Below are 56,915 nucleotides of genomic sequence, written 5' to 3' on the forward strand. Positions count from 1 at the left end.
TGTGAGGTCATGCTGAAGCGCGACTTTTGCCGTTTGTGCTTACGCATAACGATGTCTGTTTGCGATTAATTTTTGCCGAAAGACTTCTGCAGGCGTTTTGTACCCCAAACATTTGCGCGGCGTATTGTTGAGCCGATGACAGATGAATGCGAGGTCTCGATCACTGAGGGTGAGCGGATCAAGGTCTCGGGGAAGCCAGCGTCTTGTGCGCCTATTGGTGTTCTCAACAGTGCCTTTCTGCCAGGGGGACTGCGGATCACAGAACCATGTTTGAGACCCTATCCCATTCTGTAGATACGACCATTCTGTAAACTCAGTGCCACGATCAAACGTGATTGATCGGCGGGCCATTTGGGGCAGGGGTTGGAGTACCCTAATCACCCCATCCATCACCGGCCGTGACTGCCGATCATTGTTGCGCAACAAAACCGTAAAGCGGCTCACCCGCTCGACCAGAGACGTCACATTGGCTTTGCCGAACCTCTTGCGAAACTGGATGAGGTCGCACTCCCAATGACGAATTGCTTGCGCCTGGCAACCATATCCGGGCGGTGCAAGATGCTCAGTTCAGGCGGAAAGCGGCGTCCATGATGACGCCGGGCATGACGTGGGCGGCGTCGGGCACGACGTTCCGGCAGATATTTCCAAAGCTCTTCTTTTCGACCAAAGCTCTTCTGATGTGATCTATCACGGACTGCCGTAGCTCATCATACCGGATGAGCTTGCGTTGCTTCGAACGCCGCTCGCGGCATTTCTGGTCAGCAATCGTACAGTAATAGCCGTTTAAATCCTTAATCTCATCATCATTAAACTGATTGCGTTTCAGTTCACGAAAAATCGTCGAGCGATGCCTTCCAAGCTTCTCAGCAATAACGTCAACGGAAAGCTTTGCAGTGCGCCAGCGTGCTATTCTGCGACGTTCATCCAGATCAATATGCGAATAGGTGCGGTCCATGACGGGTTCCTTGCATTGGATAACTCATTGTTATCATTTGCAAGTCGCACTTCAAACTAGAACCCACCCCCCTACATACGTTGATCGCATAAGCTTAATTNTCGTCGAGCGGTGCCTTCCAAGCTTCTCAGCAATAACGTCGACGGAAAGTTTTGCAGTGCGCCAGCGCGCTATTCTGCTGCGTTCATCCAAATCAATATGCGAATAGGTGCGGTCCATGACAGGTTCCTTGCATTGGATAACTCATTGTTATCATTTGCAAGTCGCACTTCAAACTAGAACCCACCCCCCTACATACGTTGATCGCATAAGCTTAATTATGGAACAAAGCCTCGTGTTGACGTTGATGAAACAAATTTTTTCAGACTAATTCCTGCCATTAAAACATACGGCGGGATTGCCAGTGAATAGTGACCACAATTTAATCGTAAAACTTTCGGCTGTACGTCCGCGCTGTTTAGTCGTTCCAACAGAGCAATGGATAGTTGCGGCACCACAACCTTATCTCTTTTTGCCAAAATAAACTGAAGTTGCAAATCAGGGCGGGCAAGACTGTAAGTATAATTTCCCAGATCAAGCGGTGCCCAAGCCCTACGTAGATGAGCAAGATCAATCGTAGTCTCTAGGCTCTCGCGTATGGTTCGCGTTGCACGCCCGGTCCAGACCATATCTGCCAGGCTTCCAGCTGCGAGAAACAGAGAGGCTTTCGATACATTGATATCATGTGCAGCGACTAGTCCTGCGACCCATGAACCAAGACTCATTCCGAGTACCGAGATTTCTCTATACCCTTGGCTTTTGAGCCAGCGGATGAGCTTCTGTCCATCCCACACGGCCTGACGTAGCGACTGGATCGTTCGGCCGAGATTGGCGCTTAGCATATAATCTGCGTAGTCGGCCCCCGGACGGCACCGTTCGAAATGATAAGGCATAGCGATCTCGACGACCGTAATGTCTCTTTTCGACAAGTAACTTGCTATCTGACGGTTGCGGGATCGTGCATTCCAATGATGAAAAATCACCAGTGCTTTGTCCCGCGAGCCGCTATCGGTTATCTTGGACCAGACTAGGTTGTTTTCCTCAACGTCTGTCAAAATGTCAGATGGAAATTTGAGGAAATCCCCTGCCCGCTCAAAATCTTTATCGTTACCGAGTGGCGCTCTGAAGTACGATGGCGTGGCAGCTGCCTGCACCCCGAGCCGGCAGAATTCATCGATATTGGAAACATTGCCAGCGTCCGGAAACGCGCGTTCTGCATCAAGTCTGACGTCAGTTACTTTTTTTGCGTCTTCGCCGCGTCGTGCCCGTTTCTCGTCCCATTGATCAAGCCAACTATGAAACACTTTGATTACTCACCTCACTCGCGCGCCGGGACCCAAGGGCCGGATCAAATAAGCCATAAATAGCGATTAGGAGCCCGACAAACATCAAGACAGTAAAGCCAGAAAACGTGTCGATTGACAGATAGCTTGCAAATAGAAGCATCACAACGGCGCTCATTTTCCACAATGTGACTTTAAAATGATTTCCCGCTCCAGTGCGGGTCACTCCATAAAGGAAAACAAAACAGGTCGATATTGCGATTAGCAGACTGCTGTAATGTGTGGGCATTCGATAGCTAATACGGCTTTGGGCCGTCGCTTGATCGTACAAAATAGATGAAAGGTCGTTGATCACCCAGGCTACAATGCTCGCGCCGTTAGAGGCTAAATACGAGCTTTGTAGCTTCATCACGGTAGCGATCAATATGCCTAAAACCGTGCAGCGAAAAACCCCCTGCATAACCCAGATTGCGGTCTCACTTCTAAAGCCCGTACCTGCGTTCGTCTGCGCTGTTGGTCCTTCGCGTAACTTTCGAAGGTCATTGATGACCGAGTAAAGCAGTATGAGGCCGGCGAAGAAGAGATAAAATGAAAAACTCATATAAAGATAGGCAAATGCCGTAAAACCGATCGCAACAGGTATCGTCACGATTTCGGGCCGGACTATCGCGATTGTGCCCCAATCGGTTGCGTAATTTCCTCCTCCATTAATAAGGGGGACTAGACAAACGCCGATCCACTGGAACACACCGGCAAATAGCAAACAAATCAGGAAGACCGCCCAAAACGAACCCGATGAGGCGTCGATAATATGTCGCCATGCGCGGTCGCTGTCCTCGGGCGCGCCATCGAAAAGCCGACGACGTTCCTCCTGCTTCCACGAATGCACCAGTTCGGAAACGAAGGCCAGGAAGACCGGAAGAAACACCATGAACACGAGGGTCCAGTTCGCCGCCCAAAGGAATCCGACCTGCTTGATCACGCCATCCGATCGGGTGAATGTCACGTTGTGAATGCCAATGATGTACGAAAGGAACCCGAGAGCCGACATTCCAGCAAAAACCGAGGCAGACAGATTCAGTGGAGCCCCCTCACCGAAAAGCTTCTCTGACCATCTAGTCAGATTCCATCGCTTACCATCGTTATCGTTTGCGGAGTCCGATGTTGCAATTCGGGGTTCAACTTGGGCTGGCTCCGACGGTTCGGCTGTTTCAGTCTTCTTCTGCTCACGTCTTTTAGCGACAAGCCGAGAGTGTGCAGCGCTGAGTTCCATACTCCATTCGCTTGTAGCAACCGTATCACCACAACTTAAAACTCTTGCCAGCAACCCGATGTTGGTCGTGCTTATGCCTTTTTCATTCTCCTGAAACCAGAGCTGAACCGTTCGAAGATCGACGCCAATCCGCTTAGGATCTACATGCGTTATGGCCTCCGCCAGAAGCTCTGGCGTCCATGGACCTGCCGTATGACCGTCGGATCCTAGCGGGCGACCAGCACCGGCGGCGACAATGAGCTTGAACAATTCTTTGAAGTCGCTCCCATCCCTCGGTGGCGGGAGAAAAAACTTTCCGTTCTTTGTCAATAGCTTAGCGGCTCAGATTTCGTTTCGTTTCGCAGTGTTTCTTATCCTATCGTGTGGGATGCCTTAATCAACATTTTTATCACTTGGATTTTGGGATGACTGTTTCGTCAGAAAATTGGTGTATAGAGGCCGGAAACTGTGCATCGGACAGTAAGAAGCATTGATCTACTAATGAACTGTGTATCGTGCTGCTATCAACTAGGCGTCAGTTTCGAGGATTGCACTAACGAGCATCACCCATCTTCTGAAAATGAATTTCGGAGGTCATTATGGATGCTATTGCAAATGCATTGAATTGGCGGGATGAAACCAATGTCGTTGACCAAGGCGACAATGGCCCGACAAAACGACTGCTGGATATGTCATCGCTAGCGGAAGATCCGCGCCGGATCGTAGATTATGAGCCGCAAGATGTGAATGACGCCATCGGAAAACTAGTCTATCTCGCCGCTTCTCTTATCTCCGGGCGGATTACGCTCGCAAAGGGCGAAATGGCGTCAGTTTTGAAAAGCGTCGATAAGAATATTTGATTGCTTTGGAAGCCCGCTAGCGGGCTTCATCTATTTGCGGTCTGTCGCAATCCATTCGCCGGATGATTGATCTTTGGCAAATCCAACCGTCCTCGCAATAGTTTGCGCTGACGGATTTTTTTTGACGTTAGTAACGCACTCGACCATGCCGTTGGCACCGTCAACAGGCCAACAATTCGCTAGTGAGACGGAAAGCTTTTCAAGTTCACTCCTATCCCACAATAGCGGATTTTTTTCTTCCAGCTTCCTCACGGCACGCAATGCTTCAGCTTGAGTTGGCACATCGAGCTTGGCGCTCGCCGCTGGCTCATCGGGAACGGGACAAAGTGTAGGGTCGGCGTTGATCGCTGCAACGATATCGGCTTTTGCAATGGCTGTTGCGTTGCTCGAAGCGTTGGAGACTACAAACCAAGTACCGCCCGCGCCAACAGCGATGCCGGCGCTTGCTGCCATTGCGAGAAGTGCGTTCTGATTCATTAGAGCTCCTTAAAGTTTCAAATTGAACCAATAGCGCCCCTTCAAACCTTGATAATCGGGAATGTCGAAAAAGTAAGGGTCTTTTCGCATTGGACGAGCAATGGAGACGACCTTTCGACAACTATTTCCGCGATCCGAGTTGCCAATGTCTCGATATTGAACATCCTTGTACTGCTGAAGCTCTTTGTTCTGTTCCCTGATCTTGTTGGTGCAGGTGTTGATTGTCTTTTCGCAGCGGTTGGACAGCATTGCGCCGCGATCGCTCATATTGCTGGCTTCCTTGAATCCAGATGGGCAATCCTCGTAAGGCTGATATCCGGGTCTGCCAGACTTAGCTTCATGGCAAATGGGCCATGAGAAACCCGGTTTTGCCATGGCCTTGATCAACTTTGTCATTGGCGGGACGCAATAAGGGACACCATGCCACGAAGGGTTTGATGATGCTGCGCACAAAAGGACCTGGCAGCCCCAAGATGGCGTCCCTCCCGTGTCCTGCGCTATTGCAGCGGATGGCATCACGGCGATAGTGCCAAGGCCAGCGAGTGCAAACAGAAACTGCTTCATTTCAGGTCATCCTCATACTGTAGCGGTTGAATTGTGCCGAGTGGGCAATATGGCTTGATCGTGTAAGGGCGACCCTGTGACGAGATCTCCGGCCGCATAACTGCACAGGGCGATAAGTGTGAATGCGCAGAACCAGTAGATTCCAACGCGATAGACCAGGAGCTGATTTGGAATGTCGCGGCATACCGCGGGATAAGCAAAAACGCCGATCAAGAATGCGTCGAACGACATTTGCCGCTGCTCGTGGAAAAGAGCGACGTCGTCAGTAACAGCGCCGCGATTATGCCGTGGATCCACCAGATTTTGGACGACGGGATGATAAGCAAAAACGATAACAGGATGGCCAGCATCAGACAGGCCATGGGATCGCGCGCGAAATTGAGCGCAATATGCGCGATTTCCGACAACTATCGGTCTGTCCTTTTTGGCTTTCTGTGCGCATCGGCGAAAGGGGGGGAAATCTCGCTTTTGCGCTCGGCGAGCAAATTGAAATCCGCAATTGGTTGACGATCGAGCGTCCTATCGACGGCCTTTCGCCGCCATTCGTTCATATCCAGAACATAAGTCGCCCACATGCCATATCGCGCCGACATAGCGGCACGCTGATAGCCCATATATTGAGGATGAGTGAGGTAGGGCGAATCCACCCGTGCCCAACCGACGCGGAGCATTTCAAGAGCCAGATCATGTCCCCGTGACGTGCACCTGGCTCTTGGCATGGCTTCATCATCATAACCGACGACACCGCAGGAGACGGCGGACGCCCCGATCGCTCTTTTGAGCCAAGCTTTTGCAAAGGGGCCACAGGGTACAGGCGGCGGTGCCTTCGTGACCTCCCTGTTCGTCCATTTGGGATCGAGCGCCCATTGAGGCAATTCGCACGCGTCAATGTCCGCGAGCCGAACTCGTTGTGCATAAGTGGGAAACCAAAGAGTCCGACCGTCCATAACTGCGACACGACCTTTGAAGATTGGAAGCGTGACCGGCTGGCTAGGGTGCACCGGGAGGCTGACCGCTGGCGGGCGTTTAATAACGTCGGCTGCGAATGCTGACGTGGATGCGACGGCAAATGACATTGCTACGATCAGATATTTCATTGTTGGGCATTCCTCGTCCGTTCGTTCGCCGATTTGCTCAACAGGATGGCAGGATGCTGAACGTCTTCGAATTGCCAGAGGCCTGCCCGCTTCTCACGAGCTTCCTGTTCGGCCACTGCGTATGCTGGATAGTAGGGAAGCCCGTCAGCCTTCAGCGCGGCAAAGGCATAGCCGCTCGTAATCAACACCGTCGCTAAATCGAGGCGATTTCCGCCGATTGTGGCGTAGCAAATGACATAAGAAGTATCGGCAGTTTGCGCTACGGGAGCGCATACCGGTTTGGTGTCTTTGATATAAGCGGCGAATACGGCAAGCGACGCCTCACCGCAGTCCTTCTTGTTTCCAGTCGTATCAGTGAAAGCAGTTCCTCGAAGGCATGACTGAACACCATAGAGGCGATAGCGCTGGCCTTCTGAGACCCACGTATCGCCAGATTCCAAAGTAACGCCCGGCTGGAGGTCGAAATATCCCTCCGGGGCTGCAAAAGCCGTCGTCGATAAAAGGACCATGCAGAGCGATAATAGGGCTGGCTTCATTGGGCCTTCACCCGCGGATCGGCCCACATACCATAGGAGCCGTCTTCTCCAATCTTCTGCGCGTTCTCCAGATCGGGACGGTCTAGCTTCCCGTCTTTCGATTTCGCAATGCGGAGCGCGCCAAGAGAGAGCAATTGCTCTTCGAGCATATCAACCGTGTCCAGGCTCCCGGGGTAATTGTAATAGCCGTAGCACGTCACATTTTGTTTGGGTGCGCTCTCTTCACTTACAAATGCCCGACAAAAGAGAACCTTCGGCGACTGTAACATGATCTGCAGCTGCTGCTTGGCGTAGTCAGTGCAAGAACCAGCAAAATCATCCTTGCGATTGACCATTTCGCCTTTGCAGGCTTCTAGCCCGTACAGATTTAGAAGGGTCTTATCATCAACCCGAAATTCGGTCGGTGAAGTTGCCTTATAGCCCGAGGCGGATGCAAACCCCTTCCGAGCCGTAACTTTTCCGTCGCCGTCATAATACTCAATGACAAGCACGGTCTTCCCCGGCGATGCCAGCGACTTGATGTAATCCTTGTTGATTGCAGGCGCGGCGATTGCGGCTGTTGCCAACATACAACTGCTCATTGCGATTGCGATGGTTCTCTTCATTTTCTAGCCCTTACCGTCTTGCTTATTCGTTTTCCCTGTTCATAGGGGGTTTATGATTTGCGAAAAAGCATGTATCACTTAGCCAAATCGGTATCATGCTATTATGAACTTAATCGGTTTTCGCTGCAACCTCAACAGCGCATGTGAGGTCTGCGACAGGAGCTAAAGGGCTAGAATGGAGAGGCTTTCAATCAAAGCGCTATTGCTAAGCGCCACATTGTTCACCCCGCTCGGGATTGCCGCCACTTGCGCAGAAGAAAGAGGCGCAATTGCGCGTTTCTCGCAAGATGGCGACGCCGAGGCCGCAACTCACAACGCATCCGGATCACGCTCGGATTTGACCGTATTCAACCGCCGCTGGACAAGCGAAAGCAAAGAATTTGTCGTGGGCTCTGATGGCATCGTTTCCGCGGAAGATAAAAGTGGAAACGGCACTAATGTTAATAACCATATTGGCAATGTAACTAGCGCCGTTATAGCCACTGGCTCCCTATCTGATATTACCAATACGGCTATCTTGTTTCAGAATGAATCTGCCCGTTTGGGTGATTTTCATTCCATTAAGCAGGCCGCTGTATCGACTCCCGAATGCGGCCCCTCGCCGCTAACACCAGAGGAAATCAAAACTCTGGTCGAACAGGCAGCTCGCCGACATCAAGTCGATGCTCTGTTTGCTACCGCCATCACCTGGGCAGAAAGCCAGTTCGATCGTTCCCGCAATTCAGACAAAGGCGCACGCGGGCCGATGCAGCTCATGCCGGGAACCGCTGAGCGCTTCGGCGTCCGCGACGTCTGTGATCCGGCGTCAAATATTGAAGGCGGCGTTAAGTATCTCCGGGTGCTTTTGGACGAGTTCCAAAACCCCCTGCTTGTTGCCGCTGCCTATAACGCGGGCGAAGGCCGCATCTATGAGTACGGCGGCGTTCCACCGTTCAAGGAAACCGTCGGATACGTCGCAAAGGTCGTCAATTACCAGCTTGGCGTAACTATGCCAGCGCCGAAAAAGAAGCTCGTTGGTGGTGGTCGGAGATCCTCGCCTGTCATGGCGAGCGAAACTCAATCCGGGGTCATTGCAGTCAAGAAAACCGGCACCTTCGTTGGTGGCGTGATGCATTTTTAAAGGAGAGAAGGATGATCAACGAACAGAATAAGGTTTGGCATATCAGCGCTTCAAAGCTGGCAGTCTGCCTTGGTTTGCTGGCTGCCGCGCAAATTGTCGGGGCGGATTTGGCGCTGGCACAGTCAGGTGGCGTCGGTGGTGCCTTCGCGCCAGTTCAGACAGTATTTCAAGCTATCGTTGATTTCATTAGCGGCCCTATTGGTCGTCTGTTTGCAATCATCGCTGTTATGGCGCTCGGTTTCCTCGCATTTGCTGGCCGACTGTCTTGGTTTCTTGCTGGCGGCGTGATCCTCGGAATCGGTCTTGTTTTCGGTGCTCCATCAATCGTCGACGAGCTGATTAGCACGGTTGGAAACTAGCGATGGCTGAGTACGAGGATGTAAAGCCGCAGCTGACACCGTTGGTAATCGGGTTAACCCGATCTCCCACCATGTGGGGTGTTCCGTATATGGCAGTCGTCGTCGTTATCGGCATCACAATCATAGCATGGCTGGTCAGCAAGTCGTTCTGGACCCTGCTCCTGGCCCCGATCAGCTATGCGGTTCTGTTCTCCCTTTGCGCTTGGGACAACAAAATTCTCGATGTTCTTGAAGTCACCGCGCGCAAAACGCCTCGCACACGCAACAAGTCCTTCTGGGGAACAAATTCGTACGGACCTTAGCTAATGTTGAAAGTCGTCAGAGAAGAACTCGGATTTGGCAAGGTCGCTCATAATGAGCGGCCTATGGCTTCGCATATCCCATATCTGAGGCATATGTCGGATACAGTGATCGGCTTGGAAAACGGCGCTCTCTTGTCGGTCATCAAACTCGACGGCCTCTTTTTCCAAACCGAAGATCAAGCCGAACTCAATATGCGCTCGAATGTTCAGAATACGATCATTCGGGCGCTTGGATCGAGCCGCTTTTCTGTCTGGTCGACCGTAATTCGGCGACAGGTCGATTCCGAAATCGGCGGCGCATTCGATGATGCGTTCTGCGAACAGCTGAATAACCGCTATATGAGCCAGTTACGCCATAAGCGCATGTTCGCCAATGAAATTTATCTCTCGATCGTGCGAACCAATATGCGCGGCGCACTCGGCCTCAGCGACATAGTAAGTCGTGCATTCACACGTTCTGGAGGAGCCGAGGTTCGAGATCAGCAAACGCGTGAAACAGTGACCGAACTCGAAGAGCTCGTTTCCAACATGACGCGCGAGCTGCAGAAATATGGCGCGCGCGAGCTCGGTATAACCTATCGCGATGGAGAGCCATATTCCGAACCGTGCGAGTTCATAAACACCATTCTGACCTGCGGCGTGCCGCGCAAAATGCGCCTTCCCCGGATGGGAATTCGAAATTACGTTGGAACGTCACGCCTGCATTTCGGTAAGCGGGCGATGCAAACGCAAGCCGCCACCGATGAGGACAATCGTTATGGCGCGATGCTCTCTATCAAAGAGTATCCGCCATACACCGGTCCCGGAATGCTGGATGGGCTGCTACAGGTGAATCATGAGTTCATCCTGACGCAAAGCTTCACAATTTCCGACAAACCGATTGCGCAAGAGCGTATCACCCGGCTTCAGCGCCAGATTGCCGCGTCGGATGAGTCCGGAAGTGCAGTCGAAAGCGATATCGACTTCGCGCTTAACAGTCTCATGAATCAGGAGGCTGTTTTTGGCATTCATCATTTCTCTTTGCTTTGCCTGTCTCGCGACCTTGAAGGTTTGAGCAAAGCAGTTTCCGAGCTTGGTAGCTGCCTGACCGACATGAACATCAACTGGCTGCGCGAGGATGTGAACCTTGAAGCGTCCTTCTGGGCACAATTGCCCGGCAACCATAGCTATCGCGCGCGAAAGGCCATGCTGTCTTCGGCAAATTTCTCCGGCCTGTCATCGATGCACAATTTCGCTACCGGTCAATCGGACAATCTTCATTGGGGTCTGCCGATCACGATACTAGAGACCACCTCGCAAACCCCATACTGGTTCAACTTTCATCGTAGCGATATTGGTCACTTCCTTGTCACTGGCCCGACTGGCTCCGGTAAGACCGTCGTCCTGACATTCTTGCTGGCGCAGGCGATGCGCATAAGCCCTACCCCCAAAGCAGTTTTCTTTGACAAGGATAGAGGTGCCGAGATTTTCGTGCGTGCCATGGGGGGAGCTTACGAAGTTCTCTCACCGGGAACACCGACTGGTTTCAATCCGCTTCAGCTGGAAAACTCCGGCCCTAATCGTGATTTTCTGCTTCGCCTTTTGAAATCAATGTTGCGATCTGGCGATCAACGCGACTTCAGCCAGGAGGACGCTGACACGCTGGAACGGGCAATTGCCCGTATCATGGAAGAGCCGGCAGCTCAGCGCAACTTACCAAACCTTTCGGGCCTCTTGGTAGGCAGATCGCGGGCAGATGCGAACGACCTGGCGTCAAGGTTGCGTCCTTGGATCGACGGCGAAAAAGCATGGCTGTTCAATGCGCAGCACGATGTGCTGTCATTCTCCGGGCGTAGTGTCTTCGGTTTCGATATGACCAGCATCCTCGGTAACGAGGATATCCGAACCCCCGCACTGATGTACCTTTATCACCGTCTCGACGAGCTTCTGAACGGCGATCCTGTCATGTTCTTCATGGACGAAGGCTGGCAGCTGCTTATGGATGAAACGTTTAGTCATTTCATCATCGATAAGATGAAAACCATCCGTAAGCTCAACGGAATTGTAGGTTTCGGAACTCAGTCGGCAGCGGATATTGCCAAAGCAAAGGCGTCTCACACCCTTATTGAGCAATCGGCCACGAATATTCATTTCCCGAACCCGCGCGCCGACGAAGAGAGCTACATCAAACGCTTTGGCCTGACGGTTAAAGAATTCAATTTCATCAAAAACACTCCGCCTGAAAAGCGCACGTTTCTCGTCAAGCACGGGAATGACTCAGTCATTGCCCGTCTGGATCTCTCGAAAATGCCTGATCTCGTCAAAGTGCTGTCGGGTCGAAAAGAGACCGTCGAAGAATGTGCTGCGCTGCGGGAACGATCTGGCGACGAGCCTGAAAACTGGTTGGCTAAATTCTGCGGATGGGAGAAGAATGATGCATAGGAAAGCCGCTTTATGCATATTTTTGGCGTCAGCTGCTATGCCGCTTTCTGCGTGGGCAGGTGGCGTTCCGGTCATTGACGATCCTAATTTGTCTGAGCGAACAGTCCGTGACAAAAAAACGTCCGAAATCGAGAAAACTGATAAGGACAGGTTTTCACTCAGTAAGAGTGTAACTTGTGCTGTCTATCGACCGGGGCGGAAGGATGATCCAGTCGCAGCCGCCAAGGCCAACCCTGAAATTTCCGGGTTGGTCAAACGGGTAGCGCTCGAAGAAGGCGTGGACGAAAATCTTTTTCTTGGTCTCGTTTATCAGGAAAGCCGCTTTAGTCCATGCGCGAAATCCGGCGTGGGCGCTATCGGTTTGGCACAGTTGATGCCTGATACCGCAAAAGAGTTGGGCGTAGATCCGCATAACATTGAACAGAACCTCCGCGGTGGTGCTCGTTATCTTAAACAGCAGCTCAAGCGTTTTAACGGCAACGCCAACCTCGCCCTTGCAGCGTACAATGCTGGCGCTGGCAACGTTAAAAAATACGGCGGCATTCCACCGTTCAAAGAAACGCAGGGGTACGTCCGGAATATCACGCAGAAATGGACACCGGCGTTCGGCGGGTCAAAGGACCTGCCTATGAATTACGGCGGCGGTGATACAGCATATTCCGGTATGCGGGATTCGACCATCAATTCGATGGCAACGACACAGGCGACACAGGAAAGTACCGCCAACGTCGCCTCATGGTTTCAGCAACTCGGCGGCATGCAGTCCGGCACAATTCAAGACAGTTGGGATCACAACGCCGGCGCTCGAAATGCGAATCTCGAAATGGTCAACCAGTTGATTGTCCTCGGCAATTCGTTTGCCCACCTGCTCAACAGCCGCAATGCAGTTTCAACCAGTGGCATTTCGGGCTCATCTCAATCGGCTTCGTTCAAGAAGAAAGACGACAAGCCGCGAGAAACGACCGGCGTCTGCGATCACCGTACCGGCCTCGAATGGAATGCTGAAGAAAAAGCCTGTGTTCAAAAGCGTGAACGCGAGGCGAACATCAAACTGAACCTTGATCCTCAATAAGGGAGACTAACAATGAAACGACTGATCATTTCGGCGTCAGCGATTGCCGTGGCTCTAGCATCGTTCGCTCCCATGGCGGCTTATGCAGGTGGCGTCCCTGTCATCGACGCTGCCAATTATGAAGTGGCCAAGCAAACCTCGGTTACGACCGACAAGATCCTCGGGACAAACAAGGAAATCCTGACGACGGTCGAGGAGACATTGAAGGCCGTTACCGGTGATCGCGGCGGCGATGCGAACCAGATGCAAAACCTGGCCGTCGGGAATGGCTTTAGCGTATCATCAATGCCCTCTTTCGACAGCCTTATGTCCGGGGGAGTGCCAAATTTTGGCAGCATGGGCGGTGACATAGCCAAGGTCGCGTCCACTTTCATCAACGGGCTTCAGCTCGTTAAGAACCTGTCGGGGCAAGCAAATAGCAGCTTCAGCGGAGACAAATCCTATGAACAGATGGTCAACACTGTGCTTGGTGTCGCCGCACTCGTGAATGGTTCGCAACAGGCAGTAACTACGCGCCGAAGCGCTTTTGAACAGGCCGGGCAGAGTATCGGTCAGGCAAAGGACATTAAAGGTTCCATCGACCAAAACACGCAGCTGCAAGTCCAAGCAGGGCTGACCATCAATGAACTGATCGGCGTGATGAACGGTGCCGTGTCGTCATTACAGGCCGATAATCAGCGCCGCCTCACCGACATTTCCAATTCCAAGAAGGTGTTGACGTACAGTGCAAACTAACATCGCTAACATCTTCCTGAAGTGTTTTATCTTTGCCGCCATCGCAGCCGGCGTCGCCGGCTGCGGAACGGTCAAGGAAAAGACTGCTCCTTGCAAACGTCCCGCAAATCTCACGTCATTTGCCGAAGACATTCGGCAAGACTGTGGACCTATGGCCTTTGTTAATGGCGATCCAGCGACCGCCATTGCTGCGATCAATTCGATAGCAACGGAATAATCGGGGGCCGCTATGCATGATTTCTTGAGCGATCTTTTGGAGAGAATTGATAGTTCCGGCGAGAATTTTTCATCGCAGGCTTACAATATTATTGGCTCTGAAATCACGCCGCTGCTCAAGGTGATGTTCATCGCCTATGTTGGATATTACGGTATCCAGGTAATAATGGGGACTTCGCGGATTAGCGTGGCCGAAATTGTTACACGCGTATTCCGCATGGTCTTCATTCTGGCATTGATCAGCAACTGGGGATACTTCAACGATTTTTTCTATAAGTGGCTGAACAATACCCCTGAAGATGTAGGTCGCGCCATCCTGACCGCCACCGGGACGGGAATTACCGAACCGACAAATGGTCTTTCCATGATCTGGAAGACTGCAAACGAGGCGGCTTCCGCGTTTGCTGAGCAATCGGGCTATTTTTCAGTTTTGCCCTCTATGGTCGGCTTTCTTATTATGGCCTGTGTGGCAATCTTTATCGCTGTTGCTCTCGCAATACTTGTTCTTGCCAAGGTGATGTTATGGGTACTGATCGGGACCGCACCGATCTTCATCGCTTGCATGTTGTTTGAACAATCGCGCAGTCTTGGGCAGGCGTGGTTCCAACAAGTGCTTCTATATGCACTGATCCCGTTATTCGTGTTTGTCGTAGCCGCCTTCCTTATCGCCGCAATGGATCCTGAACTGACGAAGGTATCTGCTGCCGCCGCGGAGCGACGCCTTACGCTGAGTGATATTTCAGCGTTCCTCCTGCTTTGTTTCGCAGGCGCTTTCGTCCTGTTGAACATCCAGGTCCTTGCTCAGGGCATTGCAGGTGGGTTGGCCGTTGGCATTGGCGCTGCCGCGACACGGATTGCTCGCATGACCGGTGCCACCGCCCCAATGCAGATTGCGCGAGCTGGCTTCAAGGGGATCGGTGCAAGCTACCGAGGCGGACGTTCACTTTACAATCGTTTTGGAGGCGGCGGCGGTGGAGGGTCGATTTCCCCGACAAGCCAGGGCGCAAAAGAAGCAATGCAAAACCGAATAAGCAGCAACAGCCTGCCTCGCTGAGGCTGCAGGTTCATAAGAGGTCAAAGGCCAGATCATGACGGATTCCAGAGAAGCTGCATTGAGAAGTTATTTTCAGGACGGTGATCGTTGGGAGAACGAAATCGTTCGGAAAGCAAAACGTTCAAAGGCCGTCGCATGGTTCGTAACCATCATATTCGGGCTGGTCGCGCTTTTCGCATTGCTCGCGCTCGTTATGCTGGTTCCGCTAAAATCGTTCGAGCCTGTGATTGTCGTCGTTGACAAGGCTACCGGCTACATCGAAACCAAAAGCGGACTGACAAAAGCGCAAAATCTGACGGATTCACGCGCAATTACACAAGCCAACGTCGTTCGGTATATCAGGACACGTGAAGGCTATGATCCTTACGCGATCGATACAAACTTTGGCACGGCGGCACTATTGTCGACAGATGATGCCGCTCGCGAATTGCAAGAGCAATATAGCGCCGCGAATCCGAACAATCCGGCGAAGGTCTACGGGAAAAACAAGCGCGTACTTGTCGATGTGAAGTCTGTCACCTTCCCCAACGATTCAACCGCTCTTGTCCGTTTTTCAACCACTGAAAAGTCCGATACCGATGCGATCACCAGACACTATATTGCGGTCGTGCGCTATCGCTATACGGACGAACCAGCCACGAACGAATGGCGGTTTGAAAATCCTCTCGGCTTCCAGGTTTACAATTACAGGCGGGATCAGGAAACCGTCACGGAAGGGAGCAAGGGATGAGAAACCGCTTCCTTCTTGCGGCGGCGTTCTCGACCGTCCTCATTTCGCACGCCTACGCTGCCCAGACGCCTAGGGCTGGTTCGCTGGATTCACGTGTGACCAGTGTCGTCTATCAGCCCAATAATGTCGTCAAAATCTCTGCGACGTACGGCATATCGACAATGATCATCTTCGATGAGGATGAAAAATTTGAGACCATTTCGCTTGGCGACACAGAGAGCTGGCAGGTTGCTCCAACCGAAAAAGGAAACATCCTCTTCGTTAAGCCGACGGCAAAGAATGTCGTCACCAACATGAACGTTGTCACGACCAAGCGCATTTACTTTCTGGAGCTGCACGACTACGCGCCAGATGCCGGCAAGAAGGTCTTTGGCGTGCGCTTCATCTATCCTGAAAAGGATCTGAATGCAGCGATGCGCAAAGAGGCCGAATATCGTGCTGCCAACCCGAACATCTCCAAGATCGATAAGGCTAACGTCAATATCGACTATTCCTTTACCGGAGATACGAAACTGAAGCCGTCGATGGTCTTCGATGACGGCAAGAAGACCTTCTTCAAATTCACCGGTCGGACACCTGCAATTTTCGCAGTAAACAGTGATTTTTCCGAGACGCTGCGAAACTTCCGCAAGGAAGGCGAATATCTGGTCGTGGATGGAACGGCAACACAATACACCCTCCGCGATGGTGATCAGTGGATCTGCATCTTCAACCTTAGAAAGCCGGATTTTGGCGCACCCGATCCTGACATCATGGGTCCCGCACCTGATCATGCGGCAACCAAGAGAAGAAGGAGCGGCAACTGATGAAACAGTCTCCCGAATTGGAAGCCCTGGCGGCAACTGATGACTCCGGTGTCAGCAACAAGAATGCAAAGCGGAATCAAACGGCTGCGATGGCCGTATTTCTGCTGGCCGGTGTAGCTATGGCTTATTTTGTTCTCAAACAGCCCTCGGAGAAGCCGCGCGATCTCGTGCGCGGTGACGAGGAGTTTAGCACGACGTCGTTCAGACCGCCGTCATTCGTGCGCGATCAGGATCAGCCCCCTGCCGCACCCGAGCCAAATATCATCAACATTCCACCGCCTCCACCGCCACCAGAGCCGGAGCAAGTCGACTCCACGACATTTAATGTTCCTCCCCCTCCTCCCCCGACGGTCGCTGTGAACGAACCCGCTCAGCCATCCGCGCCGGAGATTGTTGAAGAATTTCCAGACCGGTTCAAATCGAAGCTGATTCAGATGGATCAAGCGCGATCTGGCGGAGCGAATGGCGGTCTTGGTGGCGATAGTGGCGAAGGAACACCGACTGTTGCTGGTGAAGACAGAAACAGCAAGTTTCTGGCGACGGCCTCGGCAATGGCCGACCGGAATGCCAAGGCTACGAAAATCAAGCGCATCGACGCGGTTGTGCCCGAAGGCACGATGATACCCGGTATTCTCGAAACCTCGATTGTAAGCGATCTGCCAGGCCAAGTTCGCGCCATCACGTCAGAAGATGTCTACAGTTTTGATGGTCGTCGCATTTTGATTCCGACCGGTACCCGGCTCATCGGTGAATATCAAAGCGACGTAATGACAGGCCAGACCCGCGTTTTCGTAGTCTGGACCCGCTTACTGCGTGATGATGGTGTTAGCGTGCGCCTGAACTCCGTGGGTACTGACAGCTTGGGTCGTTCGGGTCTCACTGGCATCGTCGATAAAAAATGGCGTGAACGGTTCGGGGCTTCCATCATGTTGTCCGTGGTCGGCGCTGGCGCAAGCTATCTGACAGGTTTCGGCAGCGGTGAAGCCTTCGGTCGCAACAATGATGATGCAAAACGCGGAGAAGAACTAGCCCGCGAGACGATCGCCGACACTTTCTCTCAAATGGCAAATACCGCTCTGAGCGAGAACTTGCGCATTAAGCCGACTATTAGCGTCCATCAAGGCGAACGCATTTTCATATTTGTGCGTCAGGACCTCGATTTTTCGGCGATGTACGACGATCCCGTAACAGAGGCGATGAAGGAAATTCAACGTGAACGCAGGGGCAAATAGTGCGGCAACAGCCACACAAAGCAGATATTACTTTCTTGATCGGGCACTTGAGCCTCTGCGGCCATTTCTCAACGATCCAAAGGTCGTTGAAATCTCGGTCAATAAACCAGGTCACGTCTATGTTGAGCGACTTGGTGCTGATCACATGGAATTCCACGAGGTTCATGCGCTTTCAGCAGCAGAGATTCAGAATATCGGTGAACGGGTCGCAGGCGCGACCGATCAGTTCGTCAGTAAATCCGCGCCCATCCTGAGCGCTGCGTTACCGACTGGCGAGCGGATTCAGGTCGTTCTTCCACCCGCTGCACCGGACGGCGGATCGATATCGATCCGCAAGCAGGTCGTTAGCAATTTTAGTTTGGAGGAATACAGGGATAGCGGTTCACTGGACAAGGTTTCTGTTGCTGTAGGAGGACTGAGCGACATTGACCGTTTGCTGATCGAACATCTGAAGCAAAACAGAATTTTCGAATTCATCAATACAGCCATCACGCAACGAGTGTCGATCCTGATCAGCGGCGGCACGTCATCGGGAAAGACAACCTTTCTGAATGCCTGCCTGAAATCGGTTCATCCGAAGGAACGGATTATCACGCTGGAAGACACCCGCGAACTGTTTCCACCCCAGGAAAACCGCGTTCATCTGGTAGCTTCGAAAGGTGGGCAGGGCACCGCTGACGTCACAATTCAGCACTTGCTTGAATCATCCCTTCGTATGCGGCCTGATCGTCTATTCGTTGGCGAGATCCGCGGCGCAGAAGCGTTTTCTTTTCTTCGCGCCATTAACACTGGTCATCCGGGTTCTATGTCGACGGTTCATGCCGATACGCCGCAAGGTGCCTATGAACAGCTCGCCATGATGATGCAACAAGCGGGGTTATCTGGCGGATACTCGAAGCACGATCTCATGTCGTATATCCGGATGGTCATCCCCATCGTCATCCAGTTGCGTCGCGACGGCGGAAAACGTGGCGTATCGGAGATATATTTTGCACGACATGAGGACCATGAGGAACCATGAACAGGGGTTACAAAGCGGTTTACCTGCTATTTTGTGCCGGCATAGCCTTCCTTGTCTGGACCCTGGCTTATGGGGTCGTACTCGGGGTAGTTTATAAAGACAGCCGAATTTTAAATATCACCATCACTGAAAATCCTTTTGCTCCGCTTCAGCAAGTCTGGGCTTACGCGTCCAACTCAACTCTGCAACGAGTTGCCATCGGTGCCTTGTTACCTGCCATCGCCGCCGCCGTATTTGCAGGCTATCTCGGTCTTAGACGCCTTGAGAACCCCTTAGGGGATGCGGCTTTTCAGGACATCATGGGCCTTCGTCGCGGAAAGTGGTTCCGAAAGACAGGGCACATATTCGGACGGTTCGGCCGCAATGTGCTGCGAGCGGCAGACAGTCGCCATCATTTGATAATCGGCCCTACGCGGTCGGGAAAGGGAGCGGGCTATGTCATTCCAAACGCTCTCATGCATGAAGGTTCAATGATCGTATCCGACTTGAAGGGGGAGATTTTCAAGGCGACAGCCGGATATCGCAAGAAGAATGGCAGTCAGGTCTTCCTCTTCGCTCCCGGCTCGGAGAGGACAAATCGTTATAATCCCCTGGATTTTGTGCGATCCGAGCGCGGCAATCGCACAACTGATATTCAGAATATCGCCAGCATTTTGGTTCCCGAGAACATTGGCTCTGAAAATTCAGTTTGGCAGGGCTTAGCTCAACAGGTCGTGGCGGGAATTATCAGCTACGTTCTTGAGAGCCCCTTTTACCATGGACGCCGAAACCTCGGCGAAGTCGTTTCCTTCGTGAACAGTGGTGTTGATCTTCAGGCGCAAATCAAGTTCATCAAGGAAAAAGAGCCTAACCTTTCAAAATATACGGTCGAAAGCTTCAACGCATTTCTGGCATTGTCAGAGCGTGCTGCAGCATCCGCTCTGCTCGATATCCAAAACGCGCTTAGACCCTTCCGAAATGAACGCATTGTTGCCGCAACGGAGGTAACTGACATGGATATCGCCGCCATGAAACGGCGGCCAATCTCAATTTATCTTGCACCGAATATTACTGATATTACGATCCTGCGACCGCTTCTCACATTGTTCGTACAGCAAGTCATGAACATTCTGACGCTGGAACACGATCCAAATTCGCTACCCGTCTATTTTTTGCTGGATGAATTTCGACAGCTTAAAAAGATGGACGAGATTATGACAAAGCTGCCCTATGTGGCTGGTTATAATATCAAGCTCGCAATCATTATTCAGGACCTCAAGAATCTCGACGAGATTTACGGTGAGACTTCGCGTCATTCCCTGCTCGGCAACTGTGGTTATCAGCTGGTGTTAGGTGCCAACGATCAGGCAACAGCAGAATATACATCCCGCGCGCTAGGAAAGAGAACCATCCGCTACAGTTCGGAATCCCGCACAATAGAAATTCTCAGTTTACCGCGACGTACAAAAGTTGAGCAAATCCGCGAACGCGATCTAATGATGGCCCAAGAAGTGCGGCAAATGCCAGAAAGCAAAATGATCCTGCTGGTTGAAGGTCAACGCCCGATCTATGGCGACAAGCTGCGGTTTTTCAACACCCAACCCTTCAAATCTGCTGAAGCTTATTCGCAATCGCACGTTCCTGATGTGCCGACGATTGAATATCTACCTCATAAGCCCGTTCCAGCGCTCACGAGCGCATACGCGCAAGACGGGCAACGGGCCGCTGAGCAGACAATTAGCCCCCTGCCCTTCCACCCTCAACATCGAGAGGAACCTTCGCAAGAAGCGACCGCAGCCAACTCACCGTCGATTCCTGCAGCCGGCGCCACAAAGCAAGAAAATAACGGAACGGTCAATCTCAGCGTAAACTTGCCAGTGCCCCGCAATGATACGAAGACAGCAATTCCACCGGCTGAGATCAATGGCCGGATAATGAAAGTCGAAGCGGAACTTAAACCAAGCGCTGAACGATTATTGAAAGTTGTAAATGAGAAATTCGAAGCCTCTGGCACATCGCCTCGTAAGCGGAAAAGTTATCTCGACATACTCAATGCCACTATTCCAGATCCAGAAGTCATTGGACTTAAGTTCAACTCCGATTAAACCATTGTCGGACAGGCTTGTAGCAGGAATATGTAAGATTACCGTTCGAAAGAATGCCTTAGTTTGACTTAAATTAAGATATTAAAATGAAGCTGAGAGCAACGGGAAGAACAAAAAAGCGCCCCTACTTGTTGTAAGAGGGGCGCACTTCTGAATGCCTTTTTGATTATACGAGGAGTCGAAGACACTATAATTCGAGCCTTGTAAAAATCTTCAAAGTTGGATGAGGGAACTTTTGTCAAAGAGTAATCACAAATTCAATTCACGGGTCTTTGCCAGTATCTCGCTTCCGGCATTCATCGATTAGCGTTTAACAACCGCTCCAGCAGTACTGCAGCGATAATGATCGTTCCGATTACGGTCCCTTGCCAGTACGGATCAATCCCCAAAAGGTTCAATCCGTTCCGAATACAGACCATAATGATTACACCAAAGAACGTTCCGATGATGGAGCCACGTCCGCCAAAAAGACTGGTGCCGCCGATCACTGTGGCCGCGATCGCATCAAGTTCCAGCCCGAGCCCGCTCGTGGGGTCGACGGAGCGGATTCGACCAGCAAGAAAGACTGCTGCTAAGGCACACAACACACCCGTAATGACATAAACTGAAATTTTATAACGACCAACTGGTAGACCCGCGACGCGCGCTGCCTCGGGATTTGAACCCACAGCGTAAAGCGAGCGTCCCATCTTTGTTTTTTTAAGAAGCCAGTAGACGAACGCGTAAAGAAAGATGAGGAATATGACATTAATCGGAATACCGCCGATCATGCCCATGGCAATTTCGCTTAGTTGGGGGGGCAAGTCGGTTATCGACCTCGCACCACTCACCGTGTAGGTCAAGCTTCGGCAGATTGACATCATTCCTAATGTTACGATGAATGCCGCGACCCCACCTTTTTCAATAATAAAGCCGTTGGCAAAGCCAACGATCGCGCCCGTGAGCAATCCAATAGCGATCCCCGGATAAAAGCCGAGAACAGGAAAACTAACAGCCATTGCAACGCCTGTCAGTCCTACAGTTGAACCCACTGAAAGGTCGATCCCGGCGGTCAGAATGACCAAGGTGAGCCCGACAGCAAGAATACCGACTACAACAGACTGGTCCAGTACGTTGAGTATGTTGTTGTAGGTCAGAAAATAAGGACTGGCGAAACTCAAACCTATCACGATGAAGGCCGTTAGCAAAAACATCCTCAGTTCAAGAGAATGACCGACATGACCGAAACGAGACGAGAGAATTCGCGTGGTGGCGGGGGTTTGAACGCTCATGCTGCAACACTTTCTGAAGTGTATATTGAATGATGAATAATACTGTCCAATTCGCTGGACAGCGGAAGTTTCGTGGGATCGCTAGTGAGTAATACGATTGCACCCATCGCTTGTCCCTGCTTGCCCCGCACGGTCGCGACACAGGTGTGCGCATTTTCTGACTGGCTAAGAACCGTGTCCGCGAAAGGACAAAAGTCACCTTTTTTTAGCATCCCAGCGACCTGCTCCGAATGTGCGCTTTCGAGGCAAAAAACATAATCGTCATCGTGTTGGAGCCACATACAGTTCACGTTGAATTGCTGCGCAATGCGCGCCAGCATTGCTCCAATTAAGTGCGCCGAGCGACGCGGAGCGGACAACATTGTCAAGCGCTGGGTGTCTAGACAAGAGACCGGGACATCGGCCACACTTCTACCGTCACTCAGAACGACAACTCTGTCGGACAACCCCAGCAACTCCTCAAAATCGGAACTGATGACCAGAATAGCTGTACCTTCATCTGCAAGTTCTCGTAACGCTTTGTAGATCGTAGAGCGAGTTTCAATATCAACCCCGCGGGTTGGTTCATCCAAAATCAACAGCTTTGGACAGGCGAGCAGCCAGCGCGCGATTATGATTTTTTGCTGCATTCCGCCGCTGAATTTCAATATATTGGCATCGTTCAGTCGAGAGAGGTTTAATCCCAGGCGGCTAACCACTTCATGCGCCTGTGCTTCATATTTTTTATAGCCTAACAGTTGCTGGGTCTGAAGACTTAGCTGTACGAGCATTAAGTTTTCCCGCACTGAAAAGTCCGGTATCAACCCCTGTGTTCTTCTGTCTTCACCAATAAAACCTATGCCGGACCGTATGGAATCCAGTGGGGAACGGGGCGAGAACGCCTCTCCCGAAAAACTTATCTTCCCACGTTCAACACTACGCAGCCCAAAGATCGCTTCGACCGTTTCCGTTCGCCCTGCTCCGACCAACCCGCCCAACCCAACAATTTCGCCAGCGGCGATGTCAAACGACACATCTTTGACCATTGGCCCTGCCGATAGACCTTCAACTTCTAGGACTTTTTTTGTCGCTTGGATGGGCCGCGTTTCATGGTGCGCATAGATATTCGAAAGCTCTCGCCCAACCATCAGGCGTATGAGCTCGTTTGCGTCAATACTATCGGTCTTTATTCCACCGACAACAGTCATACCTTCGCGCAAAACCGTCAGGCGATCTGTTGCCGCAAAAATTTCTTCCATGCGATGCGTCACAAGAACGAGACTGTGACCTCGCGCGGCTAGTTTTCGCGTGAGTTCGAGCAACTTGTCGCATTCGTACGGTGATAATGAAGTCGTCGGCTCATCGAGAAATATGACTTTGGAATTGAGTGCGAGGACCTTCAAGATCTCAACAAGCTGCCGATTGGCCATCGAAAGACGACCAACCTCGTCGTCCAAGCTGAATCCAACCGATATTTGTAACTCATCGATGAGCGCTATCGCCTGTTGACGATTACTACTCCAGTTCAATCGGCCCGGCTTCGCTAATTCTGGGAGGAAAATATTCTCAAGCACCGATAAGTGAGGAGCTAGACTGGTTTCTTGCGTAACCATGCTGACACCGGCGGCGATCGCATCACCTGGCGAGAAAAAGCGAACCTCACGCCCATCTACCGTCAAACTGCCACTATCAATGCGGTGCATTCCCGCGATCGCTCGCATCAATGTGCTTTTACCGGCGCCATTGGCACCAACTATAGCATGCACTTCGTGGCGATTGAGTGCAAAATCCACGCCTTTCAGTGCTCGCATTGCTCCAAACCGCTTTTCGATCCCCTGCGCGGTGAGCAGCAATGCAGCCTCCGTTTCACTCCGTTCCAAGCGGAATCCTCCCGAGTTAACTCCATCCTCCATTTTATGATAGCGCTATCTATTCCAATATGGCAAGCATGTGTTTGTTCAAGGATACACTTTCACAGCTTTGGAGGAGGAGCGAATGACCCAGGAAGAATACGTATTCGAGTTTGTGGATGCACATCATCACTTGTGGGATCTTAAGCGACTATATTACGCTTGGCTGACCGACAAACCCTTCAACGGCCATCCCTCTGGCGATTACAGTAAGATCATGAAAAACTATCTCGTTGATGACCTTCGTCGCGAGGCCGAAGCGGTCAATCTGATTAAGTCTATACACATTGAAACCGCGGATGGTGAAACCGACCCTGTCCACGAAACCCAATGGCTGCAGGAAGTTGCCGATGAAAAAGGCATGCCGAATGGTATCATTGCGCGCTGCGATCTTACGGGGGAAAAGGTTGTCGAAGAACTCGAACACCATCAACGGTTCAGTAATTTCCGTGGCGTGCGCATGCTCTCCTTCATGGGACTAGATTTTCTCGATGCTGCCGAATTTCGAAGGGGCTTCAAGGAATTAGCAAAACGAGACCTCGTCTATGACATGGACGCGGGCTGGCAACAGATGCACAAGGCTTATGCATTGGCAAAAGACTTTCCCACCACGCGCATCATCCTCGGACATTGTGGTTTCCCTAAAGAACGAAACGTTCCTTACTTTCATCGCTGGCGCAAGGCGATAGCTCAACTAGCAAAGGCACCAAATGTAGCTTGTAAGCTGTCGGGATTGGCGATGGTTGATCACAATTGGACAGTTGAAACAATTCGGCCTTGGATCGAAACCTGCATAGAGTATTTTGGTGTGGACCGTTGCATGTTCGGCACAAACTGGCCTTTAGACGGCCTCCACAGCGAATATGCGACAGTTGTCAACGCTTATCGTGAAATTGTTGACGACTATAGCATTCCTGAAAAACGCCAGTTATTCCGCCTTAGTGCAGAAAACTGGTATCGCATCTAAGCGCGCAATCAGGCCGTTCCACGCCGGATAAGCTGGTGGTCAAGAACGATGGTTCTTCTCTCGCTCTTGGCCCCATCTAATCGACTGAGCAGCATTTGGGCTGCGCGTTCTCCCATCACATCAGGTTGGATACGTACGGTCGTCAGGGCTGGGGAAACAAACGATGCCAGATCAAAATCACCAAAGCCACAAATAGCCAGTTGGTCGGGTACGCGAATTCCACGCCTGTTGCATTCCAGCAATGCAGCAAGTGCGAGGCTATCGGCGGAAAAAAAGATCGCGTCCGTCAAAGGTTGCCGCCGCAATGCTTCATCCATTCCCATGACCCCGTCCTGGGTGCTCATCGGCATCGTCAGCTCTACCCTACAGGCCGGCTGCAAACCCGCAACTGCAATCTGCTCTGCGAGACCCTCGAACCGTGCGGATGCTCGGGGGTCTTGTGTAGCACCACCACCAACGAAGGCTATCCTCTTTGCTCCTCGCGCTATAAAAAGATTCCCGACTGCCCGACCTGCAGCAATATTAGAAAAACCCGTGGCCATATCAATGGCTTCCCGATCCGTATCCCACGTCTCGACGATTGGTAAGCCGCTTGCGCGCAGCAACTCTTCAGCGTTAGGTGTATGGTTATTCCCAGTTAGGATGAACCCTAGGGGCCGTCGTTCCAGCAAAGTGCGAATAATGTTTTCTTCGCGCTCGGCCGAATATTCGCTGTTGCCGATGATGACAGAAATACCGCGTTTCTCCATAACATCGATGATGCTTTTCACCTCTGCTGCAAAAGCGGAACTCGACAATGTCGGAATGACCACAGCAACAACGCGACTGCTGTTAGACGCCAGATTGCGTGCGGCCTCGTTAGGAATGTAGTTTAATTCACGAATGATCTGCTGTACGTGCAGACGGGTTTTCTCCGCCACAAGCTCAGGTCTGCCAATCACCCGGGAAACCGTCTGCGGCGAGACCCCAGCCTTGTCGGCCACGTCTGACATGGTAACAATCGGCAAGTTCAAAGAAATATTTCGAGATCGCTTCGTCCGCATTGACACCTTCGTATGTTAACGCTATCTGTATCGCAAAATGATAGCGCTAGCACAACCCGCAAATTAGACGGGGGACCTAGTTTAAATTTCATTTATGGGAGGAGAAAAAACAATGATTACCCGACGGAATTTTGCGGCGTTGGCTCTCAGCGTCACCGCCGGTCTCTTGACCAATAGTCCTTACGCCCGCGCCAACGATAAGCAACTCGTTTATCTATCTGCAGGCATCGAGGCCCCTTTCTGGCGCTATGTCTCAAAGGGAGCAGAAGCCACTGCTGCTGCCCACAAATACCAATTTATGGTGCTCGACTCCCGCAACAACGCCCAAAGCCAGTTGCGAAATGCTCAGGATGCGATCGTAAAGGGCGCCGCAGGCATCGTTTTATCACCGACCGATTCCTCCACTGCGCCAGCAGTCCTCGACCTCGCAACACGTGGAGGCGTTCCATTGAGCTTTGCGGGTATTGGCACGACATCTGGCGACTATACGACATTTGTCACCTCAGATGATGAGGCGGGCGCTTACTCCGTCGGACAGGAAATGGCTAAGGCACTAAAGGCGAAAGGCTGGAATAATGCCGAAATAGGGCTTATCCAGATTTCTCAGGCGCGCCAGAACGGTGTCAAACGAACAAATGGTTTCGTTAAAGCCGTTACCGATGCGGGGCATAAGATTGTCGCGCGCAATGAAATGCAGCTCTATACTGCTGACGAGACCTATCGTTTTGTGCAAGACATGTTGACTGCCCATCCGAATCTGCGTGGCATATTCGTACAAACCGATACACCAACTCTTGGCGCTGTGCGTGCCGTTGCCGCGTTGCGCCGCGGGGCAGATACCCTCGTTGCAGCCTTCGATGGAACGCCAGAATTTGTGCCACTCATCAAAGACGGCTCTATTCTGGCCAGCGGCATGCAGCAACCATTTCTCATGGGAAAACAAGCCGCGGAATCGGTGATTGCGAAAATCGATGGACAGTCACCTGCGAAGGAAGAAGTGCTTCCCATTCTGATCGTTACCGCCGAAAACATTGAGGCGCAACTTCCCATCCTGCGGGAAAATGTCTTCGCCAACGAGCTCAAATAGCTCTGAGTTTTGGTTCGAATGGAAAGACGCCGACTCGGGCGGGACCGTCCGAGTCGGGTTACTCTCGCTCAATCAATGATAGCGCTACCATATTCATATAAGACGTAAGGGCATGTGATGCGACTGAGTGAAAAGAACTACTTTGAAGACATTGAAACCGGTTATTCCTACGACACCCCCGCCATCACATTGGGCGAGCATCATATCCTGACCTTTGCCGGACTAACGGGTGATTTCACGCCTGTCCATGTTGACGAAGAATTTGCTCGGGAAATGGGGTTTCGTGGTCGCCTTGCACATGGTTTGCTCGGTCTTTCGATGATCGATGCGCTCAAGAACCGCTGCCTTGTACAGTTTCATGTCGTTGCGGCACTGAACTGGAGCTGGCGCTTTACCGGTCCTCTCTTTATCGGCGACCAGCTAAAAGCCCATTTACGCATTACTGACAAGCGCCTGACCAGCAAGGGTAATCGCGGGATCATTACGCTCGAGATCCGCGCGACGAACCAACAAGGAGAAACCGTTCAGGAAGGAACCAATCAAATTATGGTTCTTTGCCGTCCAAGCCACTGAACGGAACGGCTATCCACCACTAAAAACATTCACGACAGTCTTGGAGATAAAAATTGGGAATTCTATCGGGATATAAAGTCATCGACTGTTCAATCGCAATGGCCGGTCCATTTGCAACACAGCGGCTTGGCGATCTCGGCGCGGATGTCATCAAGATCGAGCCGGTAACCGGAGAATGGCAGCGCCACGTTGCCGCCGGAGGAGCCTCCGGCAACAAGATTAATGTCTCGTTTCTCTCTCTCAATCGAAACAAACGGTCTTTGGCAGTCGACCTGAAAAGCGATGAGGGCAAAGCGGTGTTACTTGACCTGATCAAAGACGCGGACGTCTTCTTGCAGAATTACAGACCAGGAGTAGCAAAACGTCTTGGGGTTGATTACGAAGCACTTTCCAAGATCAATCCGGGTTTGGTCTATGTTTCCATGTCCGGCTACGGCGAGGAAGGGCCGTATGTGGACCGTCCAGGACAAGACCTCGTTTTGCAAGGATTATCGGGGGCCATGTTATCGGCCGGGCGGGCCAATGAGGCTCCCAATGCAGCTGGGCAATACCTCGTTGATGCCGTTACGGCTTATACAGCATTTGAGGGCGCACTTGCAGCCCTGCTCCACAAGGAGCGGACCGGTGAAGGTCAGCTGGTGCAGGTTAATATGCTTGATGCAATCGTCACGCTGCAGATGCAGGAATTGTCCGTATTCACGGTTGGCGGCCGACCACAACAACGATCAGCCGAACCTCATGCTCATGTCTATATCCGGGCGCCTTATGGGGCTTTCGCAACCTCCGATAGCTTTATCATCATAGCATTCCCACCTTTAGCAAAATTCGGCCAAGTAATTGGAGAAGATAGCTTTTTAACGATGAACGATGAAGACGATAGTTGGAAATACCGTGACGAAATCTTTGCAAAAACACGGGAGCGCCTGAAACTTAAAACCACTGATGAATGGATGTATCTTCTGCGCGAAGCCGATATATGGTGCGGCCCAGTTTATGGCTATGATGACCTACTGGTCGATCCACAGATTGCTCATAACGGCACGTTCGTCGAATACGATCACCCGACAGAAGGACGTATCAAAGCACCAGGGTTTCCGATCAAATTTTCAAAGACGCCATCAAGTGTGGAGCGAGGCGCTCCCATTATTGGGCAGCATACCGACGAAGTTTTGCGAGAAGCCGGTTATGACGAAGCCAAGATCCATGCTTTAAAGCAGTCTGGTATCGTTGTCACAGGTGAATTGTGACAATGTCAGCGCCGCTCATCGGGCTCACCTGGGATCACCCTCGCGGTTACAATGCACTCGCGGCAGCTGCAATCCATAATGAAACCAGCGTCAAGATTAACTGGAAAAAGCAACCTCTGGAGGGCTTTGAATCTTCGCCAATAGCAGACCTTTGCGCACGCTACGATCTGGTGGTACTCGACCACCCACACCTGGGCGAGGCCATCGAAAGCAATTGCCTGTTACCTCTTGAGGAGATTTTCGAGGCTTCCGAGCTTGTAAAACTTGTTGGGACAAGCATCGGTCCGTCGGCCCGCAGCTACGCAATGAATGGCAATCACTGGGCCGTTCCGCTTGACGCCGCGACGCAGGTTAGTGCCTGGCGGTGCGATCTGATCGAACCCTGCGTCTCCGGTTTTTGTTGGGATGACATCAGCAATCTATCGGCAGAGACAGGAAAGGTTGCCCTTTCGTTAGCCGGCCCTCATGCATTGCTAAGTTACTTTTCTATCCTCGCATCTATGGGAAAACCTGCTGATCCGGATTGCGAGATTCTCATCGATGAACAAGGGGGAAGAGATTCTTATGAGCTGATGGTGGAGTTAGCACAGAGAACTCCTCGCAACGCAATAGATCTCAATCCGATAGGCATTCTCGAACATATGTCTATAAACTCTGACATAGCCATGTGTCCGTTGATCTATGGCTATGTAAACTATGCGGACAGATCAAAGGTATTGGGGCAAAGGATCTCCTTTTCAAACGCGCCCGCGTGGTCCAAGGGAGGAATGCCTGGTTCCACATTGGGAGGAACCGGCATTGCTGTATCGCGGCGATGTCCGATGACCCCCCAGCTAAAAGCACACTTATTATGGTTGATGAAAGAAGAGGTACAAGCAAGGTTTATTCCTCAACACCAAGGACAACCATCCTCAAAAAGTGCATGGGCTGACGTTTCTCTCAATCACGAGTGGTCTGACTTTTATTCAAGCACGTTTGAAAGTGTATCTCATGCTTACGTGCGTCCCCGCTACAATGGCTACATATCCTTCCAAACAAACGGATCGGAGTATCTGCGAACGTCGCTGTTCGAGCGAAGGGAATGGCGAGAAGTATCAAACCAGTTACAGCGACTCTATCGGGCCAGTCTAAACCCTTCATAACAGAAGACACCACCCAATCGACCATAGCTGTCAAGGCGCGAGGCTGTAGCCTACAGCACAGTCTACTTGTTTTCACTAATTCAATCATCCTGGGGAGGAGCTATTATGACCGTAACGCACGTTGAACGTGTCAACACCCGTAACATCGATAGAAGTGTGGACGAAACGAAAAAGTCTTCTGAAGTACGCAGGGCCGTTACATCGGCTTTAATTGGAACCGCCTTGGAGTGGTATGATTTCTACATCTTTGCCACTGCTGCAGCACTGATTTTTAACCGCATTTTCTTTCCGGATTTGTCACCGCTTGCAGGCACACTTGCAGCGTTCGGAACCTACGCCGTTGGCTTTTTCGCTCGCCCCCTCGGCGGAATTATCTTCGGCCGTATTGGCGATCTTCATGGTCGCAAGATAGTACTCGTTGTGACCCTCATCATGATGGGCTTCGGCACCATGCTTATAGGTTTGCTACCAACTTACGCATCCATTGGGATTACAGCACCGGCACTACTTATAGGCATGCGCATCATCCAAGGCTTGGCAGCGGGCGCAGAATTTAGTGGTGCGGTCACACTTGCAGCCGAGTATGCACCCGTCAACAAGCGTGGACTTTATGCAAGCTTACCAACGCTCGGCGTATGTCTCGGGACATTACTGTCCGCAGGAGCATTCTTTGTCGTAAGTAACTCTATGTCCGATGAGGCATTTATGAGTTATGGCTGGCGAATCCCTTTCCTGTTAAGCATTTTTGCTGTCATCGCCGGCATTTTCGTACGATTGAAAGTCAATGAATCTCCAACCTTTCATAAGCTTAAGGAAGAAGGGAAGACCTCCGACGCACCAATCAGGGACATGATTCAGGACTCTGGATCTCGCTTCTGGATGGCTTTTGCCGCACGCTTCGCAGAGAATGTCTCAGGCTATCTTTTTCAAGTCTGGACATTATCCTATATCACGTCTCAACTATTGATTGATCGTAACATAGGTTTAACAGGAGTACTAATAGGCGCCGCATGCGGAATTATTACAATTCCCCTCCTCGGTTACGTTTCTGATCGCATAGGTCGAAAGCCGGTTTATCTTTTTGGAGCGGCACTTTTCACATTCGGGATTTATCCGTATTTCTGGTTACTTAACACACAAAACCCAACAATCATTGTCTGCACAATCGCGTTCTCGATTGCAATTTCGAACTACTCGATGCTCTCTGTTCAAGGCGCGTTTTTCAATGAATTATTTGGTGCACGAACTCGCTTCACAGCAATTTCCATCGTCAGAGAAGTCTCTGCGGTATTTGCTGGAGGCATCGCGCCATTCATAGCTACGGCTTTGTTATCATGGGGTAGCGGAAGCTATATTCCTGTGGCGATCTACGCCACCATAATAGGCCTGATTACTCTGATTGGTGTCGCGATGGCTCCTGAAACGAGAGGGGCTGATTTGAACAAGTTTTAATCCACCAATCTTCAATAATACTGCAGGCTGAAGCAGCCTGCAGCGACTTCCTGTAGAATCAGAGTGCCAACGATCAGCTTACTATCGAACAGATCAACCAATTCGCGCCGATTCTGTCATCACGCGGTTAGACGACAGATTCCTGCTGCTCGATGCTAAAGCAACTTACCACTTTGCGGGTAGCCATTCGCTCAAAATGAGCAGTCTCCGACTAGTCTAGTCAACCAACAGCGGATGGACCTTAGACACACTGGATTTATTTGGCGGCGCAGTTCAAAGTCTCTTACAAGTTTCGCTCAATATCGTCGTCTTTGAGTTTTTCGTATTTGATGTAAGAGGTCTATGCTTGCATGTGGTTTTCGTGTGAAAAAATGAACTACCTCCTTGATAGTCAAATTCCATTCGCCCCTCTCTACAGCCTCTGCACATGCTTAAACTGGGGGTTAGTTTGGTTAAAGCGAAAGCTAAATTTTTGTGTCTAATATTGGGCGGTGTTTATGAAAATTCAATGATGATGCCGAAGTCATAGGGGCTCAAGCTGAATGGATTGCGTTCAACCATCAAAACGGCAACAAGCTCAATACGTACCCGAATATATCAGTAATCCATGAGGCGGTCGCATTGAACCAACCTTGAACAACAGTAGCACCATACACGATCGCTACCAGCCCCAGAACGAGCCAGAACAGAACCGCAAAGAACTTCGCAAGGGCGTCGTCGGTCTTCGGATCGGGAGGTGAATTATAGATGTAATCGTGTCGCATGGTCGTTTAACGCTCGTGTTCGTCGCGCTCCTTCTTTTGCTGCTGCTCTTGTTCTAGTTCCTGCAATCGTGGAACTTGTTGCTGGGGTGGATCGGTGCGCATAGTTTCTCCATCGCGAGCAACACCCTTCACTTCTATATTAACCTGATTGTCGAGCTGTTTGGAACCTTCGACGTTTCCATCTGTCCGATCCCGCTCTTCAAGCACGTTCGCTTCCCATGCCCGGCGATCGACCACTTGCTCGACACGCTGCTTCTGACCATCGACTTCCTGAATGACGGTCTTCAAAACGCATTCCGTACCAGTGGATCGCAAATGAATTTCATCGCCAATATTAGCGCCGGCCCGATGCAACGCATCGGGTAATCCGACACCCCAGACCGTGTGATTGCCATTGGCCGTTTCAATCACGACAAATGGCGAAGGCTCATTTTTTTCATTATCCTGATAGGGCTTTTCGCCTGTCTCAACGAGGATACCTTGCACACCCTCCTTATAGTCGGCAGTCTTGGACTGCGGCGTTTCGGAGTTAACCCCACCCTGTTGGTCTCTATCGACTTTGCTCGACTGATCTGCGCCAGAGGATTGTGGCTGATCTTGATAAGATGCATAGAGCGCCCTACCCTCAATAGGGATAATTTCATTACGCAAATAGGCTTGTTCACGCCGCGCCAGTTCTTGCCAATCCAGTTCCGTAGGCTGATAGCCCTTCACCGAAATACCGTGCGCCCGACCCTCAAGCCACGTTTCACGGCGAAACTCCTTGCTGCCCGTGATCTCAATGCTCGTCCAGCCTCGATGCGCGGCTGTTTCGATCATCAATCGAACGCCCTGAGCATCGAACGATTTAGCGCGTAGCTTCTCTCCATTGTCCTGGAACACTTCGCGCTCACCCTTTGAATCGGCAAAGACCCGCTGCGTCCCCCCGTGATCCTCACGAATATAATATCGTCTCGTGATTTCATCCGGGAATGAACGATCCATTTCAGCCCGGTAGGATGCGGCCGCCGCTTTCTCCTCGTCATCCATGCTGGAACGAGGTTCGTTGACATTATCTGCCGATGACCGTTCCTCATCCGCTTCCGCGACAACATGCGCGGGCTTTGCAATTTCGGAATCGGGTTCGCGAGCGATCTGCATCGACGAGCTATCCTGCTCGCTTTCACGAGATGGGGTTTCAACGGTCAATCCACGCTGTTCCGTCAATTCCATATGCTCGCGCATGAGATTGACATGCTCGCGCGCATACTGCGATACCTGATCCAGATCGGATTTGTCTTCCGGTTCGAGATTGCGGCCAAGCCGGAACAAAGCTGTTTCAACTTCTTTCTCATAGGATTCAAAATCGCTTCTCGACATTTCGCGCACTTTTTCACCCTCCAAAATGATGTTTTGCAACTTTACCAAATTGGCGCGGTAATGTGACCCAAAATCTGCATGAGCGATGTGAGAAGTTTTGGCTTCCGATTGAATCGAACTGGTTGATGCAACGATATCTCTTTGCTGCATGGCGTATGAGGCAATTTGACGATCGCCGCTGGCCATCGCGAGTTTCTCCCAACTCTGAGTTACCTTTACGGTATATTCACGGCTGCGTACGCTTCGCGCCATGCCCCGCCGACCCGAGCGCTTGGCATCATAACGCGCCTGAGCCGCCGCACTCGTCCCCTCATGTTCCGTTCGTCCCTCGTGATTAACCGGCCGAACCTGATTGCGCGTATAGGCTGGAGCATTTGCAAACTCGCGCCTGTCGGTCATTTCCATAGCGATGCCGTGCTCGCGCGCCTTTTCAGCCATTAGCTCACGCCACTGGCGAAACACCTGTGGCGAGGTCTCGATCCGATCACCGGCATCCGAACGCATAGCGATAATGGCATGAGCGTGGATATGCGGTCGCTTTCCGCCCTGCTCTGCCTCTTTAGGATCGCTGAACGGATCATGCATTGCAAATATGTAGCGATGTCCTTCGAACTGCGCGGCTAGAAAATCCCGAACAGCGCCTTCGAATGCCTGAACATTGGTGCCAGCTTTGGCAGACATGATGACATGCATCACATCCCTGCCCTTACGGCTGTGCAACTCGCGACGCCACTGTTTTTGCACCAGGTTGCCTGCGGAACGCGCATCCGGAACGACGCGACCCTTATCGTCACGAACGTCACCTTTATGCTCCTCGACCAGATTGCGCAGCTTGGCAGTGCCATATTCCACGCCATTACCATAGCTGGTAAAACGGAACCGCGCCCTAGCCAGCGCGGACGCTACGCTTTCGTTGTAACGCCTCTGAATAATGTCCGCTGCCTTCGGGTCGCCGGTCAACCGTTCCCCTTCCGCACTGCGCAACACTACAATACCGTCAACTTGTAAAACTCCACGTGAAGGCTGCCAAACAGCATAAGCGAAGCTGCGATTACCGAATGCGCTCGCCAGGCTATCGCGTACGAGCTGGTGCAAAGCTTCTTCTGTTGCGAAACCGCTAGCTTCGATCGACACTCGAAACGTACCGATATCCCTGCTCTCGGCTCGATTTTGAAACAATGGCTCCCATTCGCCACGCAACCGGGCCAGATCCTCGCGACCCTGAAGGCGCTCACCGTTTTCCTTTTCGACGCTAATCTCACCATTGCGGGCAACATAATTCACCATTGCGCCAAGACGCGCGCCGCCACCATACGACGCCATCTTGACTACAGCCGGTTGACTACCTGCTGCCACTGCGGCCAAACGTGTTTCCATCGGCCTCGCTGCCGCAACGGGCTTACTTGCAGAGCCTCCAAAGAACTGGATCCTCTGTGCCCTTGAGGATCCCGTGCGCATTTTCGGGACTGAAGCACCACCTGCGGCTGCGGCACCTCCTGCGATCTGTAATTCGCGCAGCCTCCGCCGCATTTCTTCCTCGGCGCTGCTTGCAGCACTCGAACCCAGCGAAAGCTCATGCAGCAACGCCGCACGGCGCTGCTCCCATTCGCTCTCAAAGGCACCGAGAAAGAATTCCATAGCCGCTAATCCTTGCTGCGGTGTCTATACCCAGACCGTTTGGTCACGCGCCTCAACTCACTGAGAACCGCCGCTTGCATCTTCTGCACATCCCCGACCACCATTCGGATTTCGCCATCCGAAACCGATTTACCGCTATTCAGCGCTCGAGCGACCTGATTAAGATTGATGCCAATCATGCGCATATCCTCAAGCATGAGGGACAAAAGCGCTCTGTCTTCATCATTGAAGATGGGCTTTACCCCTGCGCCTTGCAGCAACACGGCCTTGAAAAATGCGCTCATCGTCATATCAGCCGCCTTCGCGGCATCGTCGATCGCGTCATATTCGTCCGCCGAGACACGGCTATGAATGGTTTGCGGCTTGGGTTTTACGCCCCCCATACCCTCATTAATTGCTTCATTCATAGGCGTTGTTAGCTCCAATTCAGCGCAGCAATCGACAATCGCGGACGTGTTTCGCGATTGCTTAGCAAAAACGTAGCACATTTTTCCGTATCCTGCCTAACCAATTACAAGGGAGCCGTCCAATATTCGTCTAACTTGGCCTCGCTCCGCTTACCTTACGCCGAGGCTGCGCCCCGGCGCTGCAAAGAAATTACGCTCACCAAGGTTCACCACCAGAACGCTTTGTTCGCCTTTGTGTACCCCTGTACTCACCAGCAAGGGACGCTTCGCTCTTCGCCCTTGCCGGACTACGAGCGGGCGGCACGAACGGCTTTTGCGCGGCTCCGGGGTTCACACTCCATTGGGAGAAACATGTTCCCAAACTCCAGTTATCGAGTGATGTGATTATTTGATGTGAACACATGGTGTGTCACATGCTACCAATCGTATTGTCACATCGTGTGAAACTATCTTATCTTCACATGCATTCTCGCGCCCTGTTGGCAGCATTGCCGGCGCTTCAGGCAATAATCGACACCAAGAAAACCAGCATATCCAGGTACAGGAGGGCCATCGTGACACTTCGAATATCTTCGGTAAGCGGCAAAGGTGGAGCCGGGAAGACGACCGCAGTCATTTTGACTGCAGGTGAACTCGCACTCAAAAATCGACGGGTATTGCTCATTGATGCCGATCCACGACAGAACTTAGCCGAGTGGTGGAAGCGGTGCGAAGCAAAGGACAACGTACCGGCATCGATCTCGCTCGCGACCGCACTTCGTCAGAACAATATAGAGAAATTAATGGCGTCACAGGAGGGCAACTATGACGCCATACTGATCGACGCGCCGGGCGTCGATAGTGTTGTGATGGATACGATAATCGACCATTCAGATATCGTCATCACACCCATTCAGCCCGCCCAAGACGAGATTAAAGCAGTTGGTGAGGCCGCGGAGGCAATTGCGACACGAACGGACCTTCTTGACCGTAGTATTCCTCAAGCAGTTCTTCGAACACGCATCACGATCGTCAATCGGCATCTCGAAGAATACCGGATCATTCGCCCTTTCGTCCAAAATCTGAGCGAACACGGTTATAATTCCGTGTTGCTCGATACAGAGTTGATCGAGCGCAACTGCTATCGAGAAATCCGCAGCGGTCTTGGCACGCTACAAATGCTCGAACCGAGTGAACCGGTTCTCAAGGCCAGAGCGGAGGTGAATGCATTCGTCGAGGAGTTGGAGAAACTTAAAGTGGCGCACCAAGGGGAGACTATCGATGGCTAAGGGAAAAATCTCTCTTTCTGATTTCCCGGTGGCGGAACGTCGAAAACGTTCTATTGATCTGGACAAAGTCACTGCCTCTCCCCCGCCGATTTCGCACACGCACGACGAAGACGCTGCAAGAATTGGAAATGAATCGGCGCCCGCGACATCAAGACAGAATAAGCAGGCTAAACCTCTCGAGACAACACCGGCACAACACCGGGCAAATGCAATTGAAAATGCGAACCGCCGGGAAGACTCCCGTAACCGACTGCGTGAGCTTCGCAAATCCCGTGAGCGTGAAAGTAAGCATTTCGTCAACGTCTCGCTTGATTATGAAACCAAGCGTCGACTTGAGAATGCAGCACACGACAACGGTCTCAAAATGACCGTCATACTCCGCGACGCAATTGATCAATATCTTAAAGATAACGGATACTGATCATGCTTGGTCGAAGTTTTCTCATCGGCATTGCGGTCGGAATTGCCGTTGGGATCTATATCGCTCCATCGCTGCGCACCAATCTAGATCTTCATACCGACGAACAGAAGGTCGCTAGTCTGGCAAAGCAAAGCTACGATGCCATTTGGCCTGATGACGAAACAGCCAGGACGGAGTTATTTCGATTGTCGAACTGGAATTACGCCGATTACGGCCGTTCTTCCAAAGTGTCAGTCCTGCGTTGCATTCCAATCAAAGAGCAGACTGTTGCATGCGAATTGTCTGCATCGCTAAGCTGGCTGAATGAGCCCAAAGCTATCGAAGCCGTCTTCGAGGGGGTGGCCAATGATTGGCGCCTTGTGGCGGTGAAATCCAGATAACCGATGTGACGACGATCGGCATTGGAATCCCAAACGCTAGCGCCGAATGCGCCCTCCTCCTTCATTTCAATATAAAACGCGCGCTGAAAACAGGCGAACACGAACTCTGAAGTGCTGCTATTTCTGAAAAATATGGTAATGATCGCCGTTGTGGCACGGCAGGTAAAAGGGGTTCCAGCGTGAGTAGTGAGTCATTGGATTTCGCAAATGAGCATTCTTTGGAAAGGACCAATGATCCTGAGATCGATAAACCAGTCTTCAGGCGTTCAGGTTTTAACGGAATAAGCACGTTTGAAGAAATAGATCAGCGACTTGCAAAATACCTGCGCGACGCACGTGAAAAAGCGGGCCTGAAACAAGCTGATTTTGCGCCACTGATGGGACTGTCTACGCCAGTTTATGGCCGTTATGAGCGGGCGTTTTCAAAGCTACATGTCACTCGAATGGTTCATATTTGCGAAGTGCTGAACGTTATGCCCATCGACATGCTTTACGAGGCAGCACCTCATTTGTGGGGCAAAAGTGAGGAGGAAGCCAAGGATCGCGTCGAACTTGCGAAACTCGTGGCAAATCTCCCGCACAGCACTACGCGTGACTTGCTTTCGTTGGTTAAAAAAATGGCAGACTTACAAAGCCAGGTCGATGCCAAACCCCAAAGCACGGATTCAACGAAATAGTCGAAGCCAGCGATGGCTATTGCGAATAGCCGACAATTGCTCGAAATGCACGATCTGAAGCGTGTCTCCCGAAAGTGGGAACCGGTTTCGGGATAGAGACATGCGTAAAAACAAAAGCTTAAAGCGTATCGTGTGAATATGATTGAACGCGACACGCTTTAAGAACCAATCATCGATTGGCTGATCAGGTGCACTGTTGTATTGCCAGACTTAATATGATACTAAATTTCGCACTAAATTGGATACGGAACTTGTCATGCAACGTGTGGAAGCAAACATAGCGGTTAGTGTTTCGGATCTCAAAAAAAGTCCGTCCGCAGTTATGGACGAGGCTAATGGCGAGACCGTCGCCGTTCTTAATCATAATCGAATTATGGCTTATATGGTTCCCGCTGACGTCTATGAAGACATGCTCGAGAAGCTGGACGATATTCGCCTTACTGAGATAATCAGGAAACGAGCCGACGAAAAAGGAATTTCGGTCGATATCGATGCCTTATAAGCTTGAATTCTTGCCCTCGGCACTCAAAGAATGGAATAAACTCGGCTCAACAATCCAGGAACAATTAAAGAAAAAACTGCGTGAACGTTTGGAAACGCCGCGGGTCGTTAGCGCATCACTTCACGGTATGCCTGACCACTATAAGATAAAACTACGTCAATTAGGCTATCGGCTGGTTTATTCCGTCAACGACGACACTGTGACGGTGTTGGTCGTGGCCGTTGGAAAACGTGAGCGTGGAGATGTTTATAATACCGCTCGCTCCAGAACACAGTAGTATCTCATAAACTTGTTATTTCTGTCAGATCCGATGCGGCAGAAAAGGCCTGTTTGACATGGAGGCCGCTTACGCGACCTCCGATCTGTGTATCGATGTAAGCCCATGCAGATAATCGGCAATCGCCTGAGCTTTGGCCGCCGCAGTGATGATGGCGCGTTTGTCCGCCTTCATGACGGACATCCAACTTTCAAGGTACGCGGCTGTGTTTTCGCGAGGATCATGGGATACGCCCAGGTCAGCGCAAAGGAATGCTGCGGACAGTTCCGCGACCAGCTCTTCGAGCGCATAAGCGTTGGTGCCGAAGCGGCCCGACATGTCACGATCAAGGCGATGTCTTGCGCCTGACCAATGACCAATTGCGTGAAGAAGCGACGAGTACAGGTGGACGTCGCTTAAAAAACGCTCCCGGTCGGGCATGAGAATGTCGTCAGGTCCAGGACGATAGCAAGCCTTCGTGCCGCCGTAGTGAATGACAGCTCCGGTCTGGTGGACAAAGGTGTCGACGGTTTCATTGTGCGGCACGGGCACCATAGGCATCGGTTCGGCTGGGCTGTAATATTCGGTAGGCAGGTGTTCGATCTGCTCTACGTTGAATACCGTGTAGCCTTTGAGATAAGGGATTGAACGGTCGTCATCGGCGTCCTGATCCTTCGGGGTAAAGGTGCCATATTTAACGACAAGCGATCCACGTTCGCCCTTCCGGATTTGACCGCCGATGTCCTTTGCCTGACGATAGGTTATCCAGGTGGTGTCCTCGTAGCCGTTCATCTGCGATGCGATCCAGAGCATAGGGACATTGATGCCGCGATAGGCCTCGCCGCTGGATCGGCGTGGGATGATGGAGGTCGCTGACATTGTTCATAACCGTCTCCATTCGTTGGTTGACGGCAAGAAACGGAGATAGCCGAAACGAGCCCATGCACCCTTTGGGCCGCAACGGAAGAGGAGGACCGCGAAGCGGTTGCATGGGAGAGTGGCTATCGCAGCTTGTCCGTCAATCAGCCAACGAACGAGACGGCCTAGATGTCAGTCACCGGTTGCGAACGGGACCGGCCTCGGCGCGGAGGTTGCACTGCTTATCGTTCGCGGTCGTCGGAATCCCGCTCGGGTGGCTTGTGCGCCGACAACTCTGCAAGCCGGGATGTGTTCGCGGCGCTTTTCTGCTCTGGCGGCATTCGTTCGACGACGGGTTCATCTGCATTTCTGACCTGATCTTGATGCGACAGGCGGGACAAGTCAGAACGAGCCGTGAATGTGATTTCGGTATCATCATTGGGCAACCGCTCTGGAAGGTCGGCGCGATCGACGGCAACAATCCCGTTATCGGTAACAAGGCTGGCCACACGGATATCGTGACCGAGAACCTGACCTGAAACCTGTTCGCCCGGCCTGGCGCTGCGCACGTTGTGCTCGAAAGCATTCTCACCGCGCATTTCCAGATCGACGAATGCAACTCTTATGGCTTCCTGTCGGTTTGGATCGATCGCGTCTTCAAAGAAATGTTTCATCGCCGGATTGGAGGGGTCGTTGGTCGTCGCGATCGACGCTTCGATCATGCGCGGCTTGGTAATGACCGTGAAGTCAACCTCATGACCATATTCGCGACCAAGAGATGCTAGCAGCGCCTCCTGCGTCCGTCCGTTTCCTTCTCGAAACGGGTGCACATAATTCAACTCTGCCAAAACTTTACCGGCGATCTCGGCGAACCGTTCGACCGAAGATCCACGCAAAATTTCGGGATTCCGGATCGGTCTAAAGGCTTCATCCAAGCCCATCTCGATACGCGAGCCGTGTAGGAACGAGGTTCCGCCTTAACTATTGCGGTTTGCGGACAACGCGCTCTTTGTATTCGTCGCGCGTGATATCGCCTGCGACATAGGCCGCGGTTGCCGCTTCCAACAGTGGATCGTGGACATAGCCCTGTCGCATATTTGCGGCGCGCGCCTGATCAGTAGCCTTTTTGCGCTTGGCAACAGCTTCTGGAGATCGATCCGGACGGGGGGCATGAAAGTTCATCGTCAAAACTCCTGTTGTGATAAACCCTAGCGCAAAATCCAGAAAACTAAGGGATTTTTGAGGCTTTCGATGCATTGCGCCCGGCACTTGGCCGGGCGCTGTTGGGCTATCAATTGCGCGGTTCCCATTCGAGAACGGCCTGAAGGCTTGGGTCGTCCTGTCCGCCGAAGCGACCGAGGTTGGCGTTGTAGTTCAGGCGACGGATCGCGAGATTGCGCTTGAAGCCTTCGCCATCGGCCTTTGCCCTTTTCCAGATCCCGCCAACCTCGATATTGAAGCCACGCGGAGACTTGGCGAAAACGCGGTGCGTCGGAGCGTCCGGGTTTTCCGAGTTGAAGGGCACGACCTCGATGTCGATGTCGTCGGTCAGGGTTGAGATGCGGCCATTACCGGATGCGGTGTCGAGGTCTTCGCTGTCGAACTGAATGAAGTTGGTGATTTCGTTGGCCATGGTATTCACTCCTCTATGTGGTTGCGATGATCGTTCACGGGCACGGCGGTAAGTGGTGTTGCACCCTTGGGCCGGAGCGCAGCGGAGGAAGCCGAGGGCCGAAAAATTTGTCGCGCGAGAAGCCGCAGGCGGGGAAATTTTTCTGGCTTCCGGCTTTGCGGCAACCGCGTCGACGTGCGAACGAGCGTCAAAAGCAACCGAATTAGAGGTGTGCTCTATGCGCCAATATGGCAATTCGTCTCGGTGGCATAGACCGTTGATACGGTACCGATAGCAACGCATAATAGCCGGATAAAGCCTATTTTCAACAGATTTCGTGTGCTCATGGCAAGTATGGATAACCGGAGCGGTTCTCTGCACTGATTAATCTGGAATACCAAATTGGCTATACGCGGTGGGCGTTATATGAAGGCATGGGCCAGACGATAAGTGCGGGCTCTCTGCGTCCGCCGACCATATTCCAAGTAAACGCTCGCGTGCTCCGCTTCGGCATACCCGTATTCGGCAATGTCGATGCCGTGGTTTCGCGGCAAGTAGCGCAACATCGCTTCAGCCTGACCCGCGCGTAACATTGCAAGGCCGATATCCGTATTCTCGATAATGCACTGACCGACAGAACGGTTATAGCGATCGGCGTCAACGGTTCGGCAGAACACGTGCTACCCGTCGATCATTTTGCGAAGTTAGCTGCACGCAATCAGTCAGCATGGCCACGTCTTACCGTTCAAAAGGCCGCTCTGCCCCTTTTCGCAAGCCTTGATCACGCCAATCCGAACACCCTGTTGTCCTATGCTGATCGTATCGCCATCGATGACGCGGGCCGTTCCGGCGGCGGAACCCGGCCATTGTTCAGCGACAGCAAGACCGACTGTCATCAGCTGGGCCTCCGCGGGGCGAAAACGTAGCGTAAAATAAAACACCCGCCGCGGGAGGAGCGACGGGTGTTTATGGTGAAGACCAGACCTTGGGAGGAAGATGCTGGTCTCTGATCGCCGAGGATTGGGAGGAAGGTCCTCAGCGATAATCAAGAATTATCAGCGACCTGAAGCCTGACGAGCTACGGACGGGATTTCCGAAGCCATAATGCCCAGATCGTTCAGTTCACGAGCATTCAATTGGCTCAGTTCGTTGACGGTGTTACGATAACGGCGCCAGTTGCTGTACGAGCGGATCAGGTTCATTTCTCTCTCCTCAAAAATTCTCTCTTTGTCTTGCAAACAGCATATAGGTCCGAGCTAGCGCGGGTAGAAGCGCCAGATTCGCATGGCTGGCATGCTGAAAGGCTTGCAACGATTTTCACGCTTCATCTTTTAAGATGCATTTACTTGCATGTTTTCTGCAAGCTCTATAGATGTATCTCAGCTACATGTTTTAATGCAGCGACCAACGCGCCGCGTTTAGCCCGGTTCCGTTAGCTTTACCCAAGAAGCTTTATGTTGATTTCCGAACCAGTAGCGCGGTCACAAGGAGCACACATGTCACAAACACTGAGTGAACAAACCGTTGCAATCGTCAAGGCAACCGTCCCGGCACTGAACGCTCATGGGCTTGATATCGTGAATGAGATGTATTCACGACTGTTCCAGAACCCAGAGATTCGGGATATGTTCAATCAATCCCATCAAGGACTGACCGACGCGCAACCAAGGGCATTGACCGGCGCCATACTCGCTTACGCGAGCAATATCGATAACCTTGGCGCACTGGCGCCAGCCGTAGAGCGCATTGCACAAAAACATGTCGGGCTGCAGATTTTGCCGGAACACTACCCACATGTCGCAGAAGCTTTGCTTGGCGCTATTAAGGCCGTTCTTGGAGACGCGGCAACTGAAGAAGTGCTTGAAGCATGGGGAGAGGCATACTGGTTTCTGGCAAATATCCTCATGGCCCGCGAAGACCGCATCTACGGGGATCAAAAAAGCTCAACAGGCGGCTGGAATGGCTGGCGTGATTTCCGCATTGAAAATGTTGCCCGCGAAAGCAGCGTCATATCGTCTTTCATTCTTCGCCCGGTCGATGGCCAGCCAGTTATGGAGCACAAACCCGGTCAATACCTGACCTTCTCGTTTGAAATCGACGGCCAGCCTGCTGTGAAACGGAATTACTCTATTTCCAGTGCGGCCAACGGGGAAACCTATCGCATCTCCGTGAAGCGCGAGCCGAAAGGCGTTGCCTCGAACTGGCTTCACGATCATGCGACCGTAGGAACAGTGATCAAGGTCGCAGCGCCGGCTGGCGAATTTTTTCTGGCGGAACGGCCAATGCGGCCAACTGTACTTCTGTCAGGTGGTGTCGGTCTTACGCCAATGATCGCCATGCTCGAGACAATCGCCAATCGATATCCGGAGGCTCCAACACACTATATTCACGGCACGCATGACCGCGAGACCCATGCCATGCGGGACCACGTTCATGCCCTTGCCGCTAAGAGTACAGCAGTCACGGTTACAAACTTCCATCAGACGCCTCTCCCTGACGAAACCCCTGGTGAGGACTACGATCGTGCAGGACTGATCACTGATGATTGGCTGATTACAAACACACCCGTAGGTACCGCTGATTATTATATTTGCGGCCCTCGCCTTTTCCTGCGCGCAGCGGTTTCAGCCCTGTCGCTTGCCGGCGTGCCGTCGGATCGCATTCACTATGAATTTTTCGGACCGGCAGACGAGCTTCTGGCCGCGTAGCTTATGCCCGTTAGCCCTGTATCATGATGAGTACGAGGGAAAATAGAATGTTTTCCCTCGTTACGTATTCCAGCATGGCAATCGGCCTGCCTCGTGCAGAGAAGCTTCAGGTCACGCTGAAACCGAGAGGTGACTGTTGTTTTGTCAGTCGCCGCAGGACCACTTTATCTGTCAACAAATCTTCAACTGTGTAGCCGTCGAACACAGCAAGCATCGCTTCAACCCCTTTGGCAAGGACGCCGGTAAGGCCACAAGCCTGCGAAAGCACACAATCAGGACAATCTGCCAGTTGAAAACCTTCTTCGGTGCGTCGGACAACCTGGCCGACAGTTATCTTGTCTGGAGCCTGTGCGAGACGCAGACCTCCGCTCCGTCCACGAATAGTTTCGATGAAACCGTCGTCTACCAGCCCCTTCACGACCTTCGTAAGATGGTTATGTGATATTGCGTAACTATCCGAGATTTCCCTGATCGAGCACAAACGTTCCCGGTGCAATGCGAGATGGATCAAAACGCGAAGTGAGAAGTCCGTGTAAAGCGTCAATCGCATTAAATAATCCTGGTGTAAGCCTCGACGGAGGAGTTTCCCACGTTGTACTTGGACAGGCCAATTACAGCAAACCGAATTGTAATAAACCCCGCAGTGCGAAGAAGGGTCAGGTAAACCGCCTTGAGGACCTATTGACCTGAGCGTCTGAAACTCCTCCAAACGTCTGGAACTGCCGTTCTAAAAGCCGCTCTGCTGCACCTCGCAAGCGTCGATAGCGGCAATCCGGACACGCTGTTGTCGTTGCTGATCGTATCTCCATCGATGACGCGAGCCGTTCCGGCTACGGAATCCGACCATTGATCAGCGACAGCAAGCTCCATAGTCAGCAGCAGGGCCACCGCGACGGCGAAAATGTAGCGAAAGATCAATGTATTCCTTCCATTCCATGACGGACAGCAAGCCCGAAAACCGAGCGGGCAAGATGCAGTTCGCCGGCGGCGGCACGCTCAGTCATTGCGCGCAAATAGCCGCCCGGCGACGTCACTTGCCTCTCGTCGAACTTTTGCAGCGTGATAGCGATGGCAATTGCGGCTGCTTGTTCCCCCATCTGATCGACCGCGCGGCGGCGAGCATCTTCCGAAATTCCGGCCATGCGGCAAATTTGCGGGGCGAGGCGAGCCAATTCGACCCAGGTGCGGGGCCGCGACATTCCATAGGTGGTCAGCGCCGGTATTGCCCGTAATAAATCCTTTAGAGCCACTAACGCTTGTGGCGGGTGGTGTGGTTGATTGATTTTACTCGAATTGCGTCCCGGGCTTTTCTCGAAAGCCCTCTTACTGGCGAAACTGGTCTTTGGGAAATTGAGTTGTTCGGCTAACGCCGAACGCATTTCATCTCTACTATTTTCAAAGAGATAGGGGTTTGTAATCTGTTTGTGCATGTCGTTTTCGGTATACGAGCATGTCGAATCTTCGTTTCTAACGGAAGGCTGCTCACGGCGTGGCAGCTGCATTACCCGCTCGACAATCCATTCAATCAAGCCTGTTGCGCGACGGAGGACGACGCTTGATGCCTTGGTCGCGATGCCTACCGCATCGAGAACACGCGCGTAACGCTTTTCGATCATGGCGCGCAGCCGAGCGGGCAGCTCATCGGTAGAGGCGAGCGCGTAACGCAGATTGCGAACAGCGCCGCGATAGCGACGCAGGATCGCATTGAGTGCTTTCTTTTCCGCCTTTGCCTGCCGGACCATCCCATCGAGTTCCGGGAAGCGGGCGATCAGAACGCGCAGATCGATACCGCAAGCGTAGGCAATATTGCCGTCCCCGCTACGAACCGGATAGCGCTTATAATTGCCGCTGTCCTGCATGGTGATTAAACCGGCATCGAATAGCCGTGACAACATGCGGCTCACACGTCCCTCGGATCGCCCGATCTCAAAGGCAAGCGCCGCATTGGATTTAAAGACGATCGGTCGGCCGCCTTTGTCATAGCTCTCTGCCGGAGCCGTATTGATCACGGCAACAAGCAAGTGCGCCTCTGTGCCATTGATGAGGCCAAGGCAAGGGAGTGACTGCGCAAGGCCGATCAGCTGGCCGCGTGTCACCGTTCCAATCTCTGCGAACTGAGCCATTCGACGAAACTCGGTTCGTTGTGGTGTATTTTTACGGCCGATCCGCCGCACAGGCTGTAGGGCTTCCCCCATACTCCTCGTCTCCTCTCAAAGACCAGGCAAAGCTTTCCCATTCGCCGAAAAGCGCTTCTTATTGACTTTGGAAGTTGGGAGTGCAATTTTATTTTGTACTGAATGTTTGAAAATAGCACCCGCTTCCGGATTTTTTCGGGAGCGGTTTTTCTTTTTTACCCGGTCAAATTCTCCTTAAAGTTTAGTATTCGATGGTGAGGAATGTTACCGATTTGGTTTACGCCCACAACCCTAAAACAGACGCTTATCATGAAAAATTCCTCTGATATGGCCATTACGTCTGGTTCTCGGACCAATATTTCCTATCAAAAACATTCAATCGGTCCTTTGATTGTACCTTTTCGGTAATTTGCTTCATGCTATCCGTTCCATTAACCACAGCCTTCTCGCCTCTCCTAATAGGCCTCCGGCAACCCTACAGCGCGATATGAGAGCGCGGGTGCCTCCGGCCGGCGGCGTTCGCTACGCTCACACCGCAACTGGCCCACTGGCATTGTCTGAAGAGCCAATTCTGATAAACGCGAGATCAGGTTTCTACTGATGGGTCTTCGACGTTTTGAAACAAGGGTCAGGTTGGAATCTGGATAAAAGGTGGTTATATTTTCGACGTTCAAAGCGAATGGAAACGTGACCAGATTGCGTTGAGCGGCCCCGGTGTTTTTGGGATGAGCGCCGGGGTTTTAATTCTCTTGGTTCGCTCCGCGTATGGCGCCATGTAACGATTGAACGATGGCTCAAATAGCGCGCGACCCGAGACACTATTTCTAAAAGTCGGATATTGATGGGGTAGATCGGCAATTTGAAGAATTAATTTTCTCTGCTAGCTTACTTGCCGACGGCCCGTTGAGAATAATGGGAGAAAAAAGAGATGAAATCGTATTCTATAGATCGGCTTTTAGCCGCCGATACTGTTCGCGCTCTTATCGTATTCCTGACGATACGAGTTTCTTTATGAAGAAAACCGATCAGCAGGTTTATAGTGAGATCTGCCATGCAGTCCACGTTGACCGGAGTTTGAAGGAGCCGTTTTCCGCAAAAGACATAAGACGGTTTTGTCCGCAATGGCCATATACACGTCAATTCAGATTTCTGGCGGGAAACTGCACAGAGAAACTCTGTGAAGACGCCGCCCTATTTGTTCGTGTAAGTCGTGGCCAATATCGGCTTCGGGTCCGGAAAATCGAAGCATGCATCAATGAACCAAGCAGGTTAGTCCATTAAACAGAAGCCGAAATTAAAGGTTCTGTCTCAGTGACAATTTGACCGTTGTGGTGATGAGAGCACTTAGATCGCAGCCGAAAGACATTCTGCCCGCTTGTTAAAGCCATCAAATACGGCAGTCCACGGCCGTGTAGAGAGCGTTCATCCGTATTCAGGCGCTGCTGCAAAGTTAAATTTTGTAAGCACGGCTTTCAATCAAAGTCTTGTTTACAATTTTATGCGCAGTATCGACTTATGAACGACAATCACCCCTCGTCAAGGATCGATTGGACTGGCCAATCATCTTTCAAACGCCGACAACGCGTTCGGCTATTGGTCTCCGTTGTTTTCATGTTGATAGCTCTTGTCGGATTCACGACACTCGCGTACGGCCTCCTCGCATCAAGTACATCTGACCGCGCCATCCTTTCAGAAGACGCGTCGTCGAATGAAATGTTTGACTGATCCTAACAAGGTCACTTTGCTTAGCCTGTTACAGGACACGGAATGACACGCCGCCTTGCCGATCAGTATCGTCAATATCCAGAGATAAGAGATCATGGACATCGGAAGGTTTCAGTTCCACTTTCTGGGCGTCCACCGCTGTAGCAATAGCTTGCTTATTCCCCCAGAGTTTCCCCCGCCTTGTCGTATCAGGGCCGTCTGCAGGCTCCGCAATACTAAATTCAATCTGGCCGACATCAACGCCGTCACAAATCAAACTGCCTGATCCATTCAGGAATATGACACTCAAGGATGCTCCTCCTCACAAGAACTGATAAGGGTCATATGGCTAGCTTCTGTTTGGTTCAATGATCAATCGATCAAGTGTCCGCGATACGAGGCGGTTACGCGTCCATTGCATATTTAATAATCTCCATCGGCAAAGCAAACTTCGCTCCATTTAAGAGGATCCATATGGCAACGGGCACGGTAAAATTTTTCAATCAGGACAAGGGTTTCGGCTTCATTAGGCCGGACGATGGCGGAAGTGATGTTTTTGTGCATGTCTCCGGCTTAGTCCAAGCGGGCGGATCACTTGGAGAGGGCCAGAACGTCAGCGATGAGACTGGTCAGGATCGTAAGACTGGCAAAGCCAAGGCAGAAAACGTTCGACCGCTCTGAAGCGGCATCACCCAGAGTTTTCGCCACGTCCATCGCTGCAATCTGGCGGCGATGGCCTTCGAGCAGGCACCCTTCACTCATATAAACGTCCGATCCTCGTGGATTGACGATCCGACCGTTTTGTATGACGCCAACGGGACCCTGTGGACCATCCCAGAATTCGGCTTACTCGCGATAGATATTTCCAAATCATGGCTGTGCCTTAGAAACGAGTCAACGCAGCCTCATCTTGAGACGAGACATCCACTTGCCTTCATTCCCGAAAACAGAAGCTGGCTGATGGAGAAGCCCCCTCCCCTCGCCTTCTGTGTCAGAGATCGCAGATATCCGCCAGGCGAATTGATGGTCGATAGTTTCTGCAGAATCCACGCAATAGCGGTTGAAGCGGTTTCTGGCCCCATGAAACGGATCGCTTCCTGATAGGCTGATTGACTGATGCCAAGAAAGCCCGAGACGATAAGCGAGGCATCACGAAGCTCACGCCAAGTGCCAATTCCGTTCCTTCCGTATTCGCGGATATCTGGACAAGATCGAAGTACCTGGTCGAGAGAAATGGACGGCGTTAACTCGATAGAAGTTTCCCTTTCAGCTTTCACGGGACCTGGTGTTTCCGCAGAAGGCACCTTCAAATCAATCTTTTCGCCATATTGAAATTCAAAAAGGGATTCTGGTAGGGATTCATTATGCTGCCGCTCATATTGGGTGTCGCTGCCGCTCATTTCCGAAACAATCTCTATTGTTTTCAGCGCGATAGCCAATTCACCACGAATGGTTTCAAAACTGGCCCTGATCGCGGACAGTTCATCAAGAGATGCACGGCGAGGAATGGCGTCGACAATGGCGCGGAAGCGAATAAACAATGCTTCGATACGTTCACCACGCTCACCTATTTCCTGGGCCCTATCCGCAAAAGCTGCCGCCATATCTCGGCGCATGACGGACACTTCGTCGCGAAGACGCTTCAATGCTTTCTGATCGGCAAGAATCTTATCCGCGATAGCAGCAATTTCAGAGGCGCGGTCGAGCAATGGCGCAAAGGAAAAGCCGAAGGCAAGTTCAACGCTCCCTTCCCTGTCCTTATGAGCATAACGCTTGCGAGTTGGGCTATCTTTGCGCGCAATGATCCCGGCTTCGATCAGGGACGCCAGGTGACGGCGCAGCGTTGATTCAGGCATGCCGTGAGCACGCAGCGACAGCTGACGATTGGATGGGAAAACGACGAGGCCGGTTTTCTCATTCATGTCATCGTCAGGGAGAAATGACAGAAGCGAGCTCAGCACGGCAAGGCAACGATCGTTCAGACCGAACTCAGCCTTAGCGACGCAAAGCTGTTTGTAGAGTGCCCATCTGTTTACAGCCCTCCCCTGCTTCGGCTTCTCTTGCTGACCAGAATTTTGGGCAAAGGCCTTCATTCGCCCGCGAAATGCGGACGTATCAGTCATCAGAATTTGCATTCCCTCTCACCTTTCAAAAGGCAAAAGAAATCCACCCGCCAAAAAGACGCTTACGACTCTTGACACTGATTCGTGGAAATGCGATTCTCAGTCTGCTAGAACTTTGAGAGAGGCTTCCACGACGGTAACGTTTGGGGGCCTTTTTCTTTTGCTAAGTCTCCTAGTTAGGCTGTTTACTGTCCTTATATTCTTCATACAAGCGCTTCATATTATCCGATATCCACGCTCCAAACGCTTTTCCTTCAGGCTCGGAGAACTCGACAGCATATCCTTTAGGCTTGGATTTGGTAACTGCTCTTAACTGAGAGTCATCAGAACGCCAGGCATGATCCACTGTGTTTGTTGATACTTTGTTCGCTTGCTTAAGCGACGCGAAGACCGCTTCAAAGCGTTCGACGCTATTTAGAGTCTGCAGAGTTTCATTCTGAAGAACGGTTTCGAACGCGTCAGGCTTATTGGCTAGCAGTGTAGCCATCGAATCCCATTTCGGTCGTCCAATACCAGGCGCTGCGCCAATAGCCTTTATGAGCTCTTCAGGTAACTTTCGTGCCAACGCAATCATTTCGGACAAAACGCCTCTGGATGAGGTACCGAACGTTGCCATGATCACCGCTCTCGTCGTTCCGCGATCTTCCAGGCGCCGAGCAAATAATGCCTTCTCAATAAAAGTAAGATCTTTGCGTTCAAGGTTTTCGTTACCTTGCGCTATAATCAACTCGTCGTCGGACAGGTCTCGAATGAACGATTTGACCTTTATGCCAAGCTGTTTAAGTGCCGCAACGCGCCGATGTCCGTAAGCAAGTTGATAACGGCCCGATTGATCAGGATTTGGCCTTACAAGTACGGGTACTGCCTGACCGTTCTCCTGAATGCTATTCAATAAAGCGTCAAACTCCGCGCCTGTATGCTCATCTAGGCGATCTTTGACAAAGGATGCATCAATAAGATTTGCATCGAGTTCTACAATAGCTTGGCCATCGGCTAGCGCTTTGCGGAGTTCGTCAGCTTCATTCGAAAGGCCGGTAATGGCATCATTCATGCTTTGCAATGCGCCCGAGGACACCTGCGGCCGTCTGGGTGTGTTCTCAGCTGAGAACTCATGGTTAGTCGTAATCGGTGTTAGAAAATCTCGTAAAGCATCTCGGCGCCTGCTCATTTTCTACCCCACGCATCTCTCACTAGTTCTTCGAGTTCACAATTGACGGCATCGAGAGCTTCGATCGCACGATCATACGTCTGCCGATGAAAGTTTTCTCTGCCGACCTCGTAAAGAGTCTGTTTCGTAATTCCCGCGTCTGATATCGCGGCGGACTTGACCATCGAATTAGTTAATACCCGGTCTCCGAATAATCCTTTAAGAAGGCCCGCAATCTGTGACTGGGAGCCGTCGTTTGGTTCGTAACGAGTAAGCACATAGCGAAACCAGTCATAGTTCGCATTGCCTCCTGCTCTTTCAACAACATCAAAAAGGCCAGCGGTCATGTGCAAGAATTGACTCATTGATGCTACATCGAGCATTTGGGGATGAATTGTTACAAGCACCGAAGTAGCGGCACAGAGAGCCGACAGAGTCAGGTAACCAAGCGAAGGGGGGCAATCGAGAACCACGATGTCATAGTCGCCTTCCACACTTTTCAGCGCGGATGCTACTCGTGTGAAAAACAATTTGTCAGTTGATCGCGACGCTGATGTTAAGGCGCGAGGAGTTTCGTGTTCGAATTCCTGCAATTCGAGATTACCAGGTACGATATCGAGACCGCTGAAATATGTAGTTTTAATGATGCTTTTGAGTGACCGTTGAGCTTCATCATACCTGATTGCACCGTAGAGCGTCTCGTTAGGCTCGAGATCAAATTCCGGCTGTATTCCAAATAAAGCAGACAATGACGCTTGAGGATCTAGATCTGCGGCTAGAACACGATAACCGCGAAGTGCAAAGTACTGTGCTAAATGTGCAGCCGTAGTGGTTTTGCCTGAGCCGCCTTTGAAATTAGTAACGGCTATTACCTGAAGTCGATCGTCTTCCCTACGACGTTGGTCGTAGCTTTTTTTATTATTACTCAGGTGATGCCGGATAGCATGGATCTGCTCCAAGGAATAGAGGCGCCTACCAGCAGCGTTCTTTTCCGCGTCTCCAATAACGCCGTCGTTTACGAGGGTGCGAAGATAGACGTCACTGATCCCAATCAGCTTTGCTGCTTCGCCCGGAGCAAATTTACGTAACTCTTTCTGAGCGGTCGGCGGGAATGCGCGTGCGCGAAGGTGTTGAAGCTGGGCGCTCAGTGTGTCGGCGTCCGCTTCAATAAGCCGAGTTAACGACTTTTCTACGGATTGCTTGACATTAGTGGCATTGGCGCTGTGGATCATTAAAATCGCTCAACAAGGAAAATAATCGGATTGAGCGTCAGAATGACCGTATCGTTGTGAGTCGTCAACAACTTTAAAGTTAATGATAGGTTAACGCGATCCAGGCAGAACAGGCAATTACCCATGATCAGGTGGGGCTGTTCGCTGTCGTGCGAAGTGGCCAACAAGATGTGTTCTCAGCTGAGAACAGGAGTTCGATTATTGCGACATTAAAACATGAGTTCGCGGAGGCAGGCTCAGATCTATAGCCTGACGCATAGTCAAAAACGTCAGGGGGCGATCGGTTGCCGCTTTTCAAATGAAGGCTGGGCTGCTGTGAAAAACCGCCCACAGAAGCCGGTCGTCGAATTCGGGTGGCAGTGATGGCAGAAATCGAGAGGCGTCTACTGAAATGGTTATCTGGTTGGTCAAGTCTGGGTCAGGAGTATCTGGGCCAATGCCTCTGGTTCCAGTCGAGCTATGTTGTGGCCGCAATCGAGAGAAAAGGTTGACCAATCCGTTGCGTTGTCCAAACGTCGATAAAGGTCGAGAAACGGACTGCCCTCCCATCCATGTGCGCCAACGACGATCTTACGAGGCACTTCACGCCAGCGTCCGGTTAAAGTAATTGACTGGAGAAATGTCCCGATGGGCTGTGGGCGGCACCGTGGGTCTAGATTGGCGGGCGCGGCACAATTCAGCCCGTCACCTTTTGCACCTGCGATGAACATGTCTCGAAAATGCGGTGTTGTCAGCGACCAGACTGAGTCGCCGGATTCCGGGACATAAGCGTCGACATAGACCAGTGAGCGGATTCGCGACGGAACGGCGTCCGCTACACCGCTCACGATCATTCCTCCGTAGGATTGCCCGACAAGGATCAAGTCGTCACTATGCGACTTCACGACATCAACGACCTCGCTTATATGGGTTTCAAGATTTGCGGATGGGGCAGGTGTATCACCGAGCCCCGAAAGTGTGATTGGCACAACCATGTGCCCGTGCCCAACAAGTATATCTGCTACTTTCTGGTAAACCCACCCGCCCTGCCAGCCTCCAGCTATCAGAATAAACGTGGCCATAATATTCGTTCCTTTTGTTGACGCGGCAGCGCACTGAAGAATAGCCAGCTTTTGCTTGTTGTCATGCTGAAATGGCCGACTGCTTCGCACCCAATTCCGTCGTGCTCCTGTACGGTCATCAAAGTCGGCTTTCGACCAAGCCGCCGTCCAGGGTCGCAATCGAAAATGCGAAAAGCGGTCGTAGCTAAGCTTTGCTAGCCAGAACCGTTCTCGGAACTTCTGAACTCGTCTCGGGAATCTGGATTTACAACTCCGCCTGATCGTAAGCGCGTCGACGCGCCTTGATGGCATCCAGATTGTCGTGAACCCAGAAGTTGAACCCTTCGAGGGCACGCAAAGCTCCATGGCCGATATCCGTCAGTTCATACTCAACACGTGGTGGCACTTCAGGGAAATAGTGACGCACAACCAAGCCGTCGCGCTCGAGATTGCGCAGCGTGAGCGTCAGCATGCGCTGGGTGATTTCACCGACCTCTTTCTTCAATTCTGAAAAGCGTAATCGATGATCCTCAGCCAGTGAAAGACGCCAAAGAACCGGAACAATCCATTTGTCACTTAGCAGGCTGCATATCCCGTTTGACGGAATGGGCCTGAACGGCCTGTCGTTCTCTGATCCGCGCGCTGTGCCGACATCGCTCTCTTCGTTCAAAGGTATCATCCTTGTGCCTAACGCTGAAAAATGTGCCGTCTTCCGGCTGCACATTATTCGTATATATGGATGGCTCTTGTTTAACACGAGGGTTTCAAGTGACCAATAGCAAGCACTCTATTCTCGTTTTCGGCGCCACCGGAAGACAGGGAGGATCTGTCGCCAATGCTTTGTTGAAGGCGGGATGGCGCGTTCGCGCGCTCGTTCAGGATTCCAGCAAAGCTGCATCGCTGCAATTGCGGAATGCAGGCATCGAGCTTGTGCAGGGTTCATTTGAAGGAACCGATGTTATCCGCTCGGCGATGAAAGGCGCCTATGGTGTCTTCAGCGTGTTACCTGCAAACTTGGCCGCCGAGGACGAAATTCGTTATGGTATATCGATTGCAGATATAGCGGCTGAAACCGGCATCAGCCATTTTGCTTATTCATCAGGTGCCAGTGTGGGGAACGAACTGACAGGCGTTCCGCGTTTTGACGCCAAGCCTCGTATTGAAGCTCATATTCGACAACTCGACATGACGACCACTATCATTCGGCCGATGATTTTCATGGAGATGCTTGTGCGTCCCGGTTTCGGTCTGGACAAAGGCCATTTGGTTTCCCTCATCCGGCCAGATGATTCCATTCAGCTAACCGCCGTGGAAGACATCGGCAGGTTCGTTGCTGCGGTGCTTGCCGACAAGACCCGTTTTGGCGGCTCAACGCTTAAGATCGCAAGCGACCGTCTGACTGGGCGCGAGCTTGAGGTCATCCTCAGTGAAGCAGCCGGTCGTCCGATAACCTACGAACGGTTTCCTGACAAGGTACTCGCTGCAAACGCTGATCTCGCGCATATGGCAAAGAGTCTGGAAGACGGGCCGCTTGCCGAGCAGGTCGATCTGACGCTCATGCACGAAATCAACCCCGACCTGCTGACTTTTGCGTCCTGGCTTGCTGGCGATGGGCGCAGTGCGCTCGATGCAGCCTTGCACATCTGAGTCTCGTAAACTCCAGGCGGCTGTCGACCTTCATGGCGGCCCCATATCGTCATGAATGACTTTCCCTGAAGCTGACGTTAAGATGGTCGGAGTTGTCGCAGATTTTGGGTGACAGCAAAAACCAAAACTTTGTACGGCCATCAAACACAGACCGAAAGGGAAAGATGCGGAAGGTAGTGATTATCGTCAGTGCCATTGTCTTGACGTATTCGATCTCTGCGAAGGCCGATCGGCTTGTTTGTTCTGAATCAAGACATCTGCGCTACATGAAAATGGTCGGCGAGGTTGGCGAGATGGGGATCGACCTTGACCCCGTGGGGCAAGATCGTGCGGCTTTCGAGAGGTTGACAGCCGCATATGAAACCCTCAATCCGAGGGGATCGAAGACCTCGCTTTTCGTCGCGCATGTTCCCACTGGTCAGATTTACAGTCAAACATGTGTGGAAGAGCGCTGTACGATGGAAGAAATGGCAATGCCAGAGCAAGCCTGTTTGATCGATCATATGAACCAATGTAGCTATATTGCGCTTCGCTTCCGAGGCGAAGAGTTCTGTCTACTCCGTTCGCCGCAAAACTAGCGTGTTGCGCTTAATCCCACCCCAAACGCGCCATTCTGGCTCGGAATAGCTAAGTTGTGTGGTTGCCTTTCGATCAGGCGCCTTTCTTCTCGATGACAGCAAACTTGCGGAGAATGGCGTCGCACGAACGAATAAGTCCGGGCAGGTAGGACTGATCGCTCTCCAGGACGAAACGATGATGTTGATTGACGGGATCAGCGGTCATTTCGATCACCGCTTCAACTTGCCCTAGCTTCTGCATCTTCAGAACAGCATTGATCTCGGGTTCTAAGCCCTTGAGTGTGGCTTCGCCAGTCAACGAGGCCGCCATTGCAGTGAGTTGATCGCGGAACTCCTTGATATCCACGGTCATCAGTACGGGCCCCTCACATTCGACACGTGCGCCGTTCGCCTCCATGCGCGCGCGGACCATCAGCCAGTTTCCATCCCAGAAGTCCGACACATCCGGGAACTGGCGTCCATCAATCCAAAGCGAGAAGCCGCTGAAGCGCAAACCGGGTTCATCTGTCATAGCCACAACAATGCCATGTCGTCCGCCCGTCTTCTACTGACCAATGTAAAAAGTCCCCGTTCCACGTGCGACCCTTAATCCTTGGATGGAGGGTTTGCACTTTAAAGCAATCGCGATGCCCGTCCGCTGCGCCGTTTGGCGTTGTTGTAATAATCGGATGCCTGCTGCACCGAGCGATGACGCGATTGCTCCATGGCTTCGGGGAGTGGGATGCCGCGATTGGCTGCTTCGGTGAGATAGCCGGAGCGCAGGCCGTGCGCGGAGAATTCACGTGCGTCGAGGCCTGCCATTTGCGCGCGTTGTTTGACGATCCGGTTGACGGCGCTTGGTTCCAGCGCTCGCGCCGCAACATTGCCCCAGCGATCAACTTTTCGAAACACGCTGCCCTTGTCGATCCTGGCTGCTTCCAGCCAGCGGGTGAGGGCTTCGACGGAACGACCGGTCAGATAGACGATTT

The 56,915-nt window shown here is 51.8% G+C and carries 60 protein-coding genes and 3 pseudogenes (1 of these 63 running past the window's edge); 30 read left to right on the forward strand and 33 right to left on the reverse strand.

All coding sequences use genetic code 11. The features are described 5' to 3' along the window. Positions 1-39: 39 nt before the first annotated feature. From CEV34_RS19145 to CEV34_RS19160, 4 genes and pseudogenes are all read right to left on the reverse strand, one after another. Positions 40-955: pseudogene (locus tag CEV34_RS19145) on the reverse strand (IS30 family transposase). Positions 956-1,039: 84 nt separating this feature from the next. Continuing rightward, positions 1,040-1,174, reverse strand: a pseudogene (locus tag CEV34_RS19150) (helix-turn-helix domain-containing protein); the annotation flags it as partial. A 98-nt stretch (positions 1,175-1,272) separates the two neighbouring features. Next, positions 1,273-2,298 (reverse strand): alpha/beta fold hydrolase, encoded by a 1,026-nt coding sequence (locus CEV34_RS19155; protein WP_094544248.1) that lies wholly within the window; start codon positions 2,296-2,298, stop codon positions 1,273-1,275. Beyond that, the gene (locus tag CEV34_RS19160; RefSeq protein ID WP_094544249.1) at positions 2,288-3,859 is read right to left on the reverse strand and encodes an RcgA family putative transporter; all 1,572 of its coding nucleotides are present in this window, start codon (positions 3,857-3,859) and stop codon (positions 2,288-2,290) included. Before CEV34_RS19160 ends, CEV34_RS19155 begins: the two co-directional genes overlap by 11 nt. A gap of 269 nt (positions 3,860-4,128) precedes the next feature. On the opposite strand from CEV34_RS19160, the gene CEV34_RS19165 reads away from it, so the two are divergent. Continuing rightward, positions 4,129-4,389 carry a hypothetical protein gene (locus tag CEV34_RS19165; RefSeq protein WP_094544250.1) on the forward strand — a complete coding sequence of 87 codons (261 nt, stop codon included), beginning with the start codon at positions 4,129-4,131 and terminating at the stop codon, positions 4,387-4,389. 30 nt (positions 4,390-4,419) lie between these two features. Here CEV34_RS19165 and CEV34_RS19170 read toward each other — a convergent pair whose 3' ends face one another. The 6 genes from CEV34_RS19170 to CEV34_RS19195 all read right to left on the reverse strand — a co-directional run bounded on the left by CEV34_RS19170 (position 4,420) and on the right by CEV34_RS19195 (position 7,668). After that, entirely contained in the window at positions 4,420-4,866 is a 447-nt protein-coding gene (locus CEV34_RS19170; RefSeq protein WP_094544251.1) for a hypothetical protein, read from the reverse strand. A 9-nt stretch (positions 4,867-4,875) separates the two neighbouring features. Further along, entirely contained in the window at positions 4,876-5,241 is a 366-nt protein-coding gene (locus tag CEV34_RS19175) for a hypothetical protein (RefSeq protein WP_328589889.1), read from the reverse strand. Positions 5,242-5,639: 398 nt separating this feature from the next. Then, entirely contained in the window at positions 5,640-5,837 is a 198-nt protein-coding gene (locus CEV34_RS27390) for a hypothetical protein (RefSeq protein ID WP_235819110.1), read from the reverse strand. After that, positions 5,838-6,527 (reverse strand): thermonuclease family protein, encoded by a 690-nt coding sequence (locus CEV34_RS19185; RefSeq protein WP_094544253.1) that lies wholly within the window; start codon positions 6,525-6,527, stop codon positions 5,838-5,840. Beyond that, positions 6,524-7,063 (reverse strand): thermonuclease family protein, encoded by a 540-nt coding sequence (locus CEV34_RS19190; protein ID WP_094544254.1) that lies wholly within the window; start codon positions 7,061-7,063, stop codon positions 6,524-6,526. The genes CEV34_RS19185 and CEV34_RS19190 overlap by 4 nt, the downstream gene beginning before the upstream one ends. After that, complete coding sequence (locus CEV34_RS19195) at positions 7,060-7,668, reverse strand: hypothetical protein (protein ID WP_094544255.1); 609 nt, start codon at positions 7,666-7,668, stop codon at positions 7,060-7,062. Before CEV34_RS19195 ends, CEV34_RS19190 begins: the two co-directional genes overlap by 4 nt. 217 nt (positions 7,669-7,885) lie before the next feature. Here CEV34_RS19195 and CEV34_RS19200 point away from each other — a divergent pair, with 217 nt between their 5' ends. The 13 genes from CEV34_RS19200 to CEV34_RS19260 are packed head-to-tail and all read left to right on the forward strand — an operon-like array spanning position 7,886 to position 20,820. After that, complete coding sequence (locus tag CEV34_RS19200) at positions 7,886-8,788, forward strand: lytic transglycosylase domain-containing protein (protein WP_235819111.1); 903 nt, start codon at positions 7,886-7,888, stop codon at positions 8,786-8,788. A gap of 11 nt (positions 8,789-8,799) precedes the next feature. After that, entirely contained in the window at positions 8,800-9,147 is a 348-nt protein-coding gene (locus tag CEV34_RS19205) for a TrbC/VirB2 family type IV secretion system protein (RefSeq protein ID WP_094544257.1), read from the forward strand. 2 nt (positions 9,148-9,149) lie between these two features. Continuing rightward, positions 9,150-9,449 (forward strand): VirB3 family type IV secretion system protein, encoded by a 300-nt coding sequence (locus CEV34_RS19210; RefSeq protein WP_094544258.1) that lies wholly within the window; start codon positions 9,150-9,152, stop codon positions 9,447-9,449. Between the two features lie 3 nt (positions 9,450-9,452). Then, positions 9,453-11,870, forward strand: a complete 2,418-nt coding sequence (locus tag CEV34_RS19215; protein ID WP_094544259.1) for a VirB4 family type IV secretion/conjugal transfer ATPase — start codon at positions 9,453-9,455, stop codon at positions 11,868-11,870. Positions 11,871-11,907: 37 nt separating this feature from the next. Further along, on the forward strand, positions 11,908-12,942 hold the full coding sequence (locus CEV34_RS19220) for a lytic transglycosylase domain-containing protein (RefSeq protein WP_179253598.1): 1,035 nt from the start codon (positions 11,908-11,910) through the stop codon (positions 12,940-12,942). Between the two features lie 12 nt (positions 12,943-12,954). Further along, positions 12,955-13,677: a type IV secretion system protein gene (locus tag CEV34_RS19225; RefSeq protein ID WP_094544261.1), complete on the forward strand. Its 723-nt coding sequence runs from the start codon at positions 12,955-12,957 to the stop codon at positions 13,675-13,677. 1 nt (position 13,678) lies between these two features. Then, positions 13,679-13,894 (forward strand): hypothetical protein, encoded by a 216-nt coding sequence (locus CEV34_RS27395; protein ID WP_094544311.1) that lies wholly within the window; start codon positions 13,679-13,681, stop codon positions 13,892-13,894. Between the two features lie 12 nt (positions 13,895-13,906). Beyond that, entirely contained in the window at positions 13,907-14,947 is a 1,041-nt protein-coding gene (locus CEV34_RS19235; protein ID WP_094544262.1) for a TrbL/VirB6 family protein, read from the forward strand. A gap of 34 nt (positions 14,948-14,981) precedes the next feature. After that, entirely contained in the window at positions 14,982-15,677 is a 696-nt protein-coding gene (locus tag CEV34_RS19240; protein ID WP_094544263.1) for a VirB8 family type IV secretion system protein, read from the forward strand. Then, the gene (virB9, locus tag CEV34_RS19245; RefSeq protein WP_094544264.1) at positions 15,674-16,483 is read left to right on the forward strand and encodes a P-type conjugative transfer protein VirB9; all 810 of its coding nucleotides are present in this window, start codon (positions 15,674-15,676) and stop codon (positions 16,481-16,483) included. Before CEV34_RS19240 ends, virB9 begins: the two co-directional genes overlap by 4 nt. Beyond that, on the forward strand, positions 16,483-17,715 hold the full coding sequence (gene virB10, locus CEV34_RS19250) for a type IV secretion system protein VirB10 (protein ID WP_094544265.1): 1,233 nt from the start codon (positions 16,483-16,485) through the stop codon (positions 17,713-17,715). Before virB9 ends, virB10 begins: the two co-directional genes overlap by 1 nt. Next, a complete protein-coding gene (virB11, locus tag CEV34_RS19255; RefSeq protein WP_094544266.1) occupies positions 17,696-18,736 on the forward strand; it encodes a P-type DNA transfer ATPase VirB11 in 1,041 nt (346 codons plus the stop codon). The genes virB10 and virB11 overlap by 20 nt, the downstream gene beginning before the upstream one ends. Beyond that, a complete protein-coding gene (locus tag CEV34_RS19260) occupies positions 18,733-20,820 on the forward strand; it encodes a type IV secretory system conjugative DNA transfer family protein (RefSeq protein ID WP_094544267.1) in 2,088 nt (695 codons plus the stop codon). Before virB11 ends, CEV34_RS19260 begins: the two co-directional genes overlap by 4 nt. 296 nt (positions 20,821-21,116) lie before the next feature. Here the strand turns inward: CEV34_RS19260 and CEV34_RS19265 are convergent, their stop codons facing one another. Then, positions 21,117-22,091 (reverse strand): ABC transporter permease, encoded by a 975-nt coding sequence (locus tag CEV34_RS19265; RefSeq protein ID WP_094544268.1) that lies wholly within the window; start codon positions 22,089-22,091, stop codon positions 21,117-21,119. After that, on the reverse strand, positions 22,088-23,950 hold the full coding sequence (locus tag CEV34_RS19270; protein WP_179253593.1) for a sugar ABC transporter ATP-binding protein: 1,863 nt from the start codon (positions 23,948-23,950) through the stop codon (positions 22,088-22,090). The genes CEV34_RS19265 and CEV34_RS19270 overlap by 4 nt, the downstream gene beginning before the upstream one ends. A 115-nt stretch (positions 23,951-24,065) precedes the next feature. On the opposite strand from CEV34_RS19270, the gene CEV34_RS19275 reads away from it, so the two are divergent. Beyond that, on the forward strand, positions 24,066-24,947 hold the full coding sequence (locus CEV34_RS19275; protein ID WP_094544270.1) for an amidohydrolase family protein: 882 nt from the start codon (positions 24,066-24,068) through the stop codon (positions 24,945-24,947). 8 nt (positions 24,948-24,955) lie between these two features. Here the strand turns inward: CEV34_RS19275 and CEV34_RS19280 are convergent, their stop codons facing one another. After that, on the reverse strand, positions 24,956-25,939 hold the full coding sequence (locus CEV34_RS19280) for a LacI family DNA-binding transcriptional regulator (RefSeq protein ID WP_162699575.1): 984 nt from the start codon (positions 25,937-25,939) through the stop codon (positions 24,956-24,958). 145 nt (positions 25,940-26,084) lie between these two features. On the opposite strand from CEV34_RS19280, the gene CEV34_RS19285 reads away from it, so the two are divergent. The 5 genes from CEV34_RS19285 to CEV34_RS19305 all read left to right on the forward strand — a co-directional run bounded on the left by CEV34_RS19285 (position 26,085) and on the right by CEV34_RS19305 (position 31,491). Further along, the gene (locus tag CEV34_RS19285; protein WP_094544272.1) at positions 26,085-27,077 is read left to right on the forward strand and encodes a substrate-binding domain-containing protein; all 993 of its coding nucleotides are present in this window, start codon (positions 26,085-26,087) and stop codon (positions 27,075-27,077) included. A gap of 117 nt (positions 27,078-27,194) precedes the next feature. Beyond that, positions 27,195-27,650 (forward strand): MaoC family dehydratase, encoded by a 456-nt coding sequence (locus CEV34_RS19290; RefSeq protein ID WP_094544273.1) that lies wholly within the window; start codon positions 27,195-27,197, stop codon positions 27,648-27,650. A 53-nt stretch (positions 27,651-27,703) separates the two neighbouring features. Then, positions 27,704-28,897, forward strand: coding sequence for a CaiB/BaiF CoA transferase family protein (locus tag CEV34_RS19295; RefSeq protein ID WP_094544274.1), 1,194 nt, complete (start codon positions 27,704-27,706; stop codon positions 28,895-28,897). Between the two features lie 2 nt (positions 28,898-28,899). Then, positions 28,900-30,039 (forward strand): carbohydrate ABC transporter substrate-binding protein, encoded by a 1,140-nt coding sequence (locus CEV34_RS19300; protein ID WP_210199579.1) that lies wholly within the window; start codon positions 28,900-28,902, stop codon positions 30,037-30,039. A 105-nt stretch (positions 30,040-30,144) separates the two neighbouring features. Next, positions 30,145-31,491 (forward strand): MFS transporter, encoded by a 1,347-nt coding sequence (locus tag CEV34_RS19305; RefSeq protein ID WP_094544276.1) that lies wholly within the window; start codon positions 30,145-30,147, stop codon positions 31,489-31,491. A 560-nt stretch (positions 31,492-32,051) separates the two neighbouring features. Here the strand turns inward: CEV34_RS19305 and CEV34_RS19310 are convergent. From CEV34_RS19310 to CEV34_RS19320, 3 genes are read right to left on the reverse strand one after another with little or no spacing between them, the layout of a single operon-like run. Continuing rightward, complete coding sequence (locus CEV34_RS19310) at positions 32,052-32,255, reverse strand: hypothetical protein (protein ID WP_094544277.1); 204 nt, start codon at positions 32,253-32,255, stop codon at positions 32,052-32,054. Between the two features lie 6 nt (positions 32,256-32,261). Then, a complete protein-coding gene (locus CEV34_RS19315) occupies positions 32,262-35,252 on the reverse strand; it encodes an LPD7 domain-containing protein (protein ID WP_094544278.1) in 2,991 nt (996 codons plus the stop codon). Between the two features lie 5 nt (positions 35,253-35,257). Then, entirely contained in the window at positions 35,258-35,659 is a 402-nt protein-coding gene (locus CEV34_RS19320; protein WP_235819112.1) for a plasmid mobilization protein, read from the reverse strand. Between the two features lie 554 nt (positions 35,660-36,213). Here CEV34_RS19320 and CEV34_RS19325 point away from each other — a divergent pair. The 6 genes from CEV34_RS19325 (at position 36,214) to CEV34_RS19350 (ending at position 39,184) form a co-directional block, all read left to right on the forward strand. Then, positions 36,214-36,927, forward strand: a complete 714-nt coding sequence (locus tag CEV34_RS19325) for a ParA family protein (protein WP_094544312.1) — start codon at positions 36,214-36,216, stop codon at positions 36,925-36,927. Then, positions 36,920-37,348, forward strand: coding sequence for a hypothetical protein (locus CEV34_RS27400; RefSeq protein ID WP_235819113.1), 429 nt, complete (start codon positions 36,920-36,922; stop codon positions 37,346-37,348). The genes CEV34_RS19325 and CEV34_RS27400 overlap by 8 nt, the downstream gene beginning before the upstream one ends. A 2-nt stretch (positions 37,349-37,350) precedes the next feature. Next, entirely contained in the window at positions 37,351-37,728 is a 378-nt protein-coding gene (locus CEV34_RS19335; protein WP_094544280.1) for a hypothetical protein, read from the forward strand. A 179-nt stretch (positions 37,729-37,907) separates the two neighbouring features. Then, positions 37,908-38,405 (forward strand): helix-turn-helix domain-containing protein, encoded by a 498-nt coding sequence (locus CEV34_RS19340; RefSeq protein WP_094544281.1) that lies wholly within the window; start codon positions 37,908-37,910, stop codon positions 38,403-38,405. Between the two features lie 256 nt (positions 38,406-38,661). Then, the gene (locus tag CEV34_RS19345) at positions 38,662-38,907 is read left to right on the forward strand and encodes a type II toxin-antitoxin system Phd/YefM family antitoxin (protein ID WP_094544282.1); all 246 of its coding nucleotides are present in this window, start codon (positions 38,662-38,664) and stop codon (positions 38,905-38,907) included. After that, positions 38,897-39,184 carry a type II toxin-antitoxin system RelE family toxin gene (locus tag CEV34_RS19350; RefSeq protein ID WP_165902970.1) on the forward strand — a complete coding sequence of 96 codons (288 nt, stop codon included), beginning with the start codon at positions 38,897-38,899 and terminating at the stop codon, positions 39,182-39,184. Before CEV34_RS19345 ends, CEV34_RS19350 begins: the two co-directional genes overlap by 11 nt. A gap of 69 nt (positions 39,185-39,253) precedes the next feature. Here CEV34_RS19350 and CEV34_RS19355 read toward each other — a convergent pair whose 3' ends face one another. From CEV34_RS19355 to CEV34_RS19380, 7 genes and pseudogenes are all read right to left on the reverse strand, one after another. Then, positions 39,254-40,042 (reverse strand): ArdC family protein, encoded by a 789-nt coding sequence (locus CEV34_RS19355; protein WP_235819114.1) that lies wholly within the window; start codon positions 40,040-40,042, stop codon positions 39,254-39,256. Between the two features lie 221 nt (positions 40,043-40,263). Beyond that, positions 40,264-40,998: pseudogene (locus CEV34_RS19360) on the reverse strand (Fic/DOC family protein); the annotation flags it as partial. A gap of 4 nt (positions 40,999-41,002) precedes the next feature. Next, a complete protein-coding gene (locus CEV34_RS19365) occupies positions 41,003-41,203 on the reverse strand; it encodes an antitoxin VbhA family protein (RefSeq protein WP_094544284.1) in 201 nt (66 codons plus the stop codon). Between the two features lie 109 nt (positions 41,204-41,312). After that, positions 41,313-41,654 (reverse strand): DUF736 family protein, encoded by a 342-nt coding sequence (locus CEV34_RS19370; RefSeq protein WP_094544285.1) that lies wholly within the window; start codon positions 41,652-41,654, stop codon positions 41,313-41,315. 401 nt (positions 41,655-42,055) lie between these two features. Continuing rightward, complete coding sequence (locus tag CEV34_RS27405) at positions 42,056-42,310, reverse strand: thermonuclease family protein (RefSeq protein ID WP_235819115.1); 255 nt, start codon at positions 42,308-42,310, stop codon at positions 42,056-42,058. 45 nt (positions 42,311-42,355) lie between these two features. Beyond that, positions 42,356-42,529 carry a hypothetical protein gene (locus tag CEV34_RS27410; protein WP_235819116.1) on the reverse strand — a complete coding sequence of 58 codons (174 nt, stop codon included), beginning with the start codon at positions 42,527-42,529 and terminating at the stop codon, positions 42,356-42,358. Positions 42,530-42,688: 159 nt separating this feature from the next. Beyond that, positions 42,689-42,835: a DUF1127 domain-containing protein gene (locus tag CEV34_RS19380; protein WP_084486958.1), complete on the reverse strand. Its 147-nt coding sequence runs from the start codon at positions 42,833-42,835 to the stop codon at positions 42,689-42,691. A gap of 294 nt (positions 42,836-43,129) precedes the next feature. Here CEV34_RS19380 and hmpA point away from each other — a divergent pair, with 294 nt between their 5' ends. Then, positions 43,130-44,341 carry an NO-inducible flavohemoprotein gene (gene hmpA / locus CEV34_RS19385; RefSeq protein WP_094544286.1) on the forward strand — a complete coding sequence of 404 codons (1,212 nt, stop codon included), beginning with the start codon at positions 43,130-43,132 and terminating at the stop codon, positions 44,339-44,341. Between the two features lie 106 nt (positions 44,342-44,447). On the opposite strand, the gene CEV34_RS19390 is transcribed toward hmpA, so the two are convergent. The 3 genes from CEV34_RS19390 to CEV34_RS19410 all read right to left on the reverse strand — a co-directional run bounded on the left by CEV34_RS19390 (position 44,448) and on the right by CEV34_RS19410 (position 48,490). Next, entirely contained in the window at positions 44,448-44,891 is a 444-nt protein-coding gene (locus CEV34_RS19390; protein ID WP_024899939.1) for an RrF2 family transcriptional regulator, read from the reverse strand. Positions 44,892-45,255: 364 nt separating this feature from the next. Then, on the reverse strand, positions 45,256-46,536 hold the full coding sequence (repC, locus tag CEV34_RS19400) for a plasmid replication protein RepC (protein ID WP_024899937.1): 1,281 nt from the start codon (positions 46,534-46,536) through the stop codon (positions 45,256-45,258). 1,693 nt (positions 46,537-48,229) lie between these two features. Continuing rightward, positions 48,230-48,490, reverse strand: a complete 261-nt coding sequence (locus CEV34_RS19410) for a hypothetical protein (RefSeq protein ID WP_094544287.1) — start codon at positions 48,488-48,490, stop codon at positions 48,230-48,232. A gap of 164 nt (positions 48,491-48,654) precedes the next feature. On the opposite strand from CEV34_RS19410, the gene CEV34_RS19415 reads away from it, so the two are divergent. Then, entirely contained in the window at positions 48,655-48,861 is a 207-nt protein-coding gene (locus CEV34_RS19415) for a cold-shock protein (RefSeq protein ID WP_094544288.1), read from the forward strand. Positions 48,862-49,085: 224 nt separating this feature from the next. On the opposite strand, the gene repC (CEV34_RS19420) is transcribed toward CEV34_RS19415, so the two are convergent. The 5 genes from repC (CEV34_RS19420) to CEV34_RS19440 all read right to left on the reverse strand — a co-directional run bounded on the left by repC (CEV34_RS19420) (position 49,086) and on the right by CEV34_RS19440 (position 54,401). Further along, complete coding sequence (repC, locus tag CEV34_RS19420; protein WP_235819117.1) at positions 49,086-50,303, reverse strand: plasmid replication protein RepC; 1,218 nt, start codon at positions 50,301-50,303, stop codon at positions 49,086-49,088. A 172-nt stretch (positions 50,304-50,475) separates the two neighbouring features. Further along, positions 50,476-51,471 (reverse strand): plasmid partitioning protein RepB, encoded by a 996-nt coding sequence (gene repB / locus CEV34_RS19425; protein ID WP_094544290.1) that lies wholly within the window; start codon positions 51,469-51,471, stop codon positions 50,476-50,478. Continuing rightward, positions 51,468-52,682 carry a plasmid partitioning protein RepA gene (repA, locus tag CEV34_RS19430; RefSeq protein ID WP_094544291.1) on the reverse strand — a complete coding sequence of 405 codons (1,215 nt, stop codon included), beginning with the start codon at positions 52,680-52,682 and terminating at the stop codon, positions 51,468-51,470. Before repA ends, repB begins: the two co-directional genes overlap by 4 nt. Before the next feature lie 407 nt (positions 52,683-53,089). Continuing rightward, entirely contained in the window at positions 53,090-53,743 is a 654-nt protein-coding gene (locus CEV34_RS19435) for an alpha/beta fold hydrolase (RefSeq protein ID WP_094544292.1), read from the reverse strand. Positions 53,744-53,987: 244 nt separating this feature from the next. Beyond that, positions 53,988-54,401, reverse strand: coding sequence for a winged helix-turn-helix transcriptional regulator (locus CEV34_RS19440; protein WP_094544293.1), 414 nt, complete (start codon positions 54,399-54,401; stop codon positions 53,988-53,990). An 89-nt stretch (positions 54,402-54,490) separates the two neighbouring features. On the opposite strand from CEV34_RS19440, the gene CEV34_RS19445 reads away from it, so the two are divergent. Next, positions 54,491-55,369 carry an NmrA/HSCARG family protein gene (locus tag CEV34_RS19445; protein WP_094544294.1) on the forward strand — a complete coding sequence of 293 codons (879 nt, stop codon included), beginning with the start codon at positions 54,491-54,493 and terminating at the stop codon, positions 55,367-55,369. 92 nt (positions 55,370-55,461) lie between these two features. Next, positions 55,462-55,947 carry a hypothetical protein gene (locus tag CEV34_RS19450; protein WP_143853447.1) on the forward strand — a complete coding sequence of 162 codons (486 nt, stop codon included), beginning with the start codon at positions 55,462-55,464 and terminating at the stop codon, positions 55,945-55,947. A 73-nt stretch (positions 55,948-56,020) separates the two neighbouring features. On the opposite strand, the gene CEV34_RS19455 is transcribed toward CEV34_RS19450, so the two are convergent. Continuing rightward, positions 56,021-56,458, reverse strand: a complete 438-nt coding sequence (locus CEV34_RS19455) for a WapI family immunity protein (RefSeq protein ID WP_094544296.1) — start codon at positions 56,456-56,458, stop codon at positions 56,021-56,023. A gap of 101 nt (positions 56,459-56,559) precedes the next feature. Further along, positions 56,560-56,915: the 3' end of a site-specific integrase gene (locus CEV34_RS19460; RefSeq protein WP_094544297.1), read on the reverse strand. 790 nt of this gene lie beyond the right edge of the window; the window shows 356 of its 1,146 coding nt (coding positions 791-1,146); its start codon lies off the right edge, out of view; it ends in the stop codon at positions 56,560-56,562.

Origin of the sequence: Brucella pseudogrignonensis, from assembly GCF_002252525.1 — a bacterium.
GTDB classification, from domain to species: Bacteria; Pseudomonadota; Alphaproteobacteria; order Rhizobiales; family Rhizobiaceae; genus Brucella; species Brucella pseudogrignonensis.

What these genes read in the sequence shown, in the direction of transcription:
- CEV34_RS19435 (WP_094544292.1), bottom strand. Translation starts at nt 53,743, where the DNA reads ATGGCCACGTTTATTCTGATAGCTGGAGGCTGGCAGGGCGGGTGGGTT.
- CEV34_RS19185 (WP_094544253.1), bottom strand. Translation starts at nt 6,527, where the DNA reads ATGAAATATCTGATCGTAGCAATGTCATTTGCCGTCGCATCCACGTCA.
- CEV34_RS19170 (WP_094544251.1), bottom strand. Translation starts at nt 4,866, where the DNA reads ATGAATCAGAACGCACTTCTCGCAATGGCAGCAAGCGCCGGCATCGCT.
- CEV34_RS19300 (WP_210199579.1), top strand. Translation starts at nt 28,900, where the DNA reads ATGTCAGCGCCGCTCATCGGGCTCACCTGGGATCACCCTCGCGGTTAC.
- CEV34_RS19305 (WP_094544276.1), top strand. Translation starts at nt 30,145, where the DNA reads ATGACCGTAACGCACGTTGAACGTGTCAACACCCGTAACATCGATAGA.
- CEV34_RS19415 (WP_094544288.1), top strand. Translation starts at nt 48,655, where the DNA reads ATGGCAACGGGCACGGTAAAATTTTTCAATCAGGACAAGGGTTTCGGC.
- repC (WP_235819117.1), bottom strand. Translation starts at nt 50,303, where the DNA reads ATGACTGATACGTCCGCATTTCGCGGGCGAATGAAGGCCTTTGCCCAA.
- CEV34_RS19365 (WP_094544284.1), bottom strand. Translation starts at nt 41,203, where the DNA reads ATGAACTTTCATGCCCCCCGTCCGGATCGATCTCCAGAAGCTGTTGCC.
- CEV34_RS19350 (WP_165902970.1), top strand. Translation starts at nt 38,897, where the DNA reads ATGCCTTATAAGCTTGAATTCTTGCCCTCGGCACTCAAAGAATGGAAT.
- CEV34_RS19215 (WP_094544259.1), top strand. Translation starts at nt 9,453, where the DNA reads ATGTTGAAAGTCGTCAGAGAAGAACTCGGATTTGGCAAGGTCGCTCAT.
- CEV34_RS19440 (WP_094544293.1), bottom strand. Translation starts at nt 54,401, where the DNA reads ATGATACCTTTGAACGAAGAGAGCGATGTCGGCACAGCGCGCGGATCA.
- CEV34_RS19310 (WP_094544277.1), bottom strand. Translation starts at nt 32,255, where the DNA reads ATGCGACACGATTACATCTATAATTCACCTCCCGATCCGAAGACCGAC.
- CEV34_RS19165 (WP_094544250.1), top strand. Translation starts at nt 4,129, where the DNA reads ATGGATGCTATTGCAAATGCATTGAATTGGCGGGATGAAACCAATGTC.
- CEV34_RS19345 (WP_094544282.1), top strand. Translation starts at nt 38,662, where the DNA reads ATGCAACGTGTGGAAGCAAACATAGCGGTTAGTGTTTCGGATCTCAAA.
- virB10 (WP_094544265.1), top strand. Translation starts at nt 16,483, where the DNA reads ATGAAACAGTCTCCCGAATTGGAAGCCCTGGCGGCAACTGATGACTCC.
- CEV34_RS19235 (WP_094544262.1), top strand. Translation starts at nt 13,907, where the DNA reads ATGCATGATTTCTTGAGCGATCTTTTGGAGAGAATTGATAGTTCCGGC.
- CEV34_RS19380 (WP_084486958.1), bottom strand. Translation starts at nt 42,835, where the DNA reads ATGAACCTGATCCGCTCGTACAGCAACTGGCGCCGTTATCGTAACACC.
- CEV34_RS19355 (WP_235819114.1), bottom strand. Translation starts at nt 40,042, where the DNA reads ATGTCAGCGACCTCCATCATCCCACGCCGATCCAGCGGCGAGGCCTAT.
- CEV34_RS19280 (WP_162699575.1), bottom strand. Translation starts at nt 25,939, where the DNA reads ATGTCAGACGTGGCCGACAAGGCTGGGGTCTCGCCGCAGACGGTTTCC.
- CEV34_RS19210 (WP_094544258.1), top strand. Translation starts at nt 9,150, where the DNA reads ATGGCTGAGTACGAGGATGTAAAGCCGCAGCTGACACCGTTGGTAATC.
- CEV34_RS19190 (WP_094544254.1), bottom strand. Translation starts at nt 7,063, where the DNA reads ATGAAGCCAGCCCTATTATCGCTCTGCATGGTCCTTTTATCGACGACG.
- CEV34_RS19275 (WP_094544270.1), top strand. Translation starts at nt 24,066, where the DNA reads ATGACCCAGGAAGAATACGTATTCGAGTTTGTGGATGCACATCATCAC.
- CEV34_RS19225 (WP_094544261.1), top strand. Translation starts at nt 12,955, where the DNA reads ATGAAACGACTGATCATTTCGGCGTCAGCGATTGCCGTGGCTCTAGCA.
- CEV34_RS19370 (WP_094544285.1), bottom strand. Translation starts at nt 41,654, where the DNA reads ATGGCCAACGAAATCACCAACTTCATTCAGTTCGACAGCGAAGACCTC.
- CEV34_RS27400 (WP_235819113.1), top strand. Translation starts at nt 36,920, where the DNA reads ATGGCTAAGGGAAAAATCTCTCTTTCTGATTTCCCGGTGGCGGAACGT.
- CEV34_RS19205 (WP_094544257.1), top strand. Translation starts at nt 8,800, where the DNA reads ATGATCAACGAACAGAATAAGGTTTGGCATATCAGCGCTTCAAAGCTG.
- repA (WP_094544291.1), bottom strand. Translation starts at nt 52,682, where the DNA reads ATGATCCACAGCGCCAATGCCACTAATGTCAAGCAATCCGTAGAAAAG.
- CEV34_RS19260 (WP_094544267.1), top strand. Translation starts at nt 18,733, where the DNA reads ATGAACAGGGGTTACAAAGCGGTTTACCTGCTATTTTGTGCCGGCATA.
- CEV34_RS19175 (WP_328589889.1), bottom strand. Translation starts at nt 5,241, where the DNA reads ATGGCAAAACCGGGTTTCTCATGGCCCATTTGCCATGAAGCTAAGTCT.
- CEV34_RS19320 (WP_235819112.1), bottom strand. Translation starts at nt 35,659, where the DNA reads ATGAATGAAGCAATTAATGAGGGTATGGGGGGCGTAAAACCCAAGCCG.
- CEV34_RS19290 (WP_094544273.1), top strand. Translation starts at nt 27,195, where the DNA reads ATGCGACTGAGTGAAAAGAACTACTTTGAAGACATTGAAACCGGTTAT.
- CEV34_RS19265 (WP_094544268.1), bottom strand. Translation starts at nt 22,091, where the DNA reads ATGAGCGTTCAAACCCCCGCCACCACGCGAATTCTCTCGTCTCGTTTC.
- CEV34_RS19335 (WP_094544280.1), top strand. Translation starts at nt 37,351, where the DNA reads ATGCTTGGTCGAAGTTTTCTCATCGGCATTGCGGTCGGAATTGCCGTT.
- CEV34_RS19240 (WP_094544263.1), top strand. Translation starts at nt 14,982, where the DNA reads ATGACGGATTCCAGAGAAGCTGCATTGAGAAGTTATTTTCAGGACGGT.
- CEV34_RS19285 (WP_094544272.1), top strand. Translation starts at nt 26,085, where the DNA reads ATGGGAGGAGAAAAAACAATGATTACCCGACGGAATTTTGCGGCGTTG.
- CEV34_RS19455 (WP_094544296.1), bottom strand. Translation starts at nt 56,458, where the DNA reads ATGACAGATGAACCCGGTTTGCGCTTCAGCGGCTTCTCGCTTTGGATT.
- virB9 (WP_094544264.1), top strand. Translation starts at nt 15,674, where the DNA reads ATGAGAAACCGCTTCCTTCTTGCGGCGGCGTTCTCGACCGTCCTCATT.
- CEV34_RS19315 (WP_094544278.1), bottom strand. Translation starts at nt 35,252, where the DNA reads ATGGAATTCTTTCTCGGTGCCTTTGAGAGCGAATGGGAGCAGCGCCGT.
- repC (WP_024899937.1), bottom strand. Translation starts at nt 46,536, where the DNA reads ATGGGGGAAGCCCTACAGCCTGTGCGGCGGATCGGCCGTAAAAATACA.
- repB (WP_094544290.1), bottom strand. Translation starts at nt 51,471, where the DNA reads ATGAGCAGGCGCCGAGATGCTTTACGAGATTTTCTAACACCGATTACG.
- CEV34_RS19220 (WP_179253598.1), top strand. Translation starts at nt 11,908, where the DNA reads ATGCCGCTTTCTGCGTGGGCAGGTGGCGTTCCGGTCATTGACGATCCT.
- CEV34_RS27410 (WP_235819116.1), bottom strand. Translation starts at nt 42,529, where the DNA reads ATGACAGTCGGTCTTGCTGTCGCTGAACAATGGCCGGGTTCCGCCGCC.
- CEV34_RS19195 (WP_094544255.1), bottom strand. Translation starts at nt 7,668, where the DNA reads ATGAAGAGAACCATCGCAATCGCAATGAGCAGTTGTATGTTGGCAACA.
- CEV34_RS19390 (WP_024899939.1), bottom strand. Translation starts at nt 44,891, where the DNA reads ATGCGATTGACGCTTTACACGGACTTCTCACTTCGCGTTTTGATCCAT.
- hmpA (WP_094544286.1), top strand. Translation starts at nt 43,130, where the DNA reads ATGTCACAAACACTGAGTGAACAAACCGTTGCAATCGTCAAGGCAACC.